General features: G+C 61.9%; 45 protein-coding genes and 1 pseudogene. 26 read left to right on the top strand and 20 right to left on the bottom strand.

The window, feature by feature from the left end:
* Positions 1–497 (bottom strand): OB-fold nucleic acid binding domain-containing protein (locus VIE67_RS03245; protein WP_332023220.1); only part of this gene is annotated, 497 nt, incomplete at its 3' end.
* 270 nt (positions 498–767) lie between these two features.
* Here VIE67_RS03245 and VIE67_RS03240 point away from each other — a divergent pair.
* The 5 genes from VIE67_RS03240 (at position 768) to rplI (ending at position 3,661) form a co-directional block, all read left to right on the top strand.
* Positions 768–1,103 carry a HesB/IscA family protein gene (locus VIE67_RS03240; RefSeq protein ID WP_332023218.1) on the top strand — a complete coding sequence of 112 codons (336 nt, stop codon included), beginning with the start codon at positions 768–770 and terminating at the stop codon, positions 1,101–1,103.
* A gap of 13 nt (positions 1,104–1,116) precedes the next feature.
* On the top strand, positions 1,117–2,127 hold the full coding sequence (locus VIE67_RS03235) for a hypothetical protein (protein WP_332023216.1): 1,011 nt from the start codon (positions 1,117–1,119) through the stop codon (positions 2,125–2,127).
* A 153-nt stretch (positions 2,128–2,280) separates the two neighbouring features.
* Positions 2,281–2,721, top strand: coding sequence for a 30S ribosomal protein S6 (gene rpsF / locus VIE67_RS03230; RefSeq protein WP_332023214.1), 441 nt, complete (start codon positions 2,281–2,283; stop codon positions 2,719–2,721).
* Positions 2,722–2,747: 26 nt separating this feature from the next.
* On the top strand, positions 2,748–2,972 hold the full coding sequence (gene rpsR / locus VIE67_RS03225) for a 30S ribosomal protein S18 (protein WP_332023212.1): 225 nt from the start codon (positions 2,748–2,750) through the stop codon (positions 2,970–2,972).
* Positions 2,973–3,211: 239 nt separating this feature from the next.
* Positions 3,212–3,661, top strand: a complete 450-nt coding sequence (gene rplI, locus VIE67_RS03220; protein ID WP_332023211.1) for a 50S ribosomal protein L9 — start codon at positions 3,212–3,214, stop codon at positions 3,659–3,661.
* Positions 3,662–3,733: 72 nt separating this feature from the next.
* On the opposite strand, the gene VIE67_RS03215 is transcribed toward rplI, so the two are convergent.
* Positions 3,734–4,108 carry a YajD family HNH nuclease gene (locus VIE67_RS03215; protein ID WP_332023209.1) on the bottom strand — a complete coding sequence of 125 codons (375 nt, stop codon included), beginning with the start codon at positions 4,106–4,108 and terminating at the stop codon, positions 3,734–3,736.
* 181 nt (positions 4,109–4,289) lie between these two features.
* On the opposite strand from VIE67_RS03215, the gene VIE67_RS03210 reads away from it, so the two are divergent.
* Both VIE67_RS03210 and VIE67_RS03205 read left to right on the top strand, forming a co-directional pair.
* On the top strand, positions 4,290–5,159 hold the full coding sequence (locus VIE67_RS03210; RefSeq protein ID WP_332023207.1) for a class I SAM-dependent methyltransferase: 870 nt from the start codon (positions 4,290–4,292) through the stop codon (positions 5,157–5,159).
* Positions 5,160–5,590: 431 nt separating this feature from the next.
* The gene (locus VIE67_RS03205) at positions 5,591–6,940 is read left to right on the top strand and encodes a hypothetical protein (protein ID WP_332023205.1); all 1,350 of its coding nucleotides are present in this window, start codon (positions 5,591–5,593) and stop codon (positions 6,938–6,940) included.
* A 140-nt stretch (positions 6,941–7,080) separates the two neighbouring features.
* Here VIE67_RS03205 and VIE67_RS03200 read toward each other — a convergent pair whose 3' ends face one another.
* Together VIE67_RS03200 and VIE67_RS03195 are read right to left on the bottom strand one after the other, a co-directional pair.
* The gene (locus VIE67_RS03200) at positions 7,081–7,416 is read right to left on the bottom strand and encodes a helix-turn-helix domain-containing transcriptional regulator (RefSeq protein WP_332023203.1); all 336 of its coding nucleotides are present in this window, start codon (positions 7,414–7,416) and stop codon (positions 7,081–7,083) included.
* Positions 7,413–8,582: an alpha-hydroxy acid oxidase gene (locus tag VIE67_RS03195; RefSeq protein WP_332023201.1), complete on the bottom strand. Its 1,170-nt coding sequence runs from the start codon at positions 8,580–8,582 to the stop codon at positions 7,413–7,415. Before VIE67_RS03195 ends, VIE67_RS03200 begins: the two co-directional genes overlap by 4 nt.
* Positions 8,583–8,721: 139 nt before the next feature.
* Here VIE67_RS03195 and VIE67_RS03190 point away from each other — a divergent pair.
* The 10 genes and pseudogenes from VIE67_RS03190 to VIE67_RS03145 form a co-directional block, all read left to right on the top strand.
* Positions 8,722–10,146 (top strand): annotated as a pseudogene (locus VIE67_RS03190) (replicative DNA helicase); the annotation flags it as partial.
* 235 nt (positions 10,147–10,381) lie between these two features.
* On the top strand, positions 10,382–10,729 hold the full coding sequence (locus VIE67_RS03185; protein ID WP_332023199.1) for an ArsR/SmtB family transcription factor: 348 nt from the start codon (positions 10,382–10,384) through the stop codon (positions 10,727–10,729).
* Positions 10,726–11,208 carry an ArsI/CadI family heavy metal resistance metalloenzyme gene (locus VIE67_RS03180; RefSeq protein WP_332023197.1) on the top strand — a complete coding sequence of 161 codons (483 nt, stop codon included), beginning with the start codon at positions 10,726–10,728 and terminating at the stop codon, positions 11,206–11,208. Before VIE67_RS03185 ends, VIE67_RS03180 begins: the two co-directional genes overlap by 4 nt.
* Before the next feature lie 3 nt (positions 11,209–11,211).
* Positions 11,212–11,655 carry an arsenic resistance N-acetyltransferase ArsN2 gene (arsN2, locus tag VIE67_RS03175; protein ID WP_332023195.1) on the top strand — a complete coding sequence of 148 codons (444 nt, stop codon included), beginning with the start codon at positions 11,212–11,214 and terminating at the stop codon, positions 11,653–11,655.
* Positions 11,652–12,152, top strand: coding sequence for an arsenate reductase ArsC (locus VIE67_RS03170; protein WP_332023194.1), 501 nt, complete (start codon positions 11,652–11,654; stop codon positions 12,150–12,152). The genes arsN2 and VIE67_RS03170 overlap by 4 nt, the downstream gene beginning before the upstream one ends.
* Positions 12,149–12,835, top strand: a complete 687-nt coding sequence (locus VIE67_RS03165) for an aquaporin (RefSeq protein ID WP_332023192.1) — start codon at positions 12,149–12,151, stop codon at positions 12,833–12,835. The genes VIE67_RS03170 and VIE67_RS03165 overlap by 4 nt, the downstream gene beginning before the upstream one ends.
* Before the next feature lie 168 nt (positions 12,836–13,003).
* Complete coding sequence (gene alr, locus VIE67_RS03160) at positions 13,004–14,086, top strand: alanine racemase (RefSeq protein WP_332023190.1); 1,083 nt, start codon at positions 13,004–13,006, stop codon at positions 14,084–14,086.
* Positions 14,087–14,122: 36 nt separating this feature from the next.
* Positions 14,123–14,422, top strand: coding sequence for a HigA family addiction module antitoxin (locus VIE67_RS03155; RefSeq protein WP_332023188.1), 300 nt, complete (start codon positions 14,123–14,125; stop codon positions 14,420–14,422).
* A gap of 35 nt (positions 14,423–14,457) precedes the next feature.
* The gene (locus VIE67_RS03150; RefSeq protein WP_332023186.1) at positions 14,458–14,874 is read left to right on the top strand and encodes a hypothetical protein; all 417 of its coding nucleotides are present in this window, start codon (positions 14,458–14,460) and stop codon (positions 14,872–14,874) included.
* Positions 14,875–15,056: 182 nt separating this feature from the next.
* Entirely contained in the window at positions 15,057–15,704 is a 648-nt protein-coding gene (locus VIE67_RS03145) for a Fic/DOC family protein (RefSeq protein WP_332023184.1), read from the top strand.
* Here the strand turns inward: VIE67_RS03145 and VIE67_RS03140 are convergent.
* On the bottom strand, positions 15,667–15,837 hold the full coding sequence (locus VIE67_RS03140) for a hypothetical protein (protein WP_332023182.1): 171 nt from the start codon (positions 15,835–15,837) through the stop codon (positions 15,667–15,669). The two genes, VIE67_RS03145 and VIE67_RS03140, sit on opposite strands and share 38 nt — an antisense overlap.
* Before the next feature lie 161 nt (positions 15,838–15,998).
* Between VIE67_RS03140 and radA the strand changes: the two genes are divergently transcribed.
* Positions 15,999–17,378 (top strand): DNA repair protein RadA, encoded by a 1,380-nt coding sequence (radA, locus tag VIE67_RS03135; protein WP_332023180.1) that lies wholly within the window; start codon positions 15,999–16,001, stop codon positions 17,376–17,378.
* 89 nt (positions 17,379–17,467) lie between these two features.
* On the opposite strand, the gene VIE67_RS03130 is transcribed toward radA, so the two are convergent.
* Positions 17,468–18,265 (bottom strand): cytochrome C assembly family protein, encoded by a 798-nt coding sequence (locus VIE67_RS03130; protein ID WP_332023178.1) that lies wholly within the window; start codon positions 18,263–18,265, stop codon positions 17,468–17,470.
* Between the two features lie 129 nt (positions 18,266–18,394).
* Positions 18,395–19,261 carry a class I SAM-dependent methyltransferase gene (locus VIE67_RS03125; protein ID WP_332023176.1) on the bottom strand — a complete coding sequence of 289 codons (867 nt, stop codon included), beginning with the start codon at positions 19,259–19,261 and terminating at the stop codon, positions 18,395–18,397.
* Positions 19,262–19,613: 352 nt separating this feature from the next.
* Between VIE67_RS03125 and ffh the strand changes: the two genes are divergently transcribed.
* The 4 genes from ffh to VIE67_RS03105 all read left to right on the top strand — a co-directional run bounded on the left by ffh (position 19,614) and on the right by VIE67_RS03105 (position 24,571).
* Complete coding sequence (gene ffh, locus VIE67_RS03120; RefSeq protein ID WP_332023174.1) at positions 19,614–20,999, top strand: signal recognition particle protein; 1,386 nt, start codon at positions 19,614–19,616, stop codon at positions 20,997–20,999.
* Between the two features lie 83 nt (positions 21,000–21,082).
* Positions 21,083–22,459, top strand: a complete 1,377-nt coding sequence (locus tag VIE67_RS03115; RefSeq protein ID WP_332023172.1) for a hypothetical protein — start codon at positions 21,083–21,085, stop codon at positions 22,457–22,459.
* A 368-nt stretch (positions 22,460–22,827) separates the two neighbouring features.
* Positions 22,828–23,385, top strand: coding sequence for a YaeQ family protein (locus VIE67_RS03110; RefSeq protein WP_332023224.1), 558 nt, complete (start codon positions 22,828–22,830; stop codon positions 23,383–23,385).
* A 55-nt stretch (positions 23,386–23,440) separates the two neighbouring features.
* A complete protein-coding gene (locus tag VIE67_RS03105) occupies positions 23,441–24,571 on the top strand; it encodes a BaiN/RdsA family NAD(P)/FAD-dependent oxidoreductase (RefSeq protein ID WP_414707267.1) in 1,131 nt (376 codons plus the stop codon).
* Positions 24,572–24,844: 273 nt separating this feature from the next.
* Here VIE67_RS03105 and VIE67_RS03100 read toward each other — a convergent pair whose 3' ends face one another.
* The 3 genes from VIE67_RS03100 to glk form a co-directional block, all read right to left on the bottom strand.
* Positions 24,845–27,265, bottom strand: a complete 2,421-nt coding sequence (locus tag VIE67_RS03100; RefSeq protein WP_332023168.1) for a beta-N-acetylhexosaminidase — start codon at positions 27,263–27,265, stop codon at positions 24,845–24,847.
* Between the two features lie 91 nt (positions 27,266–27,356).
* Positions 27,357–30,143, bottom strand: coding sequence for a TonB-dependent receptor (locus tag VIE67_RS03095; protein WP_332023166.1), 2,787 nt, complete (start codon positions 30,141–30,143; stop codon positions 27,357–27,359).
* 153 nt (positions 30,144–30,296) lie between these two features.
* Entirely contained in the window at positions 30,297–31,400 is a 1,104-nt protein-coding gene (gene glk / locus VIE67_RS03090) for a glucokinase (protein WP_332023164.1), read from the bottom strand.
* 451 nt (positions 31,401–31,851) lie between these two features.
* On the opposite strand from glk, the gene VIE67_RS03085 reads away from it, so the two are divergent.
* The gene (locus VIE67_RS03085) at positions 31,852–32,901 is read left to right on the top strand and encodes a LacI family DNA-binding transcriptional regulator (RefSeq protein WP_332023162.1); all 1,050 of its coding nucleotides are present in this window, start codon (positions 31,852–31,854) and stop codon (positions 32,899–32,901) included.
* Positions 32,902–32,956: 55 nt separating this feature from the next.
* Here VIE67_RS03085 and VIE67_RS03080 read toward each other — a convergent pair whose 3' ends face one another.
* The 7 genes from VIE67_RS03080 to zwf form a co-directional block, all read right to left on the bottom strand.
* Positions 32,957–33,301: a hypothetical protein gene (locus tag VIE67_RS03080; protein ID WP_332023160.1), complete on the bottom strand. Its 345-nt coding sequence runs from the start codon at positions 33,299–33,301 to the stop codon at positions 32,957–32,959.
* A gap of 188 nt (positions 33,302–33,489) precedes the next feature.
* Positions 33,490–34,329 (bottom strand): pirin family protein, encoded by an 840-nt coding sequence (locus VIE67_RS03075; RefSeq protein WP_332023158.1) that lies wholly within the window; start codon positions 34,327–34,329, stop codon positions 33,490–33,492.
* 65 nt (positions 34,330–34,394) lie between these two features.
* Positions 34,395–35,639 carry a hypothetical protein gene (locus tag VIE67_RS03070; RefSeq protein ID WP_332023156.1) on the bottom strand — a complete coding sequence of 415 codons (1,245 nt, stop codon included), beginning with the start codon at positions 35,637–35,639 and terminating at the stop codon, positions 34,395–34,397.
* Between the two features lie 183 nt (positions 35,640–35,822).
* Positions 35,823–36,479: a bifunctional 4-hydroxy-2-oxoglutarate aldolase/2-dehydro-3-deoxy-phosphogluconate aldolase gene (locus VIE67_RS03065; RefSeq protein ID WP_332023154.1), complete on the bottom strand. Its 657-nt coding sequence runs from the start codon at positions 36,477–36,479 to the stop codon at positions 35,823–35,825.
* Between the two features lie 70 nt (positions 36,480–36,549).
* A complete protein-coding gene (gene edd, locus VIE67_RS03060) occupies positions 36,550–38,370 on the bottom strand; it encodes a phosphogluconate dehydratase (RefSeq protein ID WP_332023152.1) in 1,821 nt (606 codons plus the stop codon).
* Between the two features lie 15 nt (positions 38,371–38,385).
* Entirely contained in the window at positions 38,386–39,105 is a 720-nt protein-coding gene (pgl, locus tag VIE67_RS03055) for a 6-phosphogluconolactonase (protein WP_414707266.1), read from the bottom strand.
* A gap of 20 nt (positions 39,106–39,125) precedes the next feature.
* Entirely contained in the window at positions 39,126–40,586 is a 1,461-nt protein-coding gene (gene zwf, locus VIE67_RS03050; protein ID WP_332023221.1) for a glucose-6-phosphate dehydrogenase, read from the bottom strand.
* 179 nt (positions 40,587–40,765) lie between these two features.
* Here zwf and VIE67_RS03045 point away from each other — a divergent pair, with 179 nt between their 5' ends.
* The 3 genes from VIE67_RS03045 to nagA all read left to right on the top strand — a co-directional run bounded on the left by VIE67_RS03045 (position 40,766) and on the right by nagA (position 43,801).
* Positions 40,766–41,518, top strand: a complete 753-nt coding sequence (locus VIE67_RS03045) for a GntR family transcriptional regulator (protein ID WP_332023148.1) — start codon at positions 40,766–40,768, stop codon at positions 41,516–41,518.
* Positions 41,519–41,606: 88 nt separating this feature from the next.
* Positions 41,607–42,653 (top strand): SIS domain-containing protein, encoded by a 1,047-nt coding sequence (locus VIE67_RS03040; RefSeq protein WP_332023146.1) that lies wholly within the window; start codon positions 41,607–41,609, stop codon positions 42,651–42,653.
* Positions 42,653–43,801: an N-acetylglucosamine-6-phosphate deacetylase gene (nagA, locus tag VIE67_RS03035; protein WP_332023144.1), complete on the top strand. Its 1,149-nt coding sequence runs from the start codon at positions 42,653–42,655 to the stop codon at positions 43,799–43,801. The genes VIE67_RS03040 and nagA overlap by 1 nt, the downstream gene beginning before the upstream one ends.
* Before the next feature lie 45 nt (positions 43,802–43,846).
* Here nagA and VIE67_RS03030 read toward each other — a convergent pair whose 3' ends face one another.
* The 3 genes from VIE67_RS03030 to VIE67_RS03020 form a co-directional block, all read right to left on the bottom strand.
* Entirely contained in the window at positions 43,847–44,137 is a 291-nt protein-coding gene (locus VIE67_RS03030; RefSeq protein WP_332023142.1) for a GIY-YIG nuclease family protein, read from the bottom strand.
* Positions 44,138–44,175: 38 nt separating this feature from the next.
* Complete coding sequence (locus VIE67_RS03025) at positions 44,176–45,195, bottom strand: glucokinase (RefSeq protein ID WP_332023140.1); 1,020 nt, start codon at positions 45,193–45,195, stop codon at positions 44,176–44,178.
* A 334-nt stretch (positions 45,196–45,529) separates the two neighbouring features.
* Positions 45,530–46,087 (bottom strand): DUF2335 domain-containing protein, encoded by a 558-nt coding sequence (locus tag VIE67_RS03020; protein WP_332023138.1) that lies wholly within the window; start codon positions 46,085–46,087, stop codon positions 45,530–45,532.
* Positions 46,088–46,197 lie beyond the last annotated feature (110 nt).

The following is a 46,197-nucleotide window of genomic DNA, read 5'->3' as shown; positions in this document are numbered from 1 at the left end:
GTGATGATCGGCGTGTTGATCCAGAAAAAATCGCGTTCGCTGAAATAGCGATGCACAGCCTGCGCGATGCAGTGGCGCACACGCGAAATCGCACCGAAGGTATTGGTGCGCGGGCGCAGATGCGCGACCTCGCGCAGGTATTCCATCGTGTGCGCCTTGGGCTGGATCGGATAAGTTTCCGGATCATCGACCCAGCCGACCACTTCGACCTTGCTCGCCTGAATCTCGAAACTCTGGCCCTTGCCCTGCGACGGCACCAGTTGCCCGGTCGCGATCACGGCGCAGCCCGCCGTGAGACGCGTGATTTCGTCGACATAGTTTGGCAGCGTATTTTGCGCGACGATCTGGATCGGATCGAAGCACGAGCCATCGCTCAGGTTGACGAAGGACAGCCCGGCCTTGGAGTCGCGGCGCGTGCGCACCCAGCCGCGCACGCTGACCTCGCTGTTTGCGGCGACGGCTCCGGACAATGCCTGCTTGACGCTGACTACCGCCATACCTTGAAACTCCTGCTGATTTGCCCAAACTTGATAGCCAGAAAGGCTCTTTTTTAGCTCGTCATTCCGGCGAAAGCCGGAATCCAGCGCCTCTTGTTTTCTTTCAACACAAAAGTGCAAAGACACTGGATGACCAGCTTCGCTGTTGTGAAGCATTTCCGGCTTTCGCCGGAATGACGGCACAGAGTTACTCCGCAGATAATAACGGAACCTGACCACAACATCCTTTGCCGCACGGTTTGATGCGGTTGTACTGTAGAATCGAACACGATGAATATCCAACTCACCGCCGCCGCGCGTCAGCGCATGCAGAACTTCCTCGCCGCGAATCCGCAAGCGGCGGGCGTGCGTTTCGGCGTGCGCAAGACCGGTTGCTCCGGCTATGCGTACACGGTGGATATCGCCGAGCGCATCGCGGCCAACGATCGCGTGATCGAGCAGGACGGCCTGACCCTGGTCGTCGACGAGAAAACCCTGTCGCTGGTCGATGGCACGGAAATCGACTTCGCGCGCCAGGGCCTGAATTCGATGTTCGTGTTCCGCAATCCGAACTCGACCGGCGAATGCGGCTGCGGCGAAAGCTTTACCGTCGATCCGGCCGCCTGATCGCGCGACACCTGTGACCGACGCGCGCATCGATCCCAACGCCCGCCTTGGCGGTTTCCGGGATAAGCAGACGACCCGCAAAGCCATTCAAAAACTCGTCTTGCTCGGCGCGGCGCTGTTTCCGGGTTTGCCATTCAACACCGCGCTGGCGTTTGAACCGATGCAGCCCAGCGATCAAAACCCCTTGATCGTGAGCGCACGCGTCAAGGAAGTCATGCACCGCTTCGCCATTGCGGTGAAGAAGAAGGACATGCTCGGCTTCCATGGCAGCGTGGTGGTATCGGCAACGCTGGCGCAGACGTACCCGGCAGAGAAGATGAATGCGGTATTCAAGCCGCTGATGGATAGCGGAGTCGACCTGACCAGGCTCGACGCAATGCAGCCTGTGCTCGAAGGATCGCTGCAGCTTGATGAGGTAAATCAGTTGACCGTCAAGGGCCACTACGCGAGCGCGCCGCCAACGTCATTCGAGATGCGCTTCATCCGTGAAGGCGGACATATCGGCCTGAGTTTTATCGATGTTCGTTTCAGCGCAGTCCCCGCCACGCCGAAGGCCATTACTCGCGCCGAAGGCATGCCAGACTCCGCAACGCTCGCGGCGGTGAAAACCGGTACGGCGGAAGGTCCTGGCGTCGAGTTGCCGCCGCCGCAGATGGCCGCGGTGCGTGCCGCCGTGCGTGCGTTCGCGCTGGCGGTCAAGCACAAGAACATGGACGAATTCCTGCAGTCAGATATCGTCTCGCACCTGTGGCGCGAGCAGCAGACCGCGGCGCAACTCGATGCCGCTTATCGCAACACGCTCGCCTCCGGCGGCGATTTCACCTTGCTCAACCAGCTCGTCCCAGTCATTCCGGATGCGCCTCAAGTCGACGGGCATGGCGGCATCGACATCAGCGGCTACTATGCCGCGCCCGACAGCCGTATCGCGTTCCGCATGGGTTTCGTGGATGAAGGCGGCTATCTGCGCCTGATCAATTTTGCGATTGTTCCGGCGCGGCCGGTCCATCACGCCGCCAAGCGCTAGGCGTCTGCGCATCGAGTAGTTGCGCCAATTCCCTGATTCCCCTATAATTTGCGGCCCTTCGATCCGGCCTCGTGCCGCGAAGGCCTTGCCTCACCGCACCGCGGGAGGCTATCGCGCCGGAATCCTCCGCTGCGATATCCATAAGGAGTGAAGATGCGTCATTACGAAGTCGTGTTTCTGGTCCACCCTGACCAGAGCGAGCAGGTGCCCGCAATGATCGAGCGCTACAAGGCGCTGATCGAGGGCGACAAGGGCAAGATCCATCGCCTCGAAGACTGGGGCCGCCGCCAGCTCTCGTATCCGATCAACAACCTGGCCAAGGCGCATTACGTGCTGCTCAATATCGAGTGCGGCGCCGAAGTGCTCAAGGAACTGCAGACCGGTTTCCGCTTCAACGACGCGGTGCTGCGTCATCTGATTGTCAGCCGCGACGAAGCCGTCACCGACCAGTCCTTCATCCTCAAGAACAAGGACGAGAAGGGCGGTCGCCGCCGCGACGACGACGCGATCGGTTTCGGTGGCGAGGATTTCGACGAGCCGCGCGAACGCTCGCCACGTCCGCCGCGCACTCCGCGCCCTGCAGCCGCCGAGTAGTCACCTCATAAAACCAGGATCAGATCATGTCGAAGTTTTTCCGCCGCAAGAAATACTGCCGCTTCACCGCCGAGGGTGTGAAGGAGATCGATTACAAGGATCTCAACACGCTGCGCCAGTACCTCACCGAAACGGGCAAGATCGTGCCCAGCCGCATCACCGGGACCAAGGCGCGCTACCAGCGTCAGTTGACCAAGGCGATCCAGCAGGCGCGTTTCCTGTCTCTGCTGCCTTACAGCGACGCTCACTAAAAGCTTTCCCTTCTCCCGCTGGGAGAAGGTGCCCGAAGGGCGGATGAGGTCGAAGCCGCGACAGCGGCTGAAGGGGAGACAGGATGTCGACCGGAGGTGAACTCCAAGGATGGATTGTAATTGGATGCCGGACCCTCACCCCAAACCCCTCTCCCGGCGGGAGAGGGGCTTAAAGAATTCGGACAGCCCACTGCTGCGCCGGCGGCTTTCAAGCCGACGCTAACGAATTGGAGAACATCATGGAATTGGTACTTTTACAGAAAGTGAAAAATCTCGGCGGCCTCGGCGACAAGGTCAAGGTCAAGCCGGGTTATGGCCGCAACTATCTCGTGCCGCAGGGCAAGGCCGTGCCGGCGACCGCCGCCAACGTTGCCGAGTTCGAGCAGCGCCGCGCCGAATACGAAAACAAGGCAAACCAGATTCACGGCGCCGCAGAAACGCGCAAGACGGCAATCGAGGGCGCGTCGATCACGCTCAAGGCGAACGCGAGTCCCGAAGGGAAGCTGTTCGGCTCGGTCGGTCCGCGCGATATCGCCGAGGCATTCAGCGCCGCCGGCCATCCGCTGGAAAAGAGTGAAGTCGTCATGAGCGAAGGCCCGCTGCGTCACACCGGCGAGTTCGAAGTTCCGGTGCATCTGCATGCGGACGTGCACACCACGGTCAAGGTCATCATCACCGCCGAAGACTGAGCGTCACGCTTCTCGCAACATCGAAAAGGCGCCCATGTGGCGCCTTTTTTTGTTTTTGGGTGCTTGCCAGCATCAGCGCTCCTTCAGCAACGCCTTGAGATTCGCGAACGGGTTGCTCGTTGCGGGCACGTCGCTGTCCGTCGTCGATAGCGCACCAGCTGCGTGATCGATATAGCGCGAGTGCTCATTGTCGTGACAATACACGCACAACAACTCCCAGTTGCTGCCATCGGGCGGGTTGTAGTCGTGATCGTGATTGCGATGATGCACGGTCAGTTCCTGCACGTTGGCACGGGTGAATTCGCGCGCGCAGCGTCCGCAAATCCACGGATACATCTTCAGCGCACGCTCCCGATAACCGAGTTCCCGCTGCCGTGCGTCGCTGCGCGCATCGGCGACGATGCGGTCGAGTCTGTTGTCGTCAATGGTCGTTTTGTTGCCAGACATGTCGCGGCCCATTCCCGATATTGCCTTGGCGCAAGCGTAGCGCATGCGAGCGGCCGGCAAAAGATTGGCGATCTGAGATGTCTACGCGCTGAAAGACGAATGCCTTGCCCGGAACGGCGTAGCGGCAGAGTGAATCGCGAACAAAACGGCGTAGCATGGGCTGGTCATCGGGGAGGTGAGCATGGACGACAGCAACCGCGTCATCGTCGAAGCCTGGAACACAGTCCTCTACGAGAAGTTCTGCCGCTTCAGGCATCTGCTCGTGGATGGCTTGTCGCAGCATAGCGATGCGGCATTCGAACGCTGCCGCTTTCCACAGGGTGCTCGCGTACTCGACGTCGGCTGCGGCTTTGGCGACAGCACGCTGCGCATTGCCCAGCGCGTCGGCCCGGGCGGCGCGGCGGTCGGCACCGACTGCGCCGAGAACTTCATCCGTTCGGCCGAAGCGGATGCGAACGCAGCCAGTGTCCACAACGCGCATTTCTTCGTCGGCGATGCGCAGTGGGGCGATCTGCGCGGTCCCTACGACTATGCATTCGCGCGCTTCGGCACGATGTTTTTCGAGATGCCCGGCGCGGCGATGCGCAATATCCGCAACGCACTCAAGCCCGGTGGCGTTTTCACCCAGATCGTGTGGCGGCGGCGTGAGGAAAATCCCTGGCTGCACGAGGCCGAGCTGGCCGTGCGCAAGATCGTGCCGGTCGTGGCGCACGAGGACAGCGGTCAGGTGCATTGCGGACCGGGACCGTTCTCGATGTCAGGCCCGGATATGGTGAGCACGATGCTGCGTGGCGCGGGCTTCGAGCGCATCACCTTCGAACGCTACGACTGCGACATCTGCATCGGCCGCGATCTGGACGACGCGATCGCGTTCGCGATGGCGCTCGGTCCCGCTGGCGAAATCATCCGCCTCGCCGGTGAGGAAGGCGAAAAGCGCAAGCCGCAAGTGGTCGCTGCCCTCACCCAAGCGCTCGCGCCGTTTGTGCGGCCGAACGGCATCTGGGCGCCATCGAGCACGTGGTTTATCAGTGCGACCAATCCCATTCTATGATGGCTTGCGTGAACTGAGGACGCCGAATCTGTCTTGCCTTAATGATGATCTGAATAAGCCGTCATCCAGGCGAAAGCCGGGATCCATTTTGACCCTCGTCTCCAGGAGCACGATGGATGACCAGCTTCGCTGTTGTAAAGCGCTTCCCGCTTTTGCCGGAATGACGAGCAGCGGGTCGCTCAGAGGATCCTGCACGATTGCCGAGACCGTTGCTGTACCCGCTCTTTCGTATCGGTGGAATGCAGGTTAAGCTTCCGCGCCGCACGGATCTTGAGGATGCCACAGCGTTTAAATAAAACGATCGCAATACTAATCGACCGATATCTCATCACCCATAGGGGGTAGGTATGAAGAGCGTCAGAAATGTACTGGCTATACGTGTACGCGTGTCAAGAATGCTCCGAGTCGTACTGGCTGGCTGCCTCGCCATCGTGGCGTCCGCGAGCGCTCACGCGCAGTCGACAACGGGATATGTGTTCGTCTCTATCAACTGTCCCGGATTGACCAACCCCGGATTGCTTGGCATCAACGTGTCGAGTGCGACCGTCGGCAATGCCACCGATAGCAACGGGAACAACGTACCTTTCAAGTATTCCGGGGGCACCGCCGGCACGTGCACACCGTTGCCGACGGCACCCGCTGGATTTGATCTTTATGCGCAAGACATCAACGATAGCGAAACAATTGTGGGAATTGCCGGGTCGGCGGATGGTTCCTACAGCGACGGGTTCATTCTGCAGGGCTCGACCTACACTCTGGTGCCTCACCCGCCGCAGACATTTGTGGAGATGCGCGGCATCAATTCCGCGGGCTTGGTGGCAGGGGATGCATGGAGTACCGATACGGCAGGAAATACGATCGACACGGTCGGATTCACCTATAACCCGGCCACAGGATCGTTCAGGGATATCGTGGTACCCAACTCGATCTTCGTTATCGCAAGAGGCATCAACACGGTGGGCCAGGTCGTCGGTAGTGCTACTTTCAGTGGCAATCAGTACCAAGGCTTTCTCTGCGATACCGATACCGGCACCCCGAACTTCTGCGATGCCAATATCCCGGGCGCCCAGACCCTATTCACGGTCAACGGGCAGAACACCCGAGCGCGAGGGATCAACGACAAGGGCCTGATCGACGGTTTTGTATACGGCCACGGACGGCCTCCTGCCGGTTTCGTCGGTACCTCAAGTGGCTACACGCTCCTCAACTCGCCTGGCCTCGGCGACATATACGTGGAGGGTATCGGTAACGGTGGCGAGGTCACCGGCCAATACTACGAAGATGTCGACGACACCATCGCCCACGGCTTTATTGCGACGCTGGCCTACGCGCCCTCAGGAACGACGTCGAACGGCGCCTACACGTTCACCGTCGACGTGATTCCGAACACGCCGATCTCCATCGACCCAGCGCCCGCGCTCGGCTTCGACTATGCGACCGGTGTCGGCGATCCGCTGTTCACGACTGTGCGCTTGCCGGTTGGTATCGGCGACAGCCAATACACGCTGATCGTCAACCATAAGCAATATCCGCTGCCCGGTGGCCAGCTGTTTGACTTCACCCAGCACGGATTCCCGGGCGGCGTCAGCAGCTTCCGCGTCACCGATATCGAGGTGAGCGCGAATGTCGATCCGAGCAATCCGACAGCATTTCCGACCCATCTGGCATTCTCCGGGCCAGGGCAATTCACCGGCAGCATGACGCCGTTGTGCCTCAAACATTCGTTGCCAGCGCAAGCATCTGCGCAGGCAGTAAGGGCGCTTCTGCAATCCTGCAAGTAGGAGGATGAAATTCGAGCGCTCACCTGGATGGCAAGTGAGCGCTCGATTTGCTCGCGGCACACGGATCGAGAAACCAGCGCTTCGTGTTCCGGCTGATGATTACGACCTGGCGCTGACGGCTGGCGCGGACCGGCGGCTACTCACGCCGCACGTATCGTGCGCACGCGAAGATCGACCTTGAGAGACTTGCGCACGGCGCCAAAAATCGCCGCCAGGTTTTCCATATTCGGATTGCCGGTCGGCGAGAGCATGCGATGCAGGCTTTTGCTCGGCGTTTTCGTCTTGACTGCCAGGCCTTCAAAACCGATTGTGGCGTTGACCAGATCGCGCAGGATCGTGCGCGCAACATCCGGCTCGTCGTTGAGGAACAAGGTTGCCGCCTCGTCGAGCATCGCCTTGGCAAAGCGTGGATCGCGCTCGACGCGAGCGACTATGGTGTGTTTGAAACAGCGGCTCTCCACGATAGGAATGCTCAAGCCGGCGCAGTCCATGGCGACGCATCGGCGTTTCTCAGGATATCGCGCGTCACCCGCGTCACGTCGGTCTGCCCGGTCAGCGCGAGGCTCACATCGAGTTCCTTGCGGATGATCTCGATCGTCCTGGTCACGCCGGCTTCGCCGAGCGCGCCGAGGCCATAGAGAAACGCCTTGCCGATCAGTCCGGCGCGCGCGCCGAGCGCGAGCGACTTGAGCAGACTCTGGCCGCTGAGGATGCCGCCGTCGAACAGCACCTCGCTGCGGCCGGCCACCGCATCGACCACGCCTGGAAGCGCGGCGATGGATGCGGGCGCGCCGTCGAGCTGGCGGCCGCCGTGATTGGATACGACGATCGCATCGACGCCGGCCTTGGCTGCGATCGCGGCGTCTTCGGCATCGAGTACACCTTTGATGATGAGCTTGCCCGGCCAAGCTTTGCGCACCCAGTCGAGGTCGCTCCAGGTCAGGGTTGGATCGAATTGCGTGGCGATCCATTGCGCCAGCGTGAGCAGGCTGTCGGCGCCCTTGATCTGGCCGGCGAGGTTGCCGAACGAACGGCTCGGTGCGGTGAGCGCGCGCCACGCCCAGGCCGGCTTGCTCGCGATGTCGAGGAAATTACGTAGCGTGAGCTTGGGCGGCACGGTCATGCCGTTCTTGATCTCGCGATGGCGCTGGCCCTGGATCTGCAGATCGACGGTGAGCATCAGTGCCGAGCAGCCGGCGTCTATGGCGCGCTGGATCAGCGATCGCGTGAAGCCGCGATCGCGCATCACGTAAATCTGGAACCAGAACGGCGCGGGCACTGCGGCGTGCACCTGCTCGATCGAGCAGATCGACATCGTGGATAGACAAAACGGAATGCCAGCCGCGTCCGCGGCGCGCGCCGCGAGGATCTCGCCGCTGCCGCGCTGCAGGCCGGTCAATCCGGTCGGTGCAAGCGCAAGCGGCAGCGTAGCGGGCTGGCCGAGGATCGTGGTGGCGAGCGAGCGCTTGTCGACATCGACCAGTACGCGCTGGCGCAGGCGGATCGCTTCGAGTGCGGCGCGGTTGTCGCGCAGGGTGATCTCGTCGTAAGCGCCGCGGTCGGCGTATTCGAAGAACGCACGCGGCACGCGGCGGCGGGCGAGTTCGCGCAGGTCCATGACATTGGTGATGGGCTCGCTCATGTGCGGACACCGTTTTCTGTGGAGGCGGCGGTCATGGTATTCCAATCGCGCCTGACGATGCACGAACCCGGCCAGTGCGATTCCCACAGGATATCCACAGAGTTATCGTATCGGCAGATGAGACGGGACTGTGTAACATGCACGGGCAGCTCCCCGTTCGTCACACAGAAGAAACATGGCCGCCTCTCCGGATCGCATTTTCCCCGCGCGCGTCGATGCGTTGCGCGTACCGCCGCATTCGATCGATGCCGAGCAGGCCGTGCTCGGAGGTCTGATGCTCGATGCCCACGCGTGGGAGCGCATCGCGGACAAACTGGTCGAGGACGATTTCTATCGCAAGGACCATCGCCTGATCTATCGTGCGATCGGCGAACTGTCGAACAAGAACATGCCCTGCGATGCGGTCACGCTTGCGGACTGGTTCGAATCGAACAAGCTGTCCGAACTCGTCGGCGGATCGAGCTATGTGATCCAGCTCGCCAACGGCACGCCGAGCGCGGCGAACATCGTCGCCTATGCCGAGATCGTGCGCGAGAAATCCGTGCTGCGCCAGTTGATCGACGCGGGCACGGAAATCGCTGGGGATGGTTTCCAGCCGGAAGGACGCAGCACGCAGGAAATTCTCGAAGGCGCCGAGCAGAAGGTCTTCCGCATCGCCGAATCCGGCGCGCGCGGGCGCAAGGGCTTCACCCCGATGCGCACGGCGGTCAAGGAAGCGTTCCAAATTCTGCACCAGCGCTACGAAAGCAAGGGTTCGGTGACCGGTCTCGCCACGGGCTTCGCCGATCTGGACGAACTGACCGCCGGCCTGCAGCCGTCGGATCTGATCATCCTCGCCGCACGTCCGTCGATGGGCAAGACCGCGCTCGCGGTGAATATGGCCGAACACGCGGCGATCAAGTCGAAGAAGGCCGTCGCCATATTTTCGATGGAAATGTCGGCCTCGCAATTGGCGTTTCGTCTGATCTCTTCGCTCGGCCGCATCAATCAGCAGCATCTGCGCACGGGCGATATCCAGGAAGAGGAATGGCCGCGCGTCACCAGCGCGATCACCCTTTTGTCGGACGCAAAAATCTTTATCGACGACACGCCCTCGCTGTCGCCGGCCGAGTTGCGTGCGCGTGCGCGCCGCCTGAAACGCGAACACGATCTGGGACTGATCGTGATCGATTACCTGCAGCTGATGGCCGTGCCGGGCAACAAGGAAAACCGCGCGACCGAGATTTCCGAAATCTCGCGCGGCCTCAAAGCGCTGGCCAAGGAATTGAACGTGCCGGTGCTCGCGCTGTCGCAGCTCAACCGCTCGCTCGAACAGCGCACCGACAAGCGCCCGATGATGGCGGACCTGCGCGAATCCGGCGCGATCGAGCAGGATGCCGACGTGATCCTGTTCATCTACCGCGACGAGTACTACAACCCCGAATCGGCCGACAAGGGCCAGGCCGAAATCATCATCGGCAAGCAGCGCAACGGCCCGACCGGTTCGCTCAAGCTGACCTTCCTCGGTCAATACACCAAGTTCGAGAGTTTCGCCGCGGACAGCTACGGCGGCGGCTACGAGTAAAGATTCGGGCCTCGGGACTCGGGATTCGATAAAGCGCAGTCCTTCGTCATTCCGGCGAAAGCCGGAATCCAGCGTCTTGTTCTGGGGTAAGCAAGAGCGAGAGACCTTGGATGACCAGCTTGGCTGGTTTAAAGCACCTCCGGCTTTCGCCGGAATGACGAGACTCTCCTAATTCTCTTTCCGAGTCCCGAGTCCCGCAACTTGACTGCTTCCATATTTCCATTATTATGGAAGTATGAAAACAAAAACGATGCTCGCCGCGCTCGCAGCGCTGGCGCAGGAGACGCGTCTGGCGATCTTCCGTTATCTGGTCGAAATCGGGCCGGACGGCGCCGCGGTCGGCAGCATCGGTGCGGCGCTCAAGGTCGCGCCGGCGACGTTGTCGTTTCACCTGAAGGAACTGAGCCACGCCGACCTTGTCGTGAGCCGGCAGGATGGCCGCTTCGTCTGGTATGCGGCGAATTTCGCGACGATGAATTCCGTCATCGCCTATCTCACCGAAAACTGTTGTGCCGGCCAATCGTGCAGCCCCGACTGTGCGCCGGTCAAAACCCAATCCACGCGTAGGAGGATTCGTTCATGAAACGCTTTCACGTGCATGTCGCCGTCGCTGATCTCGATCGCAGCATCGGTTTCTACTCCACCTTGTTCAACGCCGAACCCACGGTGCGCAAGACCGACTATGCGAAATGGATGCTGAAGGATCCACGCCTGAATTTCGCGATCTCCCAGCGCGGCGACAAGGTCGGCGTGAATCATCTCGGCCTGCAGGTCGATGACGGCGAAGAGCTCGTGGCGCTACGCGATCAGCTCGAACGCGCGGATCGCGGCCTGGTCGAGCAGGTCGGTACGGCGTGCTGCTATGCCAAGTCGGACAAGTACTGGATCGCCGATCCGCAGGGCGTTGCATGGGAAACGTTTCATTCGCTGGGCACGGTGCCGGTTTACGGCGAGGATCGCCCGGATCGTGCGATCGAACGGAGCGAGGCGAGCGCTTGCTGCAAACCGGCGGCATGCGGTGGCGAGGCATCGTCGGCGAAGCCCGCTGCAAGTTGCTGCTAGAGCATGAGAATTCAGCCCGCCGTCGCTGGCGACCTTGGCGCAATTCGTGCGCTGCTCACGCGGGCCAGCTTGCCCAGTCTTGATCTCGATGCGGCGCACCTCGCACATTTCCACGTTGCGCGCGCGGCGAACTCCGATGCGTTGATCGGTATTGTCGGTTTGGAGCCGTATCCGCCGTTTGGTCTGCTGCGCTCGCTGGCCGTGGCGCCGGAGCAGCATGGCGCAAGTATCGGCACGGCGCTGGTCGACGCGATCGAAGCGGCGGCGCGCGGGCAGGGAATTGTCGAGTTGGTGTTGCTGACGACAACCGCCGAGCGTTTCTTCGCACAGCGAGGGTACACCGTGATCGCCCGGGATGCGGCACCGGCTGAGTTGCAATCGACGCACGAGTTTGTCGAACTATGTCCGGCGTCTTCGGTATGCATGCGGAAAAGTATACAACCATGAATCCGAATCCGTACCGTGTGCTGTTTGTCTGCACCGGCAATTCCGCACGCAGCATTCTGGCCGAGGCGATGTTGAATCACCTGGGTCGCGGGCGCTTTCTCGCGTACAGCGCCGGCAGCCAGCCGACCGGTCGGGTGAATCCGCAGGCGTTGCGTCAGCTCGAACGTGCGGGTATTGCGGTGGACGGTTATCGCAGCAAATCCTGGGACGAGTTCTCCGGCGACGCCGCACCCCAGCTGGATTTGGTCATCACCGTCTGCGACAGCGCGGCGCAGGAGACATGTCCGATATTCTTGGGCGATTTCGTGCGTACGCATTGGGGTCTGCCCGATCCGGCCGCGGTGAAAGGCACGCAAGGCGAGATCGAACAGGCGTTCGCCGACGCGCACCGCGTGATCCGGTATCGCATCGAACAGTTGCTCGCGCTGCCGGTCGAACAACTCGACAGTGCGACCTTGCGCAACCGCCTCGATGCGATCAGCGAGTCGTCGCCGTGAGTCGCAGCCGTCGATTGCTGGCCGAAGGTCTTGGTACGGCCGCGCTGCTGGCGATTGTCGTTGGCTCGGGCATCATGGGCGAGCGTCTGGCGCAAGGAAACGCGGCGATCGCCCTGCTCGCAAACGCAGCCGCCACCGGCGCCGGCCTCTATGTGCTGATCGCGTTGCTTGCGCCGATCAGCGGCGCGCATTTCAATCCGCTGGTGACTTGCCTTGTTGCCGCGTGCCGCGAAATCTCCGTCACCGATATGCTGGGTTATGTCGTAGTGCAAATCGCCGGCGCGATCATCGGCGTACTGTTCGCACACGCGATGTTCGATCTGCCGCTGCTGCAATTCAGTACGCATGCACGCACGGGCAGCGGCCAGTGGCTCAGCGAAATCGTCGCCACGGCGGGACTGCTGGCGACCATCCTGATCGGATCGCAAACACGGCCGCGGTCGCTGCCGGCGCTGATCGGCGCCTATATTTTCGCCGCATACTGGTTTACCGCATCGACGTCGTTCGCCAATCCCGCAGTGACCCTGGCGCGCGCGCTCACCGATACCTTTGCCGGAATTCGACCGCAGGATGTGCCGGGGTTTGTTCTCGCGCAGTGCGCCGCGACGATTCTGGTTGTGGCGGCGGCTCGATCTCTGCGTGCGCATGGCCCGACCGCGCCGGCAGCGGGCAGAAACGTTTAAGATGCGTGGCGGTATGCGTCCCGAAAAAGCCATTCCTTGCCATCGCCGCGCAAGCACGCATCCAGCGTTGGCGCTTTCATCGATGAGATAACGAAGGCCTGGTTGACCGGCCATGCGTGAAGCGCCGACGGTTTTTATCTTGCATCCTCTTCCAGCGCAGTATCTTCAATGAGCCGTACCGCCCTCGCCACGATCCATCTCGACGCCTTGCGCAACAACTTGGCGCGCGTGCGCGAGTTGGCGCGCGGGGCGAACGTGATGGCCGTGGTCAAGGCCGACGGTTACGGCCATGGGCTTGAACGCGTCGCGCGCAGCCTGAGCGATGCCGACGCGCTCGGTGTCGCCGCGATCGCGGATGGCCAGCGTCTGCGTGCGGCGAGGCACCGGCAGCGCATCGTCGTGCTATCCGGGCCGGATGAGCCAGCCGACCTCGCCGAGCTGCGCCGCCTGCAACTCGATGCGGTGATCCATCATGAGGCGCAACTCGCCTGGCTCGATGCCGATCGCGATCCGCGTCCGCTGCACGTCTGGCTGAAGATCGACACCGGTATGCACCGTTTGGGTTTTGCGCCGGAGCGCGCGATCGAGATCCACGCACGATTGCGCGCGCTGCCGAATGTCGACGACGAGATCGCGCTGATGACGCATTTCGCCGCCTCGGACGAATTCGCCAACGAATTGACGGCCGGGCAAATCGCGCGTTTCGAAGCCGCCACAAAAGATCTGCCCGGTCCACGCTCGCTGGCCAACTCCGCCGGCGTGCTCGGCTGGCCTGCGGCTTACGGCGACTGGGTGCGCGTCGGCGGCCTGCTCTACGGCCTGTCCGTGATCGACGGCAAGAGCGGCAGCGATCTGGGCTTCGCGCCAGCGATGACCTTGTCGACCAAGTTGATTTCGATAAACCGTATACAGAAGGGCGAGCGCATCGGCTACGCGGCGACCTGGGAGTGTCCCGAAGACATGCGCGTCGGCGTCGCCGCGATCGGCTATGGCGATGGTTATCCGCGCAGTGCGGGACCTGGAACGCCGGTACTGATCCGCGGCCAGCGCGCGCCGATTGTCGGCCGCGTTTCGATGGACCTGATCACGCTCGATCTGCGCAGCGTGCCCGACGCGCAGGTCGGCGATCGCGTCGTGCTCTGGGGCCGCGGCCTGCCGGTCGAACAGATCGCGGGGCACGCGGGCACGATTTCCTATGACCTCACCTGCGGCGTGACGCGGCGGGTATTGTTTGTCGAGGACGAAAATTAAGTTCTCAGTCGTCGACTATCATTGAAGGGTGACATCATGTTCAAGAACGGTATGCGTCCGGTACACCCGGGTGAAATTTTGCGGGAAGACTATCTGGTCGAGTTGGGCATGAGTGCCAACGCGCTCGCGAAGGCGCTCAAAGTGCCCGCGCCGCGCATCAACGATATCGTGCGTGAGCGCCGCGGCATTTCCGCCGACACCGCACTGCGACTGGCGCGGTACTTCGATACAACACCGCAGTTCTGGCTGAATCTGCAAACAGCCTACGATCTGCGCGTCGCCGAATCCGCAACCGGGCGCAAGATCGCGCGCGAAGTGCTACCGAAGGCGGCATGACGCGCGCCTCGCACAGGAAAAGCTGAAAACTGCCGATGTCGAAATACGATCATCATGACAAGGAAACATTGATACGTCTGCTCGAACGACGCGATGCCCAGCGTCAGCTCGGCCTGGTGTGGGAACGCGAGGACGACGAGGTCAGAGACCGCGCGATCAACGACGACTTCGTCGCGCTGGCTCTCGATGAGGGTGATGGTTTTTTCCCGGACTTTGTCGTGTCGTTGACGGAGCGGAAGCAGGCCGACGGTGTCGCCTTGCTTGAAGTGAAGGGCAATCAATGGTGGGGTGTATCGCACGAAGTGGAGAAGGCGACTGTGAAACATGTCGACTACGGTGATGTGTTCATGGTCGGGCGCGAGCGCGGCCATCGCGACTTCATCCATCTGCGCAAGCTCGGCGACAAACTCGAGTCGGCCGGTGCCTTCGATATCGCGCGGATGCGCTGGTGATTGTTGCGCGGACATCCGACCATTGTGGGGATTCGCTCAAGATGGTCGAAAGCGGGAGCCGACGTTGAACGCGCAAGCCACTCGTTGCAACCATTTCGGTGAGGTCACCGAAATGCTTTATAAGACCATTCCGAGGATATGCTCGAAATGGTCGCGCGTCGTGATGTTGCGGGCGTAGCGCGATGACCATGCGCTATGCCGCTAGCGGTGTCGAATCCGAGTTTGAACCGGGTTCGCGCGGGCGCGTGCTGCGCAACCGGTTCGGCATACGCCGCGTCGGCGAGATGCAGCAAGCCGAATCTGTTGCACTGGACGCCGCGCAGGAATGGGCGCTCAGGCATTTTGACGCGGCGCATCGCTTCACCGCGGCGGATGTGTGCGAGTTGCATAGGCAATGGCTGGGCGGCATCTATACATGGGCCGGTGATTATCGCAGTGTGAATATCACCAAGAGCGGTTTCATGTTTGCAGCGGCAGCGCAGGTGCCGCGCCTGATGGCGGATTTCTCGCGCAAGGAACTGGCGCAGGAAACGCCGTGCGATGGAATGGATACGACGCGCCTCGCGCGCGTGCTGGCCCGTACGCACGCGGAGTTGATACTGATTCATCCATTCCGTGAAGGCAATGGACGCTGCGCGCGCCTGCTGGCGTGGCTGATGGCGTTGCAGGCTGGTGTGCCGCCGCTGGCTTTTTCGAATTTTTCCGGATACGGCAAGCGTGCTTATATCGCTGGGATTCACGCGGCCATGACTGGCGATTATGCGCGACTCGGATCAGTTTTTGAATTAGCGATCAGGCGGACTTCTTCTTTTTATTCTGGACAGGTTTGATGGATTTCTTCAGGTCCGCATACGGTTTGCGGATACCCTCTACCGCAGAAGAAGTGGCCGCCGAGATACGCAGCGCTTTCGCACGAATTTTCGGGTCGCGCAGCCACGGATTTTGTTTGAGCAGGGAAGCCATCGGGAGCGCCGCTTTGGAAGTGGGGTACGGGTTGTATTGTACCTCGCGGTGGACTCCATCGCCTCCGCCCAATCGCCATCCACATTCCTCAAGGCCGCGTGCGACATCTTGCGCCACTCCAGCTGTATCACCGGCAACGCATTTATGAAGGAACCACGCTGATGGCCAAAGCGAAAACAGCCTACGTCTGCAACCAGTGCGGTGCGGAACACAACAAGTGGCAGGGGCAGTGCGAATCCTGCGGCGCGTGGAATACGCTCAGTGAATTCGTGATCGAGCCGGCCAAGGCCGGCGCGGGTACGGTCAAGCGCGCTGGTTATGCCGGTGCGGCGCAGCCGCCGAAGATCGTGGCCCTGACCGACATCGCGCTGGAGGCGGAGACGCGCACGACGATCGGTATCGGCGAGCTCGACCGCGTGCTCGGTGGCGGTCTGGTCGATGGTTCGGTCGTGCTGGTCGGCGGCGATCCGGGCATCGGCAAATCCACCTTGCTGCTGCAAACCCTGGGTGCGCTCGGCAAGCGCCTGCGCACGCTCTATGTCAGCGGCGAGGAATCGCTGGCGCAGATCGCCGCGCGCGCACAGCGCCTCGGTCTGCCGCTCGACGCGCTGCGCTGCCTCGCCGAAACCTGCGTCGAGCGCATTGTGGAAAATACACAAAAGGATACTCCGCGCGTTCTCGTGATCGACTCGATCCAGACGATCTGGACTGAAACCCTGACCGCAGCGCCGGGGTCCGTGAGTCAGGTGCGCGAATCGGCGGCGCGCCTCGTTCGTTACGCCAAGGAAACAGGTACGAGCATCTTTCTGGTCGGCCATGTGACGAAGGAAGGCGGCATCGCCGGGCCGCGCGTGCTCGAGCATATGGTCGATGCGGTGCTGTACTTCGAGGGTGAGGTGGGTAGCCGTTTCCGCATCCTGCGCGCATTCAAGAACCGCTTCGGTGCGGTCAACGAGCTTGGCGTATTCGCCATGTCCGACAAGGGCCTGCGCGAAGTGCCGAACCCGTCGGCGATCTTCCTTTCCCCGCACAGTGCGCCGACGCCGGGTAGTGCGGTGATGGTCACGCGCGAGGGCACGCGGCCGCTGCTGGTCGAGGTGCAGGCGCTGGTCGATCAATCCTCGCTCGGCAATCCGCGCCGCGTCGCATTGGGCCTCGAACAGAATCGCCTCGCGATGCTGCTCGCCGTATTGCATCGCCATGGCGGCGCGGCGGTGTACGACCAGGATGTGTTCGTCAACATCGTCGGCGGTATCCGCGTGCAGGAAACCGCGGCCGATCTGCCGGTGTTGCTCGCCGTGCTGTCGAGTTTCCGCGACCGGCCCTTGCCGGACAAGCTCGTCGCGTTCGGCGAAGTCGGCCTGTCCGGTGAAATCCGCCCGGTGCCGAACGGCGAGGAGCGCCTGCGTGAGGCAGCGACGCACGGGTTTCTCAAGGCGATCGTGCCGAAAGCGAATGCGCCGAAACGCGCGAAGATCGGCGACCTGGAAATTATCGGCGTCGAGCGCCTGTCCGAAGCTTTGGATGCGGCCGCGTCCTAACGAGTGACCTTGCGTTGCTTCGGTCGCGGGTGCCGCGTTTTCGGCGGATGAATGCGCTCCACGGCGTGGCACGATTCAATCGCCAGCACTCAGCTGACGCGTTTCAGGATCAGTTCCAGTACCAGCTTGCTGCCGAAGAACGCGAGCAGCAGCACGGCCATGCCGGCGAGCGTCAGTTGTACGGCCCGGCGCCCGCGCCAGCCGTAGCGCCAGCGACCGAACAGCAGCGCGCCGAACACGAACCAGGCAATGATCGACAGTACGGTTTTTTGCGCAAGATTCTGGTCGAACAGATTGGTGACGAACAGGATGCCGCTGATCAGGGTCAGCGTGAGCAGAGCGAAGCCCGCGCCGATCAACTGAAACATCAGCGCCTCGGTCAATGTCAGCGGTGGCAGCGCGCGCACGAGGCCGTCGAAGTGGCGCTGGCGCAGCGCGCGTTCCTGCAAGGCGAGCAGAATCGCCAGCAGCGCGGCGATGCTGAGCACGCTGAAGCCGAGCAGGGCGAAGATCACGTGCAGCTTGATCTGCCACTCCATCGCCAGCGGCTGGGTCGATGGGGCAAGGAAGACATCGACACCCAGCAGCAGCGCAGCGAGCGGAAACACGATCACGCCGAGAGTCGCTACCGGCCGGCTCAGGTTCACCAGCAGACATAACGCGGCGATGCAGGCACCGACCAGGGACAGCGCCGCGAAGAAATGCAGATCGACGCCGCCGCGATGCGCGCCGATCAGCACCGCGAAATGCGCGAGAACCGCGACCGCGGCAAGGCCGAGACTCAGCGTGCGCGGCTGCGCCTGGCGATGCAGCAGAGGCAGCGCCAGCGTTGCGGCGGCGGCAAGGTAGAGCGCGATCGAGATGACGGCGAAGACGGTGATGGGCATGCGCCAAGTGTCGCATAGAATACAAAATGACAGGCATTGAGTCTGCGAGGATGCGGTCCGCGCACCGTCTTGGTTTCCTCATTGCAGGCTCGGAACCTGCGATTCCTGCGCCAGCTTTTGCCTCAAGGGCTAGGGCATTTCAAGTGTTTGCTCAGGAACGCGCAAGAGTCGGTCGGATGCTGCTTGTGGGGCGCTTCGGGACGCCTCGTGGTCGGCGACGATGCTCTTCGGCAGATACGATGGGTGGACGTCGATGGGAGCCGCGAGACCCTTCTTTGGAATAGCGCGAATGAGAAATTGCTTGGCGCAAAATTCCGCCAGAGTTTCACCGGTTGTCTTGATGGAGATGCTGCGATAGTGGACGATGCAGGGACCAGTTCGGCCCTGATTGGCCACGTAATAATCTTGCAGGCGTTCGTCCATCACCAACTGCCCCATCGCTATGGAATAGCCGGTGGAGTCCATCAGCTCGCGGATTTCATTTCCGGTAAAAAAACGGATATGCGTGATGTCCAGCAGTCCGTGTTGATCGTAGGTGAAACGACCCTCGGCGATTTCGTTGAGCAGCCAGAGATTGCGGACGTGCGGAAGGCTGATCACCAACTCTGCGTCTGCAGTGAGCCACGGCGAGAGCGCGGTCAAGACGCTCCAGGGATCGTACATGTGTTCGAGCACATCGCCGAGCACGACGCCATCCACTGAACGGGGTTCAAGCCCCATCAAGTCAAGCTGCTGTTCCTCGAATTTTCCGCAAACCACTCGATCCAGGTTCTGCAGTGCCTCCTTGGCTGCGGCCTTGTTGAGATCAAAGCCCCAGTATTCGACGCCGGCGAATTTTTGCTTGGCATACTTGCCCGTGTAACCCGCGGCGCAGCCAATCTCCACGATGCGCTTCCTCGGCGAAGAGAACAGGTCGATGAGTTCTCGGCGCGCCAGACGGTGATAGTCCTTGACCTCCGCGTCCTCGACACCAAGAAATTCTTGCCAAACCTTCATGCAGATGCCCCCATTTCCGTCGCCACGATAACGCCAGAGTCTCGACAATACCTGATATACACCCCAAGATCGGATTTGATGCCTGGGTTGCGTTGCCGCGGGAAAGGCCCGGTTCGCATTTCCGTCGGGCGCGTACCATCCGATCCTCGCGCCAAGACTGCTCTCGTAACGCGCTATCTCGACGGCCTGCACGCAGGGCATTGCGCGAGCGCACCAGCGCTCGGCCGGGTCGCGTTGCGCATGAAATGACCATCGCCTGGACCTGGCGGCATGTCGGGCAGGTCGCGAACGGGGCAGCCGGGTCGATCAACCGCTATAATTCGCAGCTGATTTCCATTTCGGCAAGATCTTTATGTTCGAGTCCCTGAGCCAACGCCTGTCGACCACGATCGAGCGCCTGCGCGGTCGCGCGCGCCTGACCGAGGCGAATATCCGCGAGTCCTTGCGCGAAGTGCGCATCGCCCTGCTCGAAGCGGACGTTGCGCTGCCCGCGGTGCAGGCGCTGATCCAGCGCATCCAGGTGCGCGCGGTCGGTGTCGAGGTGCTGAAAAGCCTGACGCCGGGACAAACCTTGGTCAAGGTCGTGCGCGACGAGTTGACGGCGGTGATGGGCTCGGTCAACACCGATCTGAATCTTGCCGCCGCGCCGCCGGCGATCGTGCTGATGGCCGGCCTGCAGGGCGCGGGCAAAACGACCACTGTGGCCAAGCTGGCGAAATTCCTCAAGGACCGCAAGAAGAAAAAAGTCATGGTCGTCAGCTGCGACGTCTACCGTCCGGCCGCGATCGAACAGTTGCGCACGCTGGCCGAGCAGGTCGATGTGCTGTTCCATCCGAGCACCGGCGAACAGGATCCGGTCGCGATCGCCAAAGCTGCACTCGATGCGGCGAAAAAGAATTTCGCCGACGTGCTGATCGTCGACACTGCGGGCCGTCTCGCCATCGACAAGGAAATGATGGACGAGATCAAGGCGCTGCATGCGGTGTTGAATCCGATCGAGACTTTGTTCGTCGTCGATGCGATGACCGGTCAGGACGCGGCGAACACTGCGAAGGCCTTCGCCGAAGCGTTACCGCTGACCGGCGTCGTGCTGACCAAGACCGACGGCGACGCGCGCGGCGGCGCGGCCTTGAGCGTGCGCTATATCACCGGGCGGCCGATCAAGTTTATCGGCGTCAGCGAAAAACCCGATGGCCTCGACGCGTTCTATCCCGACCGCATTGCGCAGCGCATTCTCGGCATGGGCGACGTGCTCTCGCTGGTCGAACAGGTCGAGCAGAACGTCGACAAGGAAAAAGCGCAGAAGCTTGCCGAAAAGGTGATGAAGGGCAAGCGTTTCGACATGAACGACATGCGCGATCAGTTGCAGCAGATGCTCAGCATGGGCGGTCTTGCCTCTCTGATGGACAAGCTGCCCGGTGTGGGCAATCTGCCCGACGCGGTGAAGTCGAAGGTCAACGACAAGGAAGTGCAGCGCATGGTCGCGATCATCAATTCGATGACCAAAAAAGAACGCCGCCACCCCGATCTGCTCAACGGCTCGCGTCGCGCGCGTGTCGCGCGCGGCTCCGGCATGCAGCCCGCCGACGTCAACCGTCTGCTCAAGCAATACATGCAGATGGAGAAGATGATGTCGAAGATGGCCGGCGGCGGAATGAAAGGTCTGATGCGCCAGATGTCCGGTGCGATGGGACGCATGGGCGGCGGTGGCATGCCGCCGGGCGGAATGATGCGCTAGTTAGGCACTCTGCCCAACCGACAGTCTGTTGTCTAGCAAGTAGGCTGGGGTGAGCATATCGCGAACCCCAGCGTGTGCATTCCGTGGACATCAAGCGCTGGGCTTCCTTCGTCAGCCCAGCCTACTTTCGAGGTCATGAAATGAGGGACGCTCTTCGCTGGATCGGCCGGGCCCTTCTAGTTCTGATTGTTGTTGTCGCCGTGGTTTTCGCTGCGTATCGAATTCGCGGACCCAGTTTCGAGCAGCGTGCAGCATTGGACCTGCTCCAGCAGGATCGCCGGCCGGACCATGGACGCAACGCCTTTCCGTTGTTGTGGTTTATGGGCTACGACGTTGCCGACGAGGATCTTGATGCGCACATGGCCGTCGATGTCGCGGAGGTCCGCAAACGACTGGCAGCTGGAGACGAGGCAATTCAGTTTGTGCCCTCTGCGAGCAAGTTGCCGCAGCCGTCGAATGACGATGCGGGCCCATGCCAAACTCTCGAAAACGACTGCCTTCACCACGTCACCGAGAAAGCAGAACTCACCCGTTCGACGCTCAAGACCTACGCGCGATTGTTGGCGCGTGCGCAGTCGCTGGAACATGCCGACTTCCTGTGGATCGAATTTCCCGCAGACTATCGCACGCCAATGGGGATGTATTCCGTGCTCCCGCAGAATCTGTGGTTGAGTTCGTTGGCGCTGCAGTTTGTCGACGGGGATCACGTTGGTGCGCTTGATGGAGTGTGTCGCAACGCCAGGACGTGGCGCCGGCTGCGCGCAGCAACTAATTCCCTGATCGGCGACATGGTGTTGATCCGCTACGCCGACGGCGCGATACGCTTGTTTGGCGAAATGCTGGCCGCTTCGTCGTCGGATGAAGCGATCCCACCCAGCTGCATGGATGCATTTCGGCCGATCGAAGCGGCCGATGTCGATCGTTGTGCCGAGCTGTCCACTGAGCGTGCTGTCAGCGAAAATGTGATGCGAGAGATTTCATCAACAAGGCAACCCTATTGGAAGCGGGTGTTCTCACAGTTGATCTTCGACCCCAGGCAAACGGTTGCCTGGGGGGCCGAGCAGTTCACTCCCTACTGTGGCGAAGCAGCGTCTCGACGTCTGCTTGCGGACAAAACCATCGATCTCAATGCTGTGCCCCATCCCCTTAGGCGGCTTGAATGCATTACCAGTGTTACCGGCTGCATCCTCACCGAGATTGCGACGCCGGCCTACGTCGGCTATGACAAACGCATATTGGACTACGCAGCGCATCTGCGGCTGGCGGCGACCTTGATCTGGCTGCGCGAATCGCCGATCGCGTCTGCCGCGTCATTGAAGGAACGATTCGAGCAGAGGCCAGCGAACCTGCGCAGCGCAGGACACGTCTCCGGCATCGATTCCGAGCATCATGTGCTGTTTGTCGACAGTCTGAATCAAGTTCGTGCGCAACGCTTCGAGCTCAAGCTCTCGGCCGAGTAGCCTAGTAGGTTGGGGTGAGCGTTGAGCGAACCCCAACGTTTGCGCTCCATTGAGATCAAGCGTTGGGTTTCGTTCGTCAACCCAACCTACTCAAAGCCATTGAGTGGGGTGATCGTATCGCGAACCCCTTTGTGTACATTCCGTCGGCCTCAACGCTGGGCTTCGTCAGCCCAGCCTACACAAACAACCGTGCTGCTGTGCGCCCATTTACCACTCGCGACGCCGATGATGGGAGACTCGCCGAGTAAGTTGGCGTGAGTGGTTAGATTGGAAAAATGATGTCGAAGATGGCCGGCGGCGGCATGCCGCTGGGCGGAATGATGCGCCAGGCGCTTACAATCACGCTCCGATTGGATACAGGCGTTTCCATGGCGCTCAACGCGATCACCTACAAGGCCGAACTTGCGATCAGCGACATGGATCGCCACTACTACGCGACGCATGCGCTGACGCTGGCCAAGCATCCGTCCGAAACCGACGAGCGCCTGATGGTGCGTCTGCTCGCGTTCGCGCTGTATGCCGACGAACGGCTGCAGTTCGGAAAGGGCATCAGCAGCGATGACGAACCAGATCTGTGGCGCAAGGATCTGACTGGCGAAATCCTCGAGTGGATCGAACTGGGCCAGCCGGACGAGCAACGCATCCGCAAGGCCTGCGGACGTGCGCGTCAGGTCGTGGTGATCAACTACAGCGGGCGCGGTGCGGATATCTGGTGGGAGAAGAATCGCACGCAACTCGAGCGCGTAAAGAATCTCAGCGTGATCGATATTCCTGCTGCCGCGGTCGGCGCACTCGCCGCAATGGCCGAGCGCAATATGCGACTGCAGTGTCTGATCCAGGATCGCCAGGTGCAGATTTTCGGCGAGAATGCCGCGGTCACCGTCGATCCGGCCGTGCGCATGGCGCCGTCGCAAGTTCGCGGTTGAACGCGTGGCGGAATCCTTCGATACCCTGATCATCGGCGGCGGTGCTGCCGGTCTGATGTGCGCGATCGCGGCGGGCCGGCGCGGTCGACGCGTACTCGTGATCGAGCATGCGAACCGGGTCGGCAAGAAGATTCTCATGTCGGGCGGTGGTCGCTGCAACTTCACCAATACCGGCACGACGCCGGTGAATTTCCTTTCGGCGAATCCACATTTCTGCAAATCGGCGCTCGCGCGCTACACGCCGGGCGATTTCATCGCGCTGGTCGAACGCCACGAGATCGCGTATCACGAAAAGGAACTCGGTCAATTGTTCTGCGACGATTCGTCGAAGCAGATCGTGCGCATGCTGCTGGATGAGTGCGCAGCGACCGGCGTGCGCATCGAGACGAGGTGTACGGTGGCGAGCGCGCGCCACAACGAGGCCACGTTCCACCTCGATACCACGACAGGATTATTCGCTGCACCCGCACTGGTCATCGCGAGCGGCGGTCTGTCGATACCGAGCATGGGTGCGAGCGGTTTCGGCTATGAAATCGCGCGCCAGTTCGGCCATCGCGTGCTGCCGACGCGCGCGGGACTCGTGCCGCTGACGCTGAGCGGCAAGCACCAAGAACGTCTGGCCGATCTTGCGGGTGTCGCCTTGCCGGTCGAGGCACGCTGCAACGGGGCGAGCTTCCGCAACTTCATGTTGATCACGCACCGCGGCATCAGCGGGCCGGCGATCCTGCAAATCTCCTCGTACTGGAATCCCGGCGACGACTTGCGCCTGGATCTGTTGCCCGACGCAGACCCACTCGAATGGCTGCGCGAGCAACAGACAGAACGTCCTGCCGCGGAATTCAAGACCGTGCTCGCAGAGCGCCTGCCGAAACGCTTCGCGCAGCGTCTGTGCGAACTTTGGTTGCCCAACAAACCGTTACGCCAGTATCGCGATGCGGAGCTGCACGATATTGCTGCGCAGCTCGCGGACTGGCCGCTGGTCGCGAACGGCACGGAAGGCTATCGCACCGCCGAAGTGACCTTGGGCGGCGTCGACACCGACGAGCTGTCCTCCACCACGATGCAATCCAAACGCGTGGCGGGCCTGTATTTCATCGGCGAAGTGGTCGACGTCACCGGCTGGCTCGGCGGCTACAATTTTCAGTGGGCGTGGGCGTCGGGGCATGCCTGCGGCGAAGCGGTTTGAGCGCACGCCATGCCGGCCGAGTAGGTTGGGGTGAGCGTTTTGGCGAACCCCAACGTTTGCGTTCCATTGATACAAGCGTTGGATTTCCTTCGTCAACCCAACCTACTTAAAGCCATCAAGGCTGGGGTGAGCGTATTGCGAACCCCAGCGCATGCATTCCGTCGGCCTCAAACGCTGGGCTTCCTTCGTCAGCCCAGCCTACACAACTTCGTCAGCCCAGCCTACGAAACGCATGCAATGCATTGACCGAAGTTCAGCGGAGCGGCGTGGAGATCAATGCGCTGGCACCAGTTGGACCCAATCGATCGCCCATAGAGGATCATATTTGCCGGTGGCAAAACGCAGACAGAGGGAATGCGTGCCTGCGTGGTGTCCGATCGGTACTTCCAGTTGCGTCGTGCCCGCATTGGCGAGCGCTGGCGCGAGAGCGACGGCCGCCAGCAGATCGCCGTCGCAGCGATCCAGATGCACTTGCAACTCGCCGGCTGGATACTTGAGCGGCTTGCGCGTCACCACGCTTTTTATATCTTTCCACAATTGGAAATTGAAGGGGATGCTGCCGACGTTGACCGCGATATGGTCGATATCGTCGAGGCTGGCGTCCGGCCATAGCCAGCAGGGGTCAAAGAGGTCTACGTGGAAAATCGCTTGGTCAGGGCCCACTGGCGTGTCGTCCGGCAGGCGCAGGATTACGCCGCTATTGGGATGGCATTGCCGGAGTTCCCCGGAGCTGCGGTGCAGCAGGGCTAGAGGATCGAGTTTGCGCGCGCGCGCGTCCGCGAGCGGCGCGTCGTGCGCAAAGGCCGTGGCGCGAATTTCGCCGGATGCGGCTGTTTCGAAAGGCCCCGTGTAGCGCGGCGATTGCGGCGTCGGCGCATTTCCGTCCAGCGTGTAGCGAATTGTGCCGAAATCGGTCTGGTTGGCGAGCTTCACGCCGACCTTGCCATGTGGCGCATCGAACGTCGTTTCGATATGCACCGCGAATGCGCTTTGCGCATAGCCGATGCCGAGTTCGCGATAGCGCGCCTGCTGCACGACGAGGCGATCGAGAAAACCGTTCCAGTCGTGCGCCGTCACTGGCGACCACAACACTTCGGCAAGCGCCGCGGCACGTGGGTAGGTCGCGCGCGCCACGCTGGCATCGGTTGGAAAATATTCGCTCCACAAATTGGCCTGCGCACCGAGTACATGTCTGGCTTGCGTTGCGTCGAGATCTTTCGGAATCGGATTGAACTCATAGACATCGCGCAGTGAAATCACTTTCGGCCGCCCAGCCGGCTCGTCGGGCAAGTCGCCGGACAAATGATCGAAATACAGATCCGGATCGGGTGAGAGCACGACATCGTGTCCCTGTTTCGCCGCCTCGATCGCGCCCTTGCTGCCGCGCCACGACATCACCGTAGCCTGAGGCGGCAGGCCACCGTCGAGAATCTCGTCCCAGCCGATCAGCTTGCGGCCATGCGCGGAGAGAAAGGTCTGCATGCGCCGGGTGAACCAGCTCTGCAGCGCGGTTTCGTCCTTGATGTCGAGTTCGCGCATGCGCGCCTGCACACGCGCGGACGCCTGCCACTGGTCTTTTGCCGCCTCGTCGCCGCCGATATGGATGTATTTCGACGGGAACAGGTCCATCACCTCTGCCAGCACATTCTGTAGAAAGACAAAAGTGGAATCGTCCACATTGTATAAAACCGTATGCACGCCCCAGTCGTGGGAGACGCCGGGATTCTTGCCGGTGACGCCGAGTTCGGGGTAGGCGGAAATCGCGGCCTGCGCGTGGCCGGGCATTTCGATCTCCGGCACGATGGTCACGTAGCGCTGCTGCGCGTAGGCGACGATGTCGCGGATCTGTTCCTGCGTGTAATAGCCGCCATAGCGCACCGGCTGGCCGTTGGCATCGGTGCCCGCGGCACCCGCCGGCCGGCGCCATGCGCCGACCTCGGTCAGCTTCGGATACTTCTTGATCTCGATGCGCCAGCCCTGGTCATCGGTCAGATGCCAATGCAGGACGTTGAATTTGTGCAGGGCCATCCAGTCGATGAACTGCTTGACGAACTCGGGCGACTGCATATGCCGTGCCGGATCGAGCATCAGCCCGCGCCAAGCAAAGCGCGGATGGTCCTCGATGCGTAGGCAGGGAATGCGCAAGGGCAGATTGGCGTCGGCGTCGAGCGTAAACAGCTGCCACAATGTCACCGCGCCATTGAACAGGCCGTGCGCGCTGCGCGCGACGAGCGTGATCCGGCCAGTGGCCACGGTCAACGCGTAGCCTTCGTCGCTATCGTCGTCCTTAAGCGACAGTCGCGGATCGAGCACGAAGTCGATGCCGCTTTGGGTGTTGTTGTCCTTGCTGGTGGGCGCAAGCAGATCCAGATGTACGCCGCGCGTGCGTTGCACCAGTTCGCTGAAGTAGTGGGCGATGTTCTCTGCCGCCGCATCGTTCGAATGAATGCCGAGCGCCGCGTTCTTGCCGAGAGTGAAATAACCGGCAGATCGGTGCAGCGAGTAGGGCACCGGAATCAAAGACAGGTCGGTCGCGACTGGGATCTGCGGCTCGGATTTGTCGTTGTGGCTACTCATGCTGCGGCAGCCAAGCAGCGCCAGAGTCAGCGCCAGTGCAATCAGGCAAAAACCTTTCTGCCGCAAACCGCGGGTGTTGCGCCTCAATCGATAGTCGATCATGCGGTGCTTGCTCATTCGCTCGGCGTGCGGCAGGCAAAAAAAGCGGGCCTTAATTATCCATCAAGGCCCGCAACGGCTGGAGAACTCTTTTGACTTGCTTTCGGGGTCAGAACTTCAGGCGGAAAGTCACGTAGTACTGGCGACCATTGTCATAGAACGCGTACGGCTGTTTGCCGATGGCCGGAAGCTCGACGTAGTACTTCAGCTTCGCGTTGTTGAGGTTCATCGCATCCAGGGTGACCGATGCCCAACTGTTGATGTTGTACGCCACCGACGCACCGAGATTGCCGATATTGGACTGGAAGTAATTGTCGGTGCGGCTTACGCCTGCGTAGAAGGACGAGCGGTAGGTGTAGTTCAAGCGTGCGCTGAAAAGCTCGTTCTCGAAGTAGCCCGAAACGTTGTAGGTGTTCTTCGAGGTACCCTGCAGTGGCGCGCCGTTGTCCGCTTTGCCGTCGGCATATGTGTAATTGGCAGCCACGCCGAAGTTTTCGCCGATCGGCTGGATGTAGTTCAGCTCCACACCCTTGATGCTGCCGCCGACGTTGGATGGCACGCTGACTGCGTACGTATTGATCACATCATGTCCGGCGATGTGCGTGGCGTTCTGATCCAGATAGCTGCGGTTCTCGTTGCCGAAGTTGATGTAGTTCTTCAAGTCCATGTTGTATGCGCCAACGGATAGCAGGCCGCGCGGCGCGAAATACCATTCCAGCGAGGCATCGAAGTTGGTCGAGACGATCGGCTTGAGCTGCGGATTGCCGCCGCTGCCGGTGTGAGTCAGATCGTCCAGCGAGACCGATCCGGCGAGCGCGGAATAATCCGGACGCGTCATCGTCTGCGATGCGGCCAGGCGTCCGACGATATTCTCGGCGAGCTCGTATTTGAAGTTCCCACTCGGCAGAAATTCGTCGTAGGTGTGATTGTACCGGCTGCTGAAGTAGTTGCCGAAAGCCGAGCCGGTGACCGCGCCAGGTCCTGTGGTATACGCATCAGGATTGCTGGTGTTGTAGTTGATGTTTTCGTCGGTGCGCACGTAACGCACGCCCGCGTTGCCGCTCCACTTGTCGCCGGCGAAGTTGGCCTGCAGGTATAGTGCGGTGTCTTTTTCCTCCACCTTGTAGATGTTCTGCCAGTTGAAGCGCGTCACCGGATTGCGATTGGCAAACTGTGCAGCGATCGCGGCGAGCTGGCTCGGCGACCAGTACCAGACGTTGCCCGGGCAGATGCCGCCTACGTTGCCGCAGAAATTGCTTGGATAGTTCGAGTAGGTCGTCGGATAGGAGGCGGCTGTGCCGGGCCAGGTAGCAAAGTTCGGGCCCTGGCCGATATCGGTCTTGTTGTCGCGGGTGTGCTCGGAATAACGCGCGCCGAAATCCAGCGAGCTCAAAGCGCTGTTGTCGAAGGCGAACTCACCATCGCCCTGGGCCCAGTTCTCCTTGTCCTTGACGTGAATGTTCTGGTCACCAAAGATCCAGCCGTCCTGCGGCTGAATAGTCGACGGATTATTGTTGACGCCGCCCTGGGTCCAGTTGATCGGCTGGCTGAGGCCGCGCATCTGCCAGCTTGCACCGGCGCCTGGGCCAGTACCGACCTCGATAACGTCCTGGTTCGGACTGTCGCCCTTGCCGTTCGTGGTGCCGATCTGGCCACTGAAGGTCAAGTGATCGCTCGCCCGCCACTTGGCATCCGCGGTCAAGTATTCCGATTGCGAGGCGGCGCCGGGGCGTGAAATCTGGTCGTAAACGCCATACGGCGTGATGCTGCCCGGCTGTGCTGCGAAAGTAGCCGAAGTGAGTACGCCGTTCTGCACCGTGTAGCCGGGTTGAAGGCCAGCTCCGCCGGCGACGAATTGGCTCGCCCATTGCAGGTAGCTGCGGTTGTAGTTGTCGGCTTTGAGCTTGGAGTAGAAGCCGTTGACGTCGATAGTCAGGGTGTCGGAGGGTTTGAATTCCAGGTCGATCACTCCGCCTTCGCGCGTGCGCTTCTGCGTGAACAACGCGGCGTTGATCAGGTTGGGGTAATACACGCCGGCAAGATCCGGATGCGCAGTGACTACCGCTGCGTTGGTCGGTATCTGGAGGTAACCGCCGATCACTTCCTGGCCGTCGCGCTGCAGAGCGCGCTGTTCATAGAAACCCTGCACCAGCACGCCGAAAGTATCGTCGGCGTTTTTCCAGTTGAGCAGGCCGCTGAACTGCGGCTTGGTCGTGCCCGGCAGATCGGAATACACGCCGCCGGCGGAAACTTCCGCGGTCAGCGGCTTGGCATACTCGAGTGGCTTGCGCGTGATGATGTCCACCGAGCCGGCGGCACCGCCTTCCGTGATCTTGGCCTCGGAGCTCTTGTGCACCACCACTTCGCTGACGATTTCCGACGGCAGCAGGGTATAGCTGACGCTGCGGCCGACGGTCTGCACCTGGCTCAGCACGAACCAGTCGCCAGTGCCGACCGTATGGCCATTGACCAGGGTCTGGGTCAAGCTCGGATTGGTGCCGCGCAGGCTGACGCGATCGTTCTCGTCGAAGCCGCCTTCGGTGGCGCTGGCGGCGCTGATATTGACGCCGGGCAGGCGCTGCAGCGCGTCGGCCACGTTCTTGGCCGGCAGCTTGCCCACGTCTTCCGCGGTGACGATGTCGACGTGCGAACTGGCGGCCTGCTTCAACTTCAGTGACTCCGCTTCGGTATCGCGGATACCGGTGACGAAGATCGTGCCGAGTTCGTCCGCCTTCTTCTTGCTGTCAGACGAAGTGCTTTGCGCATCGGCGGCGGCCGAGCTCGCATCCGGGGTCTGCGCAACATTGTTTGTCGCCACTTCGCCGGCGTGGACGACCGCGCTTGCGTATAGAGCTGCGGCGATGCTCGCCGCGAGTATGGTTTTACGGGTTTTCATGGGTCGCCCCTCTGGTCAGGTGTGTGATCCGGAAGATTCGCTGCAGCGCGCTGCTCCGCCGGGCAATGTCTACATTTATATCTATCCACATTTTTGCAATTTCTGGGCGCATCCGGCGCCCGATTCCTGTGCAATCCGCATTCGCTCCGGCGTTCACTCCTCAACCCCGCCGGACTTGGTTTCGTGATCCAGATACCAGTGCGCCGCACCGGTCACGCCGAGGCGGCCGTGCTCGATCAAGCGCACCGGCACGCGTTCGAGTACCGTGCGCATCGTGCCCTTGTCGCGGAAGCGCTCGGCGAAATCACTGCGCTGGAGCAGCGGCAATATCTGCGGCAGAAAACCGCCCGCGAGCGACACGCCGCCATAGGTACCGAACAGGACCGCGAGGTCGCCGACCATGCTGCCGAGCCACGAGCAGAAACAGGTGACGCATTCCACGGCGAGCGCGTCGCTTTCGCTCAGGGCTGCGGTCGTGATCTCTTCGGGCGACGAGAAACGCGGCTGCACCGCGCGGATTTCGCAAAGCACCCGATACAGCGCGACGAGGCCGGGGCCGGACAGAACTTGTTCGTTGGGCACATGCGCAACGCCCTTGCCGAGACGACGCACGATCTGCAATTCAAGCGCCGTGCGTGGCGCGATGGCTGCGTGCCCGGCTTCGGTGGCGAGAACCTCGGGGCGCGGCGAGCGCGGCAGCAACACCGCCGCGCCGAGGCCGGTGCCCGGACCGACGACGAGCTGCGATTGGCCGGAGCCGACCTCGCCGACGCCGGCGATCTGGATCGAGTCTTCCATCGGATGGAAGTGTGTTGCGTAGGCGATTGCCTTGAAGTCGTTGACCAGGGCGACGTGTTCGATGCCGAGACCTCGGCTGAGGCTGGATATCGAAACATTCCAGGGCAGGTTGGCGTTGATCAACGTGTCGCCGAGCGCGTAACCCGCGCACGCGATACAGGCGGCGACAGGTCGCGCACCGGTGTCGCGAAGAAATTCGCGCAGGATTTCCGCCAGGCCCGAATAATCGGCACAAGCGTATTTGCGATAGCCGAGAACTTCCAGATGGCCATCGGCATCGTCCGCGATCGAACCGGCGGTTTGCGCTTGAATGAGACCGATGCGGGCATGGGTGCCGCCGACGTCGGCAGCGAGAAACGAGGTGCGCGCCGCCGCGGCGGCGCTCTTGCGCAACGGTTGCGAACCGACAGTGAGCGGACTTGCGTCTTGCATCACGCGCTGCTTCCCCGAGTCGAACATGGCCACTGGCCTCTTGATTGCGCGGCAGTCTGCGCTATGATGACAACGTTGTCAATATGGTGTTAAAAAATTATTTTTCTGTCTTTGTTCGGCATTAAATATTAATTAATACAAATAGATATAAATCATAGTTTACGAAAATTATCATGACAACGTTACTTGTAACGCGAACATTTTGTGGGATGGAAAGCGGCCGATACGACACGTCATTTGCACCGTTGACGGAGAGAAGCAGGCATGGCGGCAATATGCGAAGCGTGCCGCGCGAAGGTTGCGCAAGCGAACTGGCTTGGCGACGCAATCCGGTTCTTAATATACTTGTATAAAATAATACTCGATCAAAATCTGCTGGCTTGGCGCATGGCGCTGGCCGCAGCGGGGCGTTTCAAGCGAGAATGGCAAGGTGCGCGGGCCACGATCCGCGCCATACGAGATGGATGGCCTGGCGAGCATGCGCACTCCAACGATCAAAGATGTCGCCAAGCGGGCGAAGGTATCGCTGAAGACGGTATCGCGGGTGATCAATCACGAGCCGTCCGTGCTTGAGGCGACGCGCAAGCGTGTCGAGCTGGCGGTAGCCGAACTTGACTACCACCCCGATCAGTCCGCGCGCAGCCTGCGCAGCGCCAAGTCGTATGCGCTCGGCATGGTCTACGACAACCCGAACGCGTACTACGTGATTGCGATGCAGAGTGGCGTGCTGTCGGTGTGTCGGGAAAACGGTTTCGGCCTGCACATTCATCCCTGCGATTCCAGTTCGCCGCAGCTCGCCGAGGAGTTGCGCGACCTCGTGCAGCGTTCGCGCCTTGCCGGCCTCGTGCTGGCGCCGCCGATGTCCGAGCGCATGGAGCTGATCCGTTTTCTCGCCGCGCACAAGATCAAGTTCGTGCGCATTCTTTCCGCCGCCGAAGATCCGCGCGACGGTTTCCCCTGTGTCTTCGTCGACGACCGCGACGCGGCCTATGCGGTGACCGAACATCTGATCCAGCTTGGCCATCAGCGCATCGGCTTTCTCTGGGGTGGCAAGGCGCACCGTTCGAGTCCGGAGCGTTTCAAGGGTTATGAGGACGCGCTCAAGCACTACGGCATCGCGGCGGACAAGGCGTTGATCGTCGAGGGCGACTATTCCTTCGACGACGGGTTTCGCGGCGCGCGCAAATTGCTCGCATTGAAAAATCCGCCGACGGCGATTTTCGGTTCCAACGACGAAATCGCGGCGGGTGTGCTCGCCGCGGCGAAATCTGCGAACATGAACGTGCCCTACGATCTGTCGATCGCGGGATTCGAGGACAGCCCGTTCTCGCGCCAATGCTGGCCCGCGCTGACCACGGCGAAGCAGGCGACCGCGGATATCGCGCGCCGCGCGACCGAGCGCCTGATCGCTGAATTGAAACGCGGTGAGCATGCCGCGCACAGCACGCAGAATGTCGGCTTCAGCCCGACGCTGGTGATCCGTGGCTCGACGGCGCCGGTACGGCCGGGTGCGGACGCAGGGAAGTAGCGTCTAGCGGAAGAGTCCGGATTGTTCGCCGGACTCTTCCGTTTACTCATCGGCCTCAGTGCTGCTGATGGAAGCAGGCCACGTCGTACTGCGACACGCTCACGGGGTTGCGCGAGTTTTGTGGCTGCTGACCGGCATACATGGTTCCGGCCTTGCCATCCGGGTTGAACGCCGAACCAGGTGCGGCTGCGGCATGGCCCGGAGTGTTGGGGGCGCTTGCGCTGCCGCAGCTCTGATTCGGTTGTCCGGTGGTGTGCGTCGGTCCGGACACCGTGTGTGTGGTCATCGTGTGGCTTGATGCCTGGGGCGCCGCGGAGTGCATGCCGCCTGCGGCGAAAGCTCCGGCCGATATCAATAGACCCAGTGCGGCGATCATTGTCTTGCTCTCAAGTCGTTTCATGGTTTCGCTTCCTTCGTCCGTGTGCGTCTGCGCCGTGCCAGGCACGGCGGCCTCGCGCCACGTATACGCGTGGTCACAACTGTGTATTCCAGAGTTGCCGGCACCGGTTCAATAATTCATGCCGGACGTTGGCCCGCGTTCAGTCAATCACCAGCTCGCGGCACGTTTGCATCGACGACGCAGACGCGTCAGAACGGCACGCCGTCGAGTCGTCCCATCTTGCCGCTGACAAAGTCTCGCTTGGCCCGCTCGACGTGCTCGGGTGTGTCCATCACAAACGGGCCAGCAAACAACAGTGCACCTTCAACCGGGGCGCCACCCAATAAGGCGACATCAGCCGCTTGATCCGGCGCAGCGGTCAGGGTGACCTGCGAGCCGGATGAACTCAGGACGGCCAGTGCGCCCGGGTTGAGCCGCGAATCCGCATCCGCTACCAGGCTGCCGTCCAGGACATACAGGCCGAGTTCGGTTGTCTCGTCGACCGCTAACGTGACACTTGCGCCAGGATCCAGATGCACGTGCGCGAAAATTGTCGGAGTCGCGTTTTTCATCGGCCCGGTGATGCCGTCCACCGTACCCGCCATGACTCGGACCTTCGCGTCATCGCGTTTGATCTCGGGAATATCGGCGGCACGGAACGAGGCGTACGCCGGCTCGGCAAACTTCATTGCCGGCGGCAGGCTGGTCCACAGTTGCAGGCCATGACGGCCGCCGGTGGGTTGTTCCGCATGCAGCATGCCGCGACCGGCGCGTATCCATTGCGCATCGCCCGGTCCGAGACTGTCCTTGAAACCCACACTGTCGCGATGCTCGACACCGCCTTCGAGCAGATAACTGATCACCTCGATCCCGGCATGCGGGTGCGGCTTGTCGCCGATACCGCGCCGGCTGTGATGCCGGTAATGGTCGATGAACACGAACGGCCCCAGCGATTCCTGCTCCGGCATCGGCAACGCGCGCCACAACAGCATGTCGCCGTCATCGATGATGCGCTGCGAAGGCAGCACCGTTTCAACGGTACGTTGCATGACAAGTGCTCCTTATCGGTAGAAGCGGCGCACGCATTGTCGCAACGACGCGGGCGGCCAACGATTCACTCTGCCGCCTTGATGCCGCCCGTGATGCGCAACTCACCGATCGAACCGAGCATTTCGATCGGGGCGACGCCCTTGCCATTGGTCACCACGCCGCCGTCAATATCGATTTCGCGCGCCGAGCCACCGGGCTTGATGCTCAACGCAATCGCCGAAAGCTTGAGCACCACGCCCTTCACCAGCGAATCACCGGTGCCACCAAAAGTCTCGATGCCGCGATGGACGGTCAGTCGGCCGATCGGCTGGCTGATCTGGATGCCGACAGCGCCATCTGCATGCGTGGTGATGCGGTCGAACTCGGCATCGTTCACCGTGCCGGTATAAACATTGAAACCGCGCGCGCCCTGGCCGAAAGTCTCGACCGGCGCATTCGCCTTGAACTCGTTGACGAAGCCGAAATTCACGAAGCCAATCCCGCTGGGACCATACGAGGTCAGCTTCTCCTCGACGATCCAGCGATCCACCGAACCCCAGTTGTCCAGCACCATGTCGTTCACGCCGTAGGTGACGACCGGGCCGAGGTTGTGCACCAGATCGACAAAGGCATTGAACACCGTGAACACGCCGCCGGTGATCTGGTTCGGCGTGCCGGGCGGAATCATGCCGTTGCTGTAGACCGCACCGGTTTCCAGGATCGACACGACCAGACGGCCGCCTTTGAAACCGGCGCCGCTGACAAAGATGCCGCTGCCGAACACTGGAGCCACCGCACGCCCCGCTGACAGTCCCTTGAGACTGGCACTGATGACGACGCTTTCATCGGCTTGCATATTCCATAGCGTAAACGCACCCTGCAGTACGAAGACGCCATAACCGGCGGGCCGATCGCTCTGCGCGCGCGCGTCGGCGGCAACCACGTCGAGTCCGTCGACTTCGACGTGACCGCTGCGAACGTTGTCGCGTGCAAGGATCTGCACCTGGCCGGTTGCAGTGACTCCGGCTAGGCGTATGCGCCCGAGGCTGTCGACGCCGGTATCGTTGAAGATCGCGCGCTTCTCGGGGGAAGCATCAAGACGAATACCGCTAACCTGATTGTCGGAACTCAGTTGCAGGCCATCGATACCGCGAGCGAAAGAAATTTCAGCCAGATCGTTTTCGCCCTGCAGCGTTTGGCCGGGCGCAAGCCGGATCGACGGGACATCGGTCAGAAGTCCGCGAACCACAATGGGGCCGGCATCCGCATCCTTGGCCGCGGCGACAAGATCGTCTGCCGTAGTACAGACAACGCGTTGAATCGAGGTCATGGGACGCTCCTGGCGGTTGATCCAGCTTGCGGCTGACCAAACAGAACGTCAAGCGCGCCGGGCAGATGCGCATGCTCGAACACTCATGGTTGAAATTGCCTTAATTTCGAGCGTTCGGTTATGCCGTTTATTTCTGCGTAATTGTCGCGCAACTGGAAAGTTACGCCGAGCTTCCGAATGTGTCTACGCTGCAGCTTTCAGCGCCGCGGCAGCGCGCGCAAGCTCTTCGATCTTTTTCCAATCGCCCGCGCGCAGCAGATCCTTCGGGCTCAGCCAGGAACCGCCGACGCAGACGACATTCGGCGACGCGAGAAAGTCTGGCGCGGTTGCAGGTGTGATGCCGCCGGTTGGACAGAAGCGGATGCCGGGCAGGGGTGAGGCCCAGGCGCGCAAGAGGGGAACGCCGCCCGCGGGCACGGCCGGAAAGAACTTCAGGAAGCGATAGCCACGTTCGAACAGGCGCATGGCTTCGCCCGCGGTCGCCGCTGCGGGCAGCCATGGCAGCATGCTCGCGTCGGCGGCATCGATCAGGCTGTCGGTGGCGCCGGGTGAAACAGCGAAGCGCGCGCCGGCGCGTTCGGATGCGCGCAGATCGCCTGGCGTCAACACGGTGCCCGAGCCAACCACGGCGCCTTCGACTTCGCCGGCGACCGCGCGGATCGCATCCAGCGCAACCGGTGTGCGCAAGGTGATTTCGATCGCGCGGATGCCGCCTGCCACGAGTGCGCGCGCGAGCGGGACCGCGCTGGCGAGGTCGTCGATCACCACGACCGCGACGACGGGCGCGATGCGCAGCGTCGCTTCGACCTGGGCTTGTTTGTTTTCGATTGCACTGGGCATTTCAAACTCCGTTACGGGTGCGTTCGTCCATGATCGCGAAGCTCACAAAGCGGCATCCGTGACCGCATGTTCAGGCAAAAACGCTGGCGCCGGCATCGGCGGCGCCGACACTGTCGCGGAACAGGGAAAACAGTTCGCGGCCGAGGCCGCTGTGGTGCGCTGCGAGTCCCTCCGCGCTCGCTTGAGGGCGAGTGGAGAATGCCGCATTATCCACTTTTACATCCAGCGTGCCGGCGATCGCATCGAGGCGCACGATATCGCCGTCCTGGATCCTGCCGATCGCACCGCCGCAGGCGGCCTCCGGCGTGAGATGGATGGCTGCGGGCACCTTGCCCGAGGCGCCGGACATGCGCCCGTCGGTGACGAGGGCGACCTTGAAGCCGCGATCCTGTAGCACGCCGAGTACCGGCGTGAGTTTGTGCAGCTCGGGCATGCCGTTTGCGCGCGGGCCCTGGAAACGCACCACGGCGACGAAGTCACGATCGAGTTCGCCGCGCTCGAATGCGGCCTTGATCTCGTCCTGCTCGTCGAACACCACGGCCGGCGCTTCGATCACGGCGCGTTCGGCCGGCACCGATGACACCTTGATCACTGCGCGGCCGAGATTGCCGTTGAGTGCGCGCAGGCCGCCGTCGGGACGAAACGGATTGGCGATCGGGCGCAGCACGGTTTCGTCGTAGCTCGCAGCCGCAACGGGCGTGTACGCAAGTTTGCCCGCATCATCCAGCAGCGCGTGCTTGCGATAGCCATCCATGCCGGTGCCATTGACCGTGTTCACGTCACCGTGCAGCAGGCCCGCGTCGAGCAATTGCGCGATCAGGAAATTCAAGCCGCCAGCAGCATGGAACTGGTTCACGTCGGCGCGGCCGTTGGGATAGACGCGCGCGAGCAACGGCACGGCGCTGGCAAGTTCGTCGAAGTCGTCGAGCGTCAGCACGATGCCGGCTGCGCGCGCGATTGCGACCATATGCAGCAGAAGATTGGTCGAGCCGCCCGTCGCGTGTAAACCGACGACGCCGTTGACGACCGCGCGTTCGTCGACGATGCGGCCAAGCGGCTGGTAGTGCTCGCCGAGCGCGGTGATCGATGCGGCACGCTGCGTTGCCGCGACCGTGAGCGCATCGCGCAGCGGCGTGTTCGGATTGACGAAGCTAGCGCCGGGCAGGTGCAGTCCTATGAATTCCATCAGCATCTGGTTCGAGTTCGCGGTGCCGTAGAACGTGCAGGTGCCGGGCGCGTGGTAGGACGCGGCTTCGGCTTCGAGCAGTTCCGCGCGGCTGGCCTTGCCCTCTGCATACAGTTGCCGGACCTTGGATTTCTGGTCGTTGGCGATACCGCTCGGCATTGGCCCCGCGGGCACGAAGATCGCAGGCAGATGGCCGAACGCAAGCGCGCCGATCAACAGGCCCGGCACGATCTTGTCGCAGATGCCGAGGAACATGGCCGCATCGAACATGTCGTGCGACAGCGAGACCGCGGTGGACAGCGCGATCACATCGCGCGAGAACAGCGACAACTCCATGCCACCCTGGCCTTGGGTCACGCCGTCGCACATCGCGGGTACGCCGCCGGCGACCTGCGCCGTCGCACCGAAGTCGCGCGCCGTCCTGCGGATCAATTCCGGATAACGCTCGTACGGCTGATGGGCGGAAAGCATGTCGTTGTAGGCGGTGACGATCGCGATATTCGGATGCACCGCGCCGCGAATCGCCGCCTTGTCGTCGCTGGAACAGGCAGCGAAACCGTGCGCGAGATTGCCGCAGGACAGGCGCTTGCGATGCGGACCGTGCCCGCGTGCGCGGTCGATTTTCTCCAGATACGCCGCGCGCGTGGCGCAGCTGCGCGCAACGATATTCGCAGTGACTTTTTCGAGAACCGGGTTGAGTGGCATACGAGACTCCTGGTGCTAGGCGCACCAATAAACATTCAGCGGCGCGCGCGCATTGCGCAGCACCTGGCTGATCGGAAAAGTGCGATCGGATTCGGCTGCGTTGCTTGCATCCTGCAACACGCGGCGTTTGCGTTCGCCTTCGATGTGCAGATAGATCGCGCGGCTGTCGAGCACAACGGGCAGGGTCAACGTGATACGCGGCTCACCAGCGCCGGGTGCGCGCATCGGCAGCACGAGCGCGTCGGTATGCGGATCGGTCGCTTCGGCCAGATGATCGCCATCGGGAAAGAACGACGCGCAATGACCGTCCTCGCCCATGCCGAGCACGAGCGCGTCGAACGGCCAGTCGAGTAGCGCAATGCGCTTGGCGATCGCGGGCAGGGCGGTTTCGGGTTCCGCGAAACCGGTTGCATACAACGACACAAAATGCGCGGCGGCAGCGGCGCCCTGCAGCAGGGTTGCGCGCACCAGGCCTTCGTTCGAGCGCGCGTCATTCGGCGCGACCCAGCGCTCGTCAACGAGGGTGACCGTGACCTGTTTCCAAGCCAAGGGCTGTCGCGACAGTTGCGCAAGGAAACGCGTCGGCGTCTTGCCGCCAGACACCGCCAGCAGTGCACGGCCGCGCGTCGAGATCGCGGATTGCAGATCCGCGGCCACGGCCGCGGCGAGTGCATCGGCCAATAACTCCGCGCTGGCGAAACTGTGCTCGACCATGTTCACGCAGTCAGACGTCATCGGCAGGTGGGCGGCAGCCGTCACGCCGCATCCTCGTGCCAGGTGCGACCGTCGCGCTCGATCAAGGCGACTGCTGCGCTCGGCCCCCAGGTGCCGGACGTGTACGCTTTCGGCGCTTCGGGATTGGTTTCCCACGCAGCGAGAATCGGATCGATCCAGCGCCAGGCGGCCTCGACTTCGTCGCGACGCATGAACAGGGTCAGATTGCCGCGCACCACGTCGAGCAGCAGGCGCTCGTAGGCATCCGGTTGCGCCACGCCGAACGCTTCGGCGAAGCTCATGTCGAGCGGTACTTCCTGCAGGCGCAGGCCGCCGGGGCCGGGCGACTTGATCATCAACGACAGCGTGACGGCTTCATCCGGCTGCAGGCGCAGCACCAGCTTGTTCGGCATTACCGGTCCCGCGGACGGCGCGAAGATCGAGTGCGGAATCGAGCGGAATTGCACGACGATTTCCGACACACGCTGCGGCAGGCGCTTGCCGGTGCGCAGATAGAACGGCACGCCGGCCCAGCGCCAGTTGCCGACTTCGGCCTTGAGCGCGACGAAGGTTTCGGTCTGCGATGTGGGCTTGCCAAGATCTTCCGGGTAGCCGCGCACTGGCGCTCCGTCGGTCGCACCGGCGCGATACTGGCCGCGCACGGTGAACAGGATCGCGTTGTTCTGATCGATGCCCTTGAGCGAACGCAGCACCTTGAGTTTTTCGTCGCGTACGGCATCGGCGTCGAGCGAGGCGGGCGCTTCCATCGCCACCATGCACAGCAGTTGCAGCATGTGGTTCTGCACCATGTCGCGCAACGCACCGGCGGTGTCGTAGTAAGTGGCGCGTTTCTCGAGGCCCACGGTCTCGGCCACGGTGATCTGCACGTGGTCGATATGCGCTGCGTTCCACAATGGCTCGAACAGCACGTTGCCGAAGCGCAGGGCGAGCAGGTTCTGCACGGTTTCCTTGCCCAGATAATGATCGATGCGGAACACCTGGCTTTCGGCAAAGGCTGCGCCGACAGCGTTGTTGATCGCGGTCGCGCTGGCGAGATCGTGGCCGATCGGTTTCTCGATCACCACGCGCGCATCCTTGCCGTTGAGTCCGTACTGGCGCAGGCGATCGCAGATGCCGACGAACAGGTCGGGGCTGGTCGAAAGATAGAACACACGCACGCGTTCGCCGCTCGTGGCGATGGTGTCGGCGAACTCGCGCCAGCCGGCATCCTGGGTCGCATCGAGGCCGTAGTAGTGCACCAGCCCGAGGAAATTCTCCAGCGTCTGCGCATCGGCGTTCGCCACCGCGCGCTTGATCGCTTCACGCACCACGCCGCGGTAATTTTCCGCGGAATCGTGACTGCGCGCGACGCCGACGATGCGGCTTTCATTCGGCACCTGTCCGCCGGCGTAGCGGCGAAACAGGGCGGGCAGAAGCTTGCGCATAGCCAGATCGCCGGTGCCGCCGAAGATCACCAGATCGAACGGATCGACCGCTATCATCTGTACCACGAGTCACCTCGGAACGCTGGAATAGAGAGGACAATCGTCTTGTGTCATTGATAATACCACTATCATACCACTAATTGCCAATCCTGCACGCTTGATGGCGCAAAGAGCATATTTTCGTTCCTGCACCGGCAGAATTGGCAAAAGTGGTATTTCATTGGTATGATAGTGGCATGCAATCGACCTTGGTCAGCGAGTATCGCAAACTCGATCATGGCGCGCAGGCGCAGCGCTCGCTCGCGTATCTGCGTTTGCGCCGCGCGATCCAGAACACGATCGAATCCGGCGCCTTTCCACCCGGGCAGGCCTTGCCGAGCGAGCGCGACCTGGCCAAGCGCCTCGCATTGTCGCGCGTCACCGTGCGCAAGGCCATCGGCGGCTTGGTCGAGGATGGTCTGCTCACGCAGCGGCATGGCGCGGGAACGTTCGTCGCCGAGCGCATCGTCAAATCCTTTTCGCGCCTAACCGGATTCACCGACGATCTGCGCGCACGCGGATTGAAACCGCGCGTCAAATTTCTCGAACGCAGCGTCGGCGAAGTTACGCCGGAGGAAGCGATGGCGCTCAATCTGTCGCCCGGTGCAAACGTGATCCGCCTGCGCCGCTTGCGCTTTGCGGCGGACAAACCGCTGGCCTTGGAGTTGACCGTCGTGCCGCAATCGGTGATCGGCAATCCGGACGCGGTCAAGCTGTCGCTCTACGATGCGCTCGAACAGATCGGTTGCCGGCCGACGCGTGCGCTGCAGCGCCTGCGTGCGGTAGCTGTCGACGAGGCACAGGCGCGTCTGCTGGATATTCCGCTCGGCAGTCCCGCACTCGCAATCGAGCGGCGCGCGTTTCTCGAAGACGGCCGGGTAGTCGAGTTCACGTCTTCGCTGTATCGCGGCGACGCCTACGATTTCGTCGCCGAACTGCACGGCGAATAGCGCGCGACGCTGAAATTCCCTGCTTCAAATCACCTTGGTTGCTTCACGTCAAAAATTTTGCGCTACCATTGAAGCCACGATGACAACGATGTCAGACCAAATCCCCAAGCCCGACGAAACGCGCATGTTTCGCGAAGCCGGCGAAAGCGCGGACGTGGTCGAGCGCCAGTTGCAGACCAACGACGCGATCGTCGCGCGCCTCGCGCAGACACTGCGTGCGACGCCGCCACGCTTCATCGTCACCTGTGCGCGCGGCAGTTCCGATCACGCCGCGACTTTCGCCAAATACGTGTTCGAGACGCAGATCGGATTGATGACCGCATCGGCCTCGCCGTCGGTGAGTTCGATCTACCACACCGAACAGAAGCTCGATGGCGCGTTGTACATCGCGATTTCGCAGTCGGGCAAAAGCCCCGATCTCGTGCGTCACGCGCAGGGCGCCAAGCGCGCGGGCGCGCACGTCGTCGCCCTGGTCAACGTCGAGGATTCGCCGCTCGCCGCGGTCGCCGACACCGTAGTGCCGCTGCGCGCGGGTCCCGAACTCAGCGTCGCCGCGACCAAGAGCTATCTGTGCGCCTTGTCGGCAATCGTGCATATCGCTGCGCGCTGGAAAAACGATGCCGCTTTGTTCGACGCGTTGCGCGCAACCCCCGCGGCGATGCGCGCGACTTGGCAGATGGACTGGTCGCCGCTGGTCAGCGGTCTGGTCGAGGCGCGCAACCTATTCGTCGTCGGCCGCGGTCTCGGTCTCGGTGCTGCGCAGGAAGCGGCGCTCAAGCTCAAGGAAACCTGCGGTCTGCATGCCGAAGCGTTCAGTGCCGCCGAGGTGAAGCATGGACCGATGGCTCTCGTCGGCCAGGACTTTCCGGTGTTGTTTCTGGCCCAGCGCGATGAATCCTGGGAGGGCACGCGCGAACTGGCGAAGGAATTCGCTGCGCGCGGCGCGAAGGTGTGGATCACCTCACCCGACGTGGCGGAGCCGCATGCGCTGCCGGTCGCGGAAGCGCCGCACCCGGTGTGCGCGCCGTTGATTGCGATCCAGGGGTTCTATCGCGCGGCGAATGCGCTGGCGATTCGGCGCGGACGCAATCCGGACGTGCCGCCGCATCTGAACAAAGTCACCCAGACCGTGTGATGGCGACGGCGCTGGTCAATGCCCGCGTGCTGACCGAGCACGGTTTTATAGCCGGGCAGGCGGTACTGATCGAGAACGGCCGCATCGCGGATGTGGTCGCAGAATCCGATGCGCGCGTGCGAGCCGCGCAACAGCACGATCTCGCCGGCCGCATGCTGGTGCCGGGTTTCATCGACGCCCAAGTCAACGGCGGCGGCGGCGTGCTGTTCAACGACGCGCCGAATGTGGAAACGATTCGGTGTATCGCGCACGCGCATCGCCGCTTCGGCACGACCGGTCTGCTGCCGACCCTGATCAGCGACGATGTCGAGGTGATGCGCGCGGCAATTGCCGCGGTGGACGCGGCGATCGCGCAAGGCGTGCCGGGTGTGCTCGGCATTCATCTCGAAGGACCTTATCTCGCGGCAGCGCGCAAGGGCGTGCACGATGCGACGAAGTTCCGCGTGCCCGATGCCGCCGAAATCGAACTGGCGGCCTCGCTGCATCAGGGCAAGACCTTGCTTACGCTCGCGCCGGAGTGCGTGCCCGCGCAGACGCTGCGCGATTTCGTCGCCCGTGGCGTCGTGCTTGCAGCCGGCCACACCGCGGCGACGTTTGCGCAGACGCGCGCGGCGCTCGACGCCGGCGTGCGCGGTTTTACCCATTTATACAATGCGATGACGCCGCTCACGGGGCGCGAACCCGGCGTGGTCGGTGCCGCGCTCGCCGATCGCGACAGCTGGTGCGGTGTGATCGTCGACGGCCATCATGTGCATCCGGCCGCGCTGCGCATCGCCCTGGCCGCCAAGCCGCGCGGCAAGATCTTTCTCGTCACCGATGCAATGCCGCCGGTCGGTTCCGCATCGCCGTCATTCCGCATCAGCGGTGAGATCGCGACCGTGCGCGACGGCCTGTTGACCACACCCGACGGTACGCTCGCCGGTTCGGTGCTCGATATGGCGCAAGCGGTGCGCAATACTGTGGCGTGGCTCGACGTGCCGCTCGATGAAGCATTGCGCATGGCTTCGACCTATCCGGCCGACTTTATCGGTCTGGGTGCGAGTCATGGTCGCATTGCGTCGGGCTATATGGCTGACTTGGTCGCGCTCGACGACGAGCTGCGGGTGCGCGCCACGTGGATCGGCGGCGCAGTCGAAGAATATTCTTGAGTCGTCATTCCGGCGAAAGCCGGAATCCATTTTTGAACTCTCACGTTACAACAGCCCGGAATAGAGATCGCGCCAGTCGGGGTTGTTGGATTCGATCAGCTCTATTTCCCAAATACGCTTCCATTCCTCGATGGCTTTTCCGCGCAGGATTGCTGACTCCATAGTCGCGTGCAGTTCATACCATACGAGAATGTGCACGCGATGTTTGCCAGTGAAACTCTCAAGCAAATCGTTCTTGTGCTGCCATATCCGTTTGACCAAGTCCGAGGTTACGCCGACGTATAACGTGCCGCGCACAGCGCTTGCGAGGATGTAAACGCAGGGCTGCTTGTCCATCAAAATGGATTCCGGCGTTCGCCGGAATGACAGATTTTTTACGCGTCAGCGCAATGATCGCGGTACCAAGCGGCTGCGCCGATCAGGCCGAGCTGGCCGTGTTCGATCAGCCATACCGGGATGTGTTCGAGCGCCTCGCGCAGCGCGCCCTTGTTGAGGTAGCGCGCGACGAAGCCGCTGGTCGGCAGAAACGTGCGGATGCGCGAGGGAATGCCGCCGGCGAGGAACACCGCCTGCGCGTTGTAGGTGAGCACGAGGTCGCCGACCAGACTGCCGAGCAGGTTGCAGAACACGTTCAGCGCGCTCACTGCCTGCGGGTTCGCGTTGGCCAGCGCGGCATTGGTGACTTCCGCCGGCGTTTTCAGCAGCGCGCTCACGCCGTGGAGTTCACAAATACACTCGTATACATTGAGCAGGCCCGGGCCCGAGACTGCGCGCTCGCGATCGACGTGCGGCCAGCGCTTGAACAACTCACGCAGCACGTCGATTTCCAGATCGTTGCCGGGCGCGAGTGAAGCGTGGCCGGATTCGCTCGCGATCACGGTCGCGCGCGGTTTGGTCGGAATGCGCAGCGCGGCGCCGAAGCCGGTGCCGGGGCCGAGCACGAGTGTGGATACCTTGGCCGGCGCGACCGGTTTGCCGGTCAGCAGCAGGGCGGCAGCGACGTCGATATGCGGCGCGGCATGCGCGAGCGCCTCGAAATCGTTGATGATCGCCAGATCCTTCAGATTCACGGCGCTGCGCGTCTGCGACAGCGACACGCGCCAAGGCAGGTTCGGATTGATCAAAGCGTCGCCGTCCTGCAGGCCCGCGATCGCGATCGCCGCGCGGCTCACTTCACGCGTGCCGATCGTGTCGAGGAAGCTGCGCAGGATCGTGGCCAGATCCGGATGCTCGGCGCAGACGTATTCGGAATAGTGCAGGATCGCGAGGCCGCCTTCGGGCGTGAAGCGCACCAGCGCGACGCGCGCATGCGTGCCGCCGATGTCCGAGGCAATGAATGGCGCATCCAGTTGGGTGGAGCGGGAAGGTGTCGGAGAACCAGCGGTCGGAGTCACTCTATGGATTTCCTTGGCGCGGCAAGCATCCGTGCAGCTGCGCACGGCGATCAGCGAGTTTGTGCAGCGCCGATGGCCTTGTCAATGCGTGGCTGAAACAGGCTTCGACGGACACCGCCGTGTCCGCCGGGCATGCAAAAAGGCGGCTGCGGGGTGACTTGGAGAACTGGTGAGAGGGTACCGCCGCGCCGACGTGAGCTGCATTTGCGGCCAGGTGCCGCTCGGGGGCGCGAATTCCAGGACCGACAGCCATTCCGCTGCCGTCGCTCGTTGGGACCAAGATAAGTGATGGTAGTGGGTCAGTTTGAAAAATAAATCATCGAAAACTGGCACGCTACTTGCGAGGCTTTTTCTTCTTTTGTAGCGGGCCGGCCCGGCCATTGCCAGATTCGTCGGAATCAGGTTTCGCGCTATTCGATCCATCGCGGCCTAGTATGAAAGCAGTGACAATGGTTCCAAGGCCGATTGTGCTGCTAAACCCACCAGCCCATGGATAACCGTTGAAAGTTAAGTAGCCACCCACGAATAAGAACGCCAAAACAATGAGAAAAGCGAATATCTGGCCCAGAAAACCCTCGGCAGCTTGGAGCCACATAGAGCGTGATTGCATTTTGCGATAATGCAAAGAATGCGACTCAGCCATCACTACAATGCGATTGGCCAAGCCTGGTTCAACTTGATTGTAGCCGGCAAGTGTTTCGGGGTCAGGCAACGGACCGCGATGAAACTTTTGAATAGTGAAAAGAGTTCGTTCTTGGGTCTTTCTGTCCCCAGCGGGAGAGACCCGCGCTTGGATTGATGCGGGGAGTTCAGAAAGCTCTACGACAACAGGTTTGTCAGGCTTCTGTTGTTGTGGGTTTGGATCGGTTGGATTTTCCGGCTCTGTAGACAAGATTTGTACTCTTCGCTGGGTCGAGCCCGTATAAATTTACATTTTTGTATAAAGGCTCTTCTGCATCGAGCAGAATGAAGTATTTATTCATTGAGTCTTCGAGTTGCTTC

The sequence above is a fragment of the Rudaea sp. genome (assembly GCF_036560865.1).
Taxonomy (GTDB): Bacteria; Pseudomonadota; Gammaproteobacteria; order Xanthomonadales; family Rhodanobacteraceae; genus Rudaea.
This window is presented reverse-complemented; position numbering and strand designations above follow the sequence as displayed.

Excerpts from the sequence above, each read along its gene's own strand:
- VIE67_RS03215 (WP_332023209.1), bottom strand. The coding sequence starts at position 4,108 with ATGTCTGGCAACAAAACGACCATTGACGACAACAGACTCGACCGCATC.
- nagA (WP_332023144.1), top strand. The coding sequence starts at position 42,653 with ATGGCGACGGCGCTGGTCAATGCCCGCGTGCTGACCGAGCACGGTTTT.
- VIE67_RS03065 (WP_332023154.1), bottom strand. The coding sequence starts at position 36,479 with ATGCCCAGTGCAATCGAAAACAAACAAGCCCAGGTCGAAGCGACGCTG.
- VIE67_RS03110 (WP_332023224.1), top strand. The coding sequence starts at position 22,828 with ATGGCGCTCAACGCGATCACCTACAAGGCCGAACTTGCGATCAGCGAC.
- VIE67_RS03240 (WP_332023218.1), top strand. The coding sequence starts at position 768 with ATGAATATCCAACTCACCGCCGCCGCGCGTCAGCGCATGCAGAACTTC.
- VIE67_RS03145 (WP_332023184.1), top strand. The coding sequence starts at position 15,057 with ATGACCATGCGCTATGCCGCTAGCGGTGTCGAATCCGAGTTTGAACCG.
- VIE67_RS03075 (WP_332023158.1), bottom strand. The coding sequence starts at position 34,329 with ATGCAACGTACCGTTGAAACGGTGCTGCCTTCGCAGCGCATCATCGAT.
- VIE67_RS03105 (WP_414707267.1), top strand. The coding sequence starts at position 23,441 with ATGTGCGCGATCGCGGCGGGCCGGCGCGGTCGACGCGTACTCGTGATC.
- VIE67_RS03170 (WP_332023194.1), top strand. The coding sequence starts at position 11,652 with ATGAATCCGAATCCGTACCGTGTGCTGTTTGTCTGCACCGGCAATTCC.
- VIE67_RS03130 (WP_332023178.1), bottom strand. The coding sequence starts at position 18,265 with ATGCCCATCACCGTCTTCGCCGTCATCTCGATCGCGCTCTACCTTGCC.
- rpsR (WP_332023212.1), top strand. The coding sequence starts at position 2,748 with ATGTCGAAGTTTTTCCGCCGCAAGAAATACTGCCGCTTCACCGCCGAG.
- VIE67_RS03030 (WP_332023142.1), bottom strand. The coding sequence starts at position 44,137 with ATGGACAAGCAGCCCTGCGTTTACATCCTCGCAAGCGCTGTGCGCGGC.
- VIE67_RS03040 (WP_332023146.1), top strand. The coding sequence starts at position 41,607 with ATGTCAGACCAAATCCCCAAGCCCGACGAAACGCGCATGTTTCGCGAA.
- VIE67_RS03210 (WP_332023207.1), top strand. The coding sequence starts at position 4,290 with ATGGACGACAGCAACCGCGTCATCGTCGAAGCCTGGAACACAGTCCTC.
- alr (WP_332023190.1), top strand. The coding sequence starts at position 13,004 with ATGAGCCGTACCGCCCTCGCCACGATCCATCTCGACGCCTTGCGCAAC.
- VIE67_RS03070 (WP_332023156.1), bottom strand. The coding sequence starts at position 35,639 with ATGACCTCGATTCAACGCGTTGTCTGTACTACGGCAGACGATCTTGTC.
- VIE67_RS03155 (WP_332023188.1), top strand. The coding sequence starts at position 14,123 with ATGTTCAAGAACGGTATGCGTCCGGTACACCCGGGTGAAATTTTGCGG.
- rpsF (WP_332023214.1), top strand. The coding sequence starts at position 2,281 with ATGCGTCATTACGAAGTCGTGTTTCTGGTCCACCCTGACCAGAGCGAG.
- glk (WP_332023164.1), bottom strand. The coding sequence starts at position 31,400 with ATGTTCGACTCGGGGAAGCAGCGCGTGATGCAAGACGCAAGTCCGCTC.
- arsN2 (WP_332023195.1), top strand. The coding sequence starts at position 11,212 with ATGAGAATTCAGCCCGCCGTCGCTGGCGACCTTGGCGCAATTCGTGCG.
- VIE67_RS03150 (WP_332023186.1), top strand. The coding sequence starts at position 14,458 with ATGTCGAAATACGATCATCATGACAAGGAAACATTGATACGTCTGCTC.
- pgl (WP_414707266.1), bottom strand. The coding sequence starts at position 39,105 with ATGACGTCTGACTGCGTGAACATGGTCGAGCACAGTTTCGCCAGCGCG.
- VIE67_RS03045 (WP_332023148.1), top strand. The coding sequence starts at position 40,766 with ATGCAATCGACCTTGGTCAGCGAGTATCGCAAACTCGATCATGGCGCG.
- VIE67_RS03185 (WP_332023199.1), top strand. The coding sequence starts at position 10,382 with ATGAAAACAAAAACGATGCTCGCCGCGCTCGCAGCGCTGGCGCAGGAG.
- edd (WP_332023152.1), bottom strand. The coding sequence starts at position 38,370 with ATGCCACTCAACCCGGTTCTCGAAAAAGTCACTGCGAATATCGTTGCG.
- VIE67_RS03180 (WP_332023197.1), top strand. The coding sequence starts at position 10,726 with ATGAAACGCTTTCACGTGCATGTCGCCGTCGCTGATCTCGATCGCAGC.
- rplI (WP_332023211.1), top strand. The coding sequence starts at position 3,212 with ATGGAATTGGTACTTTTACAGAAAGTGAAAAATCTCGGCGGCCTCGGC.
- radA (WP_332023180.1), top strand. The coding sequence starts at position 15,999 with ATGGCCAAAGCGAAAACAGCCTACGTCTGCAACCAGTGCGGTGCGGAA.
- VIE67_RS03195 (WP_332023201.1), bottom strand. The coding sequence starts at position 8,582 with ATGAGCGAGCCCATCACCAATGTCATGGACCTGCGCGAACTCGCCCGC.
- VIE67_RS03080 (WP_332023160.1), bottom strand. The coding sequence starts at position 33,301 with ATGAAACGACTTGAGAGCAAGACAATGATCGCCGCACTGGGTCTATTG.
- VIE67_RS03085 (WP_332023162.1), top strand. The coding sequence starts at position 31,852 with ATGCGCACTCCAACGATCAAAGATGTCGCCAAGCGGGCGAAGGTATCG.
- VIE67_RS03125 (WP_332023176.1), bottom strand. The coding sequence starts at position 19,261 with ATGAAGGTTTGGCAAGAATTTCTTGGTGTCGAGGACGCGGAGGTCAAG.
- VIE67_RS03100 (WP_332023168.1), bottom strand. The coding sequence starts at position 27,265 with ATGAGCAAGCACCGCATGATCGACTATCGATTGAGGCGCAACACCCGC.
- VIE67_RS03140 (WP_332023182.1), bottom strand. The coding sequence starts at position 15,837 with ATGGCTTCCCTGCTCAAACAAAATCCGTGGCTGCGCGACCCGAAAATT.
- zwf (WP_332023221.1), bottom strand. The coding sequence starts at position 40,586 with ATGATAGCGGTCGATCCGTTCGATCTGGTGATCTTCGGCGGCACCGGC.
- ffh (WP_332023174.1), top strand. The coding sequence starts at position 19,614 with ATGTTCGAGTCCCTGAGCCAACGCCTGTCGACCACGATCGAGCGCCTG.
- VIE67_RS03095 (WP_332023166.1), bottom strand. The coding sequence starts at position 30,143 with ATGAAAACCCGTAAAACCATACTCGCGGCGAGCATCGCCGCAGCTCTA.